Annotated in this window: 46 protein-coding genes and 2 tRNA genes (1 of these 48 running past the window's edge); 27 read left to right on the forward strand and 21 right to left on the reverse strand. The window is 46.3% G+C overall.

Annotation, left to right across the window (positions count from 1 at the left end; genetic code table 11):
- Positions 1-406 precede the first annotated feature (406 nt).
- Positions 407-2,722 (forward strand): CHAT domain-containing protein, encoded by a 2,316-nt coding sequence (locus tag RID09_RS14825; protein WP_446336699.1) that lies wholly within the window; start codon positions 407-409, stop codon positions 2,720-2,722.
- A gap of 251 nt (positions 2,723-2,973) precedes the next feature.
- Here the strand turns inward: RID09_RS14825 and pyrE are convergent, their stop codons facing one another.
- Positions 2,974-3,588: an orotate phosphoribosyltransferase gene (gene pyrE / locus RID09_RS14830; RefSeq protein ID WP_446336700.1), complete on the reverse strand. Its 615-nt coding sequence runs from the start codon at positions 3,586-3,588 to the stop codon at positions 2,974-2,976.
- Between the two features lie 156 nt (positions 3,589-3,744).
- Here pyrE and RID09_RS14835 point away from each other — a divergent pair, with 156 nt between their 5' ends.
- Complete coding sequence (locus tag RID09_RS14835; protein ID WP_446336701.1) at positions 3,745-4,125, forward strand: hypothetical protein; 381 nt, start codon at positions 3,745-3,747, stop codon at positions 4,123-4,125.
- 46 nt (positions 4,126-4,171) lie between these two features.
- On the opposite strand, the gene RID09_RS14840 is transcribed toward RID09_RS14835, so the two are convergent.
- Positions 4,172-4,244: transfer RNA gene (locus RID09_RS14840), tRNA-Ile, on the reverse strand.
- 357 nt (positions 4,245-4,601) lie between these two features.
- Between RID09_RS14840 and RID09_RS14845 the strand changes: the two genes are divergently transcribed.
- On the forward strand, positions 4,602-5,369 hold the full coding sequence (locus RID09_RS14845) for a hypothetical protein (protein ID WP_446336702.1): 768 nt from the start codon (positions 4,602-4,604) through the stop codon (positions 5,367-5,369).
- 184 nt (positions 5,370-5,553) lie between these two features.
- Positions 5,554-7,050: a hemolysin family protein gene (locus tag RID09_RS14850; RefSeq protein ID WP_446336703.1), complete on the forward strand. Its 1,497-nt coding sequence runs from the start codon at positions 5,554-5,556 to the stop codon at positions 7,048-7,050.
- A 124-nt stretch (positions 7,051-7,174) separates the two neighbouring features.
- On the opposite strand, the gene RID09_RS14855 is transcribed toward RID09_RS14850, so the two are convergent.
- A complete protein-coding gene (locus RID09_RS14855) occupies positions 7,175-8,827 on the reverse strand; it encodes a DUF6930 domain-containing protein (RefSeq protein WP_446336704.1) in 1,653 nt (550 codons plus the stop codon).
- 252 nt (positions 8,828-9,079) lie between these two features.
- Between RID09_RS14855 and RID09_RS14860 the strand changes: the two genes are divergently transcribed.
- The 5 genes from RID09_RS14860 to RID09_RS14880 all read left to right on the forward strand — a co-directional run bounded on the left by RID09_RS14860 (position 9,080) and on the right by RID09_RS14880 (position 11,396).
- On the forward strand, positions 9,080-9,433 hold the full coding sequence (locus RID09_RS14860) for a HesB/IscA family protein (protein WP_446336705.1): 354 nt from the start codon (positions 9,080-9,082) through the stop codon (positions 9,431-9,433).
- A 160-nt stretch (positions 9,434-9,593) separates the two neighbouring features.
- On the forward strand, positions 9,594-10,016 hold the full coding sequence (locus RID09_RS14865) for a tetratricopeptide repeat protein (RefSeq protein ID WP_446336706.1): 423 nt from the start codon (positions 9,594-9,596) through the stop codon (positions 10,014-10,016).
- A gap of 157 nt (positions 10,017-10,173) precedes the next feature.
- Positions 10,174-11,043, forward strand: coding sequence for a M48 family metallopeptidase (locus tag RID09_RS14870; RefSeq protein ID WP_446336707.1), 870 nt, complete (start codon positions 10,174-10,176; stop codon positions 11,041-11,043).
- Positions 11,022-11,104, forward strand: a tRNA-Leu gene (locus tag RID09_RS14875). Before RID09_RS14870 ends, RID09_RS14875 begins: the two co-directional genes overlap by 22 nt.
- A gap of 22 nt (positions 11,105-11,126) precedes the next feature.
- The gene (locus tag RID09_RS14880) at positions 11,127-11,396 is read left to right on the forward strand and encodes a hypothetical protein (protein WP_446336708.1); all 270 of its coding nucleotides are present in this window, start codon (positions 11,127-11,129) and stop codon (positions 11,394-11,396) included.
- Here the strand turns inward: RID09_RS14880 and RID09_RS14885 are convergent.
- The 4 genes from RID09_RS14885 to RID09_RS14900 all read right to left on the reverse strand — a co-directional run bounded on the left by RID09_RS14885 (position 11,362) and on the right by RID09_RS14900 (position 18,623).
- On the reverse strand, positions 11,362-12,891 hold the full coding sequence (locus RID09_RS14885) for a YifB family Mg chelatase-like AAA ATPase (RefSeq protein ID WP_446336709.1): 1,530 nt from the start codon (positions 12,889-12,891) through the stop codon (positions 11,362-11,364). The two genes, RID09_RS14880 and RID09_RS14885, sit on opposite strands and share 35 nt — an antisense overlap.
- A 108-nt stretch (positions 12,892-12,999) precedes the next feature.
- On the reverse strand, positions 13,000-15,033 hold the full coding sequence (locus tag RID09_RS14890; RefSeq protein WP_446336710.1) for a tetratricopeptide repeat protein: 2,034 nt from the start codon (positions 15,031-15,033) through the stop codon (positions 13,000-13,002).
- Between the two features lie 190 nt (positions 15,034-15,223).
- Entirely contained in the window at positions 15,224-16,453 is a 1,230-nt protein-coding gene (locus RID09_RS14895; protein WP_446336711.1) for an RNA-guided endonuclease InsQ/TnpB family protein, read from the reverse strand.
- A 364-nt stretch (positions 16,454-16,817) separates the two neighbouring features.
- Positions 16,818-18,623 (reverse strand): tetratricopeptide repeat protein, encoded by a 1,806-nt coding sequence (locus RID09_RS14900; protein ID WP_446336712.1) that lies wholly within the window; start codon positions 18,621-18,623, stop codon positions 16,818-16,820.
- A gap of 315 nt (positions 18,624-18,938) precedes the next feature.
- Here RID09_RS14900 and RID09_RS14905 point away from each other — a divergent pair, with 315 nt between their 5' ends.
- The 4 genes from RID09_RS14905 (at position 18,939) to RID09_RS14920 (ending at position 24,518) form a co-directional block, all read left to right on the forward strand.
- Positions 18,939-20,483, forward strand: coding sequence for an AAA family ATPase (locus RID09_RS14905; RefSeq protein ID WP_446336713.1), 1,545 nt, complete (start codon positions 18,939-18,941; stop codon positions 20,481-20,483).
- Positions 20,480-21,121, forward strand: a complete 642-nt coding sequence (locus tag RID09_RS14910) for a hypothetical protein (RefSeq protein WP_446336714.1) — start codon at positions 20,480-20,482, stop codon at positions 21,119-21,121. Before RID09_RS14905 ends, RID09_RS14910 begins: the two co-directional genes overlap by 4 nt.
- A 244-nt stretch (positions 21,122-21,365) precedes the next feature.
- Positions 21,366-23,252 (forward strand): biosynthetic-type acetolactate synthase large subunit, encoded by a 1,887-nt coding sequence (gene ilvB / locus RID09_RS14915; protein WP_446336715.1) that lies wholly within the window; start codon positions 21,366-21,368, stop codon positions 23,250-23,252.
- Positions 23,253-23,648: 396 nt separating this feature from the next.
- Complete coding sequence (locus RID09_RS14920) at positions 23,649-24,518, forward strand: DUF4388 domain-containing protein (RefSeq protein WP_446336716.1); 870 nt, start codon at positions 23,649-23,651, stop codon at positions 24,516-24,518.
- 17 nt (positions 24,519-24,535) lie between these two features.
- On the opposite strand, the gene RID09_RS14925 is transcribed toward RID09_RS14920, so the two are convergent.
- Both RID09_RS14925 and RID09_RS14930 read right to left on the reverse strand, forming a co-directional pair.
- The gene (locus tag RID09_RS14925) at positions 24,536-25,552 is read right to left on the reverse strand and encodes a S66 peptidase family protein (protein ID WP_446336717.1); all 1,017 of its coding nucleotides are present in this window, start codon (positions 25,550-25,552) and stop codon (positions 24,536-24,538) included.
- A 206-nt stretch (positions 25,553-25,758) separates the two neighbouring features.
- A complete protein-coding gene (locus RID09_RS14930) occupies positions 25,759-25,920 on the reverse strand; it encodes a hypothetical protein (protein ID WP_446336718.1) in 162 nt (53 codons plus the stop codon).
- Between the two features lie 333 nt (positions 25,921-26,253).
- Here RID09_RS14930 and RID09_RS14935 point away from each other — a divergent pair, with 333 nt between their 5' ends.
- The 7 genes from RID09_RS14935 (at position 26,254) to RID09_RS14965 (ending at position 36,051) form a co-directional block, all read left to right on the forward strand.
- Entirely contained in the window at positions 26,254-27,252 is a 999-nt protein-coding gene (locus RID09_RS14935; RefSeq protein WP_446336719.1) for a diguanylate cyclase domain-containing protein, read from the forward strand.
- 104 nt (positions 27,253-27,356) lie between these two features.
- Positions 27,357-28,289, forward strand: a complete 933-nt coding sequence (locus RID09_RS14940) for a class I SAM-dependent methyltransferase (protein WP_446336720.1) — start codon at positions 27,357-27,359, stop codon at positions 28,287-28,289.
- A gap of 171 nt (positions 28,290-28,460) precedes the next feature.
- A complete protein-coding gene (gene glpX / locus RID09_RS14945; RefSeq protein WP_446336721.1) occupies positions 28,461-29,501 on the forward strand; it encodes a class II fructose-bisphosphatase in 1,041 nt (346 codons plus the stop codon).
- Positions 29,502-29,801: 300 nt separating this feature from the next.
- Positions 29,802-31,088 (forward strand): glutamyl-tRNA reductase, encoded by a 1,287-nt coding sequence (locus RID09_RS14950; protein ID WP_446336722.1) that lies wholly within the window; start codon positions 29,802-29,804, stop codon positions 31,086-31,088.
- Positions 31,089-31,787: 699 nt separating this feature from the next.
- Positions 31,788-32,099, forward strand: a complete 312-nt coding sequence (locus tag RID09_RS14955; protein WP_446336723.1) for a toll/interleukin-1 receptor domain-containing protein — start codon at positions 31,788-31,790, stop codon at positions 32,097-32,099.
- Between the two features lie 5 nt (positions 32,100-32,104).
- A complete protein-coding gene (locus RID09_RS14960) occupies positions 32,105-34,759 on the forward strand; it encodes an AAA family ATPase (RefSeq protein WP_446336724.1) in 2,655 nt (884 codons plus the stop codon).
- 446 nt (positions 34,760-35,205) lie between these two features.
- Positions 35,206-36,051 (forward strand): TlyA family RNA methyltransferase, encoded by an 846-nt coding sequence (locus RID09_RS14965; protein WP_446336725.1) that lies wholly within the window; start codon positions 35,206-35,208, stop codon positions 36,049-36,051.
- A 23-nt stretch (positions 36,052-36,074) separates the two neighbouring features.
- Here the strand turns inward: RID09_RS14965 and RID09_RS14970 are convergent, their stop codons facing one another.
- The 3 genes from RID09_RS14970 to RID09_RS14980 all read right to left on the reverse strand — a co-directional run bounded on the left by RID09_RS14970 (position 36,075) and on the right by RID09_RS14980 (position 38,497).
- Positions 36,075-36,374 carry a DUF6464 family protein gene (locus RID09_RS14970; protein WP_446336726.1) on the reverse strand — a complete coding sequence of 100 codons (300 nt, stop codon included), beginning with the start codon at positions 36,372-36,374 and terminating at the stop codon, positions 36,075-36,077.
- 221 nt (positions 36,375-36,595) lie between these two features.
- Positions 36,596-36,994: an adenosylmethionine decarboxylase gene (speD, locus tag RID09_RS14975; protein ID WP_446336727.1), complete on the reverse strand. Its 399-nt coding sequence runs from the start codon at positions 36,992-36,994 to the stop codon at positions 36,596-36,598.
- A 462-nt stretch (positions 36,995-37,456) separates the two neighbouring features.
- Entirely contained in the window at positions 37,457-38,497 is a 1,041-nt protein-coding gene (locus tag RID09_RS14980; RefSeq protein ID WP_446336728.1) for a TIGR00341 family protein, read from the reverse strand.
- 255 nt (positions 38,498-38,752) lie between these two features.
- Between RID09_RS14980 and RID09_RS14985 the strand changes: the two genes are divergently transcribed.
- Positions 38,753-39,910: an AI-2E family transporter gene (locus tag RID09_RS14985; protein ID WP_446336729.1), complete on the forward strand. Its 1,158-nt coding sequence runs from the start codon at positions 38,753-38,755 to the stop codon at positions 39,908-39,910.
- Positions 39,911-39,986: 76 nt separating this feature from the next.
- Positions 39,987-40,997, forward strand: coding sequence for a 3'(2'),5'-bisphosphate nucleotidase (locus tag RID09_RS14990; protein WP_446336730.1), 1,011 nt, complete (start codon positions 39,987-39,989; stop codon positions 40,995-40,997).
- Between the two features lie 65 nt (positions 40,998-41,062).
- Here RID09_RS14990 and RID09_RS14995 read toward each other — a convergent pair whose 3' ends face one another.
- Positions 41,063-43,036 (reverse strand): protein kinase domain-containing protein, encoded by a 1,974-nt coding sequence (locus RID09_RS14995; protein ID WP_446336731.1) that lies wholly within the window; start codon positions 43,034-43,036, stop codon positions 41,063-41,065.
- 746 nt (positions 43,037-43,782) lie between these two features.
- Between RID09_RS14995 and RID09_RS15000 the strand changes: the two genes are divergently transcribed.
- The 3 genes from RID09_RS15000 to RID09_RS15010 all read left to right on the forward strand — a co-directional run bounded on the left by RID09_RS15000 (position 43,783) and on the right by RID09_RS15010 (position 46,995).
- Complete coding sequence (locus tag RID09_RS15000; protein WP_446336732.1) at positions 43,783-44,145, forward strand: hypothetical protein; 363 nt, start codon at positions 43,783-43,785, stop codon at positions 44,143-44,145.
- 25 nt (positions 44,146-44,170) lie between these two features.
- Complete coding sequence (locus RID09_RS15005; protein ID WP_446336733.1) at positions 44,171-45,373, forward strand: hypothetical protein; 1,203 nt, start codon at positions 44,171-44,173, stop codon at positions 45,371-45,373.
- A gap of 377 nt (positions 45,374-45,750) precedes the next feature.
- Positions 45,751-46,995, forward strand: coding sequence for an HhoA/HhoB/HtrA family serine endopeptidase (locus tag RID09_RS15010; RefSeq protein WP_446336734.1), 1,245 nt, complete (start codon positions 45,751-45,753; stop codon positions 46,993-46,995).
- Between the two features lie 54 nt (positions 46,996-47,049).
- Here the strand turns inward: RID09_RS15010 and RID09_RS15015 are convergent, their stop codons facing one another.
- From RID09_RS15015 to RID09_RS15025, 3 genes are all read right to left on the reverse strand, one after another.
- Positions 47,050-48,141, reverse strand: a complete 1,092-nt coding sequence (locus tag RID09_RS15015) for an Rpn family recombination-promoting nuclease/putative transposase (protein ID WP_446336735.1) — start codon at positions 48,139-48,141, stop codon at positions 47,050-47,052.
- Between the two features lie 195 nt (positions 48,142-48,336).
- Complete coding sequence (locus tag RID09_RS15020) at positions 48,337-48,972, reverse strand: Uma2 family endonuclease (protein ID WP_446336736.1); 636 nt, start codon at positions 48,970-48,972, stop codon at positions 48,337-48,339.
- Positions 48,973-49,022: 50 nt separating this feature from the next.
- A complete protein-coding gene (locus tag RID09_RS15025; protein ID WP_446336737.1) occupies positions 49,023-49,457 on the reverse strand; it encodes an SRPBCC family protein in 435 nt (144 codons plus the stop codon).
- A gap of 156 nt (positions 49,458-49,613) precedes the next feature.
- Between RID09_RS15025 and RID09_RS15030 the strand changes: the two genes are divergently transcribed.
- Both RID09_RS15030 and RID09_RS15035 read left to right on the forward strand, forming a co-directional pair.
- Entirely contained in the window at positions 49,614-51,005 is a 1,392-nt protein-coding gene (locus RID09_RS15030) for a malic enzyme-like NAD(P)-binding protein (RefSeq protein ID WP_446336738.1), read from the forward strand.
- Positions 51,006-51,107: 102 nt separating this feature from the next.
- Positions 51,108-52,202 carry a WG repeat-containing protein gene (locus tag RID09_RS15035; RefSeq protein ID WP_446336739.1) on the forward strand — a complete coding sequence of 365 codons (1,095 nt, stop codon included), beginning with the start codon at positions 51,108-51,110 and terminating at the stop codon, positions 52,200-52,202.
- Between the two features lie 108 nt (positions 52,203-52,310).
- Here RID09_RS15035 and RID09_RS15040 read toward each other — a convergent pair whose 3' ends face one another.
- From RID09_RS15040 to RID09_RS15060, 5 genes are all read right to left on the reverse strand, one after another.
- Positions 52,311-53,201 carry a DUF4340 domain-containing protein gene (locus tag RID09_RS15040; RefSeq protein WP_446336740.1) on the reverse strand — a complete coding sequence of 297 codons (891 nt, stop codon included), beginning with the start codon at positions 53,199-53,201 and terminating at the stop codon, positions 52,311-52,313.
- 255 nt (positions 53,202-53,456) lie between these two features.
- Entirely contained in the window at positions 53,457-55,274 is a 1,818-nt protein-coding gene (locus RID09_RS15045; protein ID WP_446336741.1) for a Gldg family protein, read from the reverse strand.
- A 233-nt stretch (positions 55,275-55,507) separates the two neighbouring features.
- On the reverse strand, positions 55,508-56,308 hold the full coding sequence (locus RID09_RS15050) for an ABC transporter permease (RefSeq protein ID WP_446336742.1): 801 nt from the start codon (positions 56,306-56,308) through the stop codon (positions 55,508-55,510).
- The gene (locus RID09_RS15055) at positions 56,308-57,483 is read right to left on the reverse strand and encodes an ABC transporter ATP-binding protein (protein ID WP_446336743.1); all 1,176 of its coding nucleotides are present in this window, start codon (positions 57,481-57,483) and stop codon (positions 56,308-56,310) included. The genes RID09_RS15050 and RID09_RS15055 overlap by 1 nt, the downstream gene beginning before the upstream one ends.
- Before the next feature lie 82 nt (positions 57,484-57,565).
- Positions 57,566-57,671, reverse strand: partial view of a restriction endonuclease subunit R gene (locus tag RID09_RS15060; RefSeq protein ID WP_446336744.1) — the end only. It continues 551 nt past the right edge of the window; only the last 106 of its 657 coding nucleotides appear in the window; the start codon falls outside the window, past its right edge; it ends in the stop codon at positions 57,566-57,568.

Below are 57,671 nucleotides of genomic sequence, written 5' to 3' on the forward strand. Positions count from 1 at the left end.
CTAAGGCTTTTTCAAGGTTTTTTTTAGATTTAACTATAACGCCTTGCAAACTAAGAAGTTGAGTAAGCTGTTTCTTCATTTTTCGACTGTGTTTATTCAGGTATTAACTAACATTTTAGCATAATAAGTCCTGAAGAACCACAATCTGGCTAATGCCTACAGTGATAGAATTCGCGGGAATAGGGTACAGAATCTAGAAGTTGCGCTCATACATTATAATAACGCTTTACTTGTCCGTACCCAGTCAGACTTTCCCCAAGATTGGGCGATAACTCAAAACAATCTGGGGAATGCCTACTTATATAGAATACGTGGGGATAGGGCTGAGAATCTAGAAGTTGCGATCGCACATTATCATCAGGCTTTACTTGTCTATACCCAGTCAGACTTTCCCCAAGATTGGGCAATGATTCAAAACAATCTAGCGGCTGCCTACAGTGATAGAATTCGCGGGGATAGGGCTGAGAATTTAGAAGTTGCGATCACACATTATCATCAGGCTTTACTTGTCTATACCCAGTCAGACTTTCCCCAAGATTGGGCAATGATTCAAAACAATCTCGCTTGTGTCTATTATCATAGAATACGTGGGGATAGGGCTGAGAATCTAGAAGTTGCGATCGCACATTGTAATAACGCCTTACTTGTCCGTACCCAGTCAGATTTCCCCCAACAATGGGCAACCACTCAAAACAATCTGGCGGCTGCCTACAGTAATAGAATACGTGGGGATAGGGCTGAGAATCTAGAAGCCGCGATCGCCCATGATCATAACGCTTTACTTATCTGTACTCCAGAAAACTACCCGCTTGATTGCTTGCAAACTAGCCGAAGTTTAGCCAACCTCGCCTGGGATAATCACGATTTTACATTAGCGATTCAAGGCTATGAACTAGCCATAAAATCGGTCGAACAAAGCCGCAACTGGGTGATTGATGAAGAACGCCGCCAGGAGATTCTCAGGGAGTCAATTTATGTCTACGAAAGAATCATCCAAGCTTATTTGAATATTGGTGAAATTGGCAAAGCTTTAGAATATACTGAACGCTTCCGTTGTCAACGCTTAGTTGAATTGATGGCGAGTGATGTGCTTAACGCAGGGGGAGAAATTGATCCGGACGTTCAAGCGTTGTTAATTGACTATGAGGAATTGCAACAGCGGATTAATAGCCTACGGTTTAGTTCTCAAACAGAAGCGACGCCAGCATTAACCGGGAGTCGTCGATTGCCGGATGGGGAAGTATTAGCCGCCAATCAAGCAGAAATTCAGAAATTAGAGGCACAAAAACAACAGGTTTGGAAACAACTGCGCCGTTATGATCCAGTCTTAGCGGGACAAATTCAGGTGGAACATCTTAATTTAGACCAAATGCAGGAGTTAATCGAAAATGATACTACTGCCCTGCTGAGTTTTTATACCACGAATGACGATACCTATATTTTTATCCTGCTTAAGGATCAGATCCCGCAAGTCTATACCTGCCAAGGACAGGGATTTGAAATATTCCAGAAGTGGATAGCTGAAAACTGGTTTATTCCTTATATTGGGGCAAATGTAGAATGGCGAGAAAATATGGGAAGCTTTCTCCAAGAACTCGCCCAGCGTTTGCAGTTAAAGGATTTGATTTATCAGTATCTCACCGGGATTGAGGAATTAATTATTGTGCCATATTTGTGGTTACATCAAATGCCTTTTGCCGCTTTGCCGATTGATGGGATGGAGACGTTCCACCAGGATGAGACGTTCCACCGGAACGTCTCTACAAGCGTAGGGAATGAGGGAAAAACACGGGTAGATGGAGAGACACGGGGGTTAGTCATTGGCAAAAAATCTCAACCCAAAGTAACCGTAACTCCCACCACCTATTTAGGCGATTTATTCCGAATTCGGATTGTACCAAGCTGCCAAATTCTCTACTATTGCCAGCAACGCCCGCCAATCCCAAATCAGCCAACAATGGGTATTGTTGAAGATGCCACAGAAGACTTACTGTTCACCCGCTACGAATGCGAAACCCTTGCCCAATCCTACGGCGTTTCTGCTGACAAACGCCTGCAAGGGCGCAAAGCGACAGTAACCGAATATCAAACCTTAGCCTCACAGGTGCAAATTCTCCACTCTAGCCATCATGCCACATCGAATCTGATGCAACCTCTAGACTCTTATTTAGTATTAGGGGATGGTTCTCTAACCCTGAGTCAACTGATCAGCCCCGGTTGGCGAATGCCCAATTTATCTGATGTATTTGCCTGCTGCTGCGAAGTTAATTTTAGTCTCAACAAACTTACTGATGATTTACTCAGTTTAGCCACAGGATTTATCTGTGCTGGAGCCAGGAATGTAGTGAGTACCCAGTGGTCAGTAGAGGACTTAGCCAGCGCCCTGTTAGCGATTTTTTACTACAATTTTCGTCAGGCGGGGATGAGCCGTTCTCAGGCGTTACAGCAGGGTCAGATTAAACTGCGGAATTTAACCGGAGAGGAGTTTGCCAGGAATTATCAAGGGGAGATTGGCAAGTCGTTGCAACAGCAGCATGATCAGGCGATGACTCGGCGGAATCATGCCAAAGTTAAGGGTGATGTGACTGAGTGCCAGAAGTGGCGGGATTTAGCGGATAAGATTCAGGTACAGCAGCAGCGTTTGCAGTTGTTGGCGCAGGAGAAACAGCCTTTTTCCCATCCCTATTATTGGGCAGGTTTTGTCTCTCAGGGATTGGCTTGATGATTGTCATTTGTCATTTGTTCTGACTTTTCACGGGAAGTCTAGAAACTATTGTAGAGACGCGCTTTTGAAGCGTCTGGGCGGGTTTAGTCACATCTGGATGCAACCGAAAAGATAGTAGTGAAACCCGCCCCTACACACATTGCCCCAAATACAGTGAAAAGTCTGGTCATTTGTTCTACTCGCTCCCCCAGCTCCCAGACGTGCCATGGCACGTCTCTACACCGCTTCCCCAGCTTCCCCAGCTCCCCCTACTGATGTAGGCGCTGCTGATAGCGTTGTTGGATATCCTGAATCGTAAACACCGCCTGAAACTCTAACCCAACTGACTGGTAAAACTCAGCACCGCCTTGCTGTCGGTCAACCAAAGCCAGCACCTGATCCACTTGATACCCCGCCTCTCGCAGGCGCTCAACGGCTTTCATTGCCGATTTTCCCGTGGTTACCACATCTTCTAAAACCACAACCTTGGCTCCTGCTGGTAAAGAAGGACCCTCAATATATGCCTTTGTCCCATGTCCTTTTGGTTCTTTACGGATAATTAAAGCGGGAATAGGTCGATTTTCTAGAGCTGACACCACACTCACGGCGCTGACAATCGGATCAGCGCCCAAGGTTAAACCTGCAACAGCTTGAGTATCTTGGGGAAGGAGAGACAGTAGCAATTGTGCGATCGCTAGTCCTCCGTGAGGATGCAGCGTAACCTGTTTGCCATTAATGTAATAGGAACTGCGCTGTCCCGAGGAGAGAACAAAGTCTCCCTCTTGATAAGCCAGTTGACAAAATAAATCGAGCAGCAACTGACGCTGTTGTGTTAATTGGGTTGAGGTATCCAGAGAAAGCAATGGTTTACTGTTGTCAGCCATGATAGTCAAATGGTGAAAATCCAATCACCACTATACTGAATTCAAATATGAGAATATTATTGAGGAAAAGTGAGGCTAAGAATTATGCATAAGGGGTTGAGGATATCGCTCAGGGGTTTGCTTATTACTGCTTCCACGATAGTGGCTAGCACAGCTATGGCACAAGAAAACTTTGAGCCAGTCCGCCTAGAAAGGATTCCAGACACCTTCGAGCGAGCGTTTTTCAGTGAATCAAGAACGTTTTACGAAAACCGCAGTCTCCGGCGTCAGCTTGACTATATTATTGGTCCGGGTGGAATCGGGGGTGCGGCGTTTCCAGATTTGGAACTGGAGCGAGATGCCGAATTGATTAATATTCTCTACGAGGATGCATTAAACCAACAGTTTGCCAGTGATCCAGTGATTCGCACACCGGATTTACCAAATCCCTTCGACACCTCGGTTCGGTTATTGCCTGTTTCTGATCGCTTTAGACCCCAGGTGGGTCCCCGAATTGAAGGGAGTGAGTTTTTCTTTGAAGCTCCATTGCCACGTTAGCGGCTTGACATCAGCCACTTGAGCGGACGAGGATGTCAAAACAAAATCCAGGGTGCAGGAGTTGAACCTGCCTTGGGCGAATTATGAGTTCGCTGCCTCAACCGCTCGGCCAACCCTGGTTAATTGATCCTTACTCTATATTATAGTAATCGGAGTTGGATATCTTGCCGCAACCGTTGAGCTATTCCTGATGCTCGCCGCCTATTGCACAAGGATGCTTTTAGTTTTGACATCAACCCAGCGACAAAAACTAAAATGGAGAGGACTGCTCTGTGAAGTAATCCAGTCCTGGGATTTATGATAATACTGTATAAAAGCCGTGAGCTGTCATCGGGCTTTATGCTATTCTTGACTAATCTTGCCCACCCGACGATGGCTTTGGGGGTATTACCTTCAGCGTTAGTGTAAGCTGTCACTTGTCTCGATGCGCTATAACCATAAGTCGTGTCAATTTTCTTCTATAACTTGAATCACTAATGAAATTCAACTCGACTGTAGCACTCACTCTGATTCTGCTGGCAATGATGTTAGGTGCTGGCTTTGTGAGTGCGATGTGGGGATTTTCCCTGGGTCATGAAGCTCTCAAAGGTGTGACTCAGCCCGATGTTCGCCCGACGAAGAAGCTGGCAAATAACCAGGAGGTTGAGCCTGGAGGTAAAGAGGTTACGCTTTTGAATGAACGGGATATCCTGGTCAACGTTCACGCCTATATCCAAGACCAAGACAAGGATAAAGACTCCAATACCGATAATAACGACTCTGAGTCAAAGAGCCAGAGTGATACACAGAAGCCAGACGAGTCAGCCGCAGAGAATCAGCAATCTGAAGTTGAAGAAGCATCGTCTGAATCGGATGTATTCAACACACAGACATCGTTTACCAGTAGTGGCTCGAATCAAAATTTACCCCTCAAAAGCCAGGATCGGGGGGTCACTTTGGAGGTTCGTTCCGCCAATCTTCAGGGAGGCTCATTGTTGCTAGATGTCAGCTTAAAGAATGAGGGCGCTAATCCGGTTCGATTCCTTTATAGTTTTTTAAATGTTACCGATGACAAAGGTCGAGCGTTGAGTGCGATTACTGAAGGGTTACCGGGAGAATTGCCGTCAAATGGCGAGGAATTTTCGGGTACGGTGAGTATTCCTACAGCGTTGTTGGATGACGCCACAGCGCTGTCATTAACCCTCACGGATTATCCTGATCAAAAGCTCAAGCTGAAAATGTCCGAAATCCCTGTCGCGAGGTAAACAGAAACGGAGCAGGTTTGGCGCATAATATTTTTCTTACCTTCGGTTCTATTGCTCCCTTTATGTTAGACGGTATTTGTCAATCAATACAGTCCCCTAGAGAAAGGCTATCTGTGGAGTCCCGTTGTAGCTCTTCTCCAGGAAGCAGTAGAACTGCTTTTGCGGGTTACCTGCTACCGTTCTTATGGTTGCACAGTTAATGGTTTTCCTCACTGCGAGTGCTTCTACGCCCCTTACCAGCCGGGACATGCTGTTGCGATTATTATTAGTCCTGCTTTTGATTGCAATCAATGCCTTTTTTGTCACGGCTGAGTTTTCGATGGTTTCGGTGCGGCGATCGCGGATTAACCAATTGGTTGATGCGGGGGATGTGCAAGCCAAGACAGTTCAATCGCTACAACAGAGTATTGAGCGTCTCCTTTCAACGACTCAGCTAGGCATTACTCTATCCAGTTTAGCCTTGGGTTGGATTGGAGAAAATACCGTCGCCGTTTTCGTCGCAGCGGTGCTGACTCAATTACCCCTACCCCCAGAGATGGTTCAAGGAATGGCTCATTCTCTGGCGATTCCGGTGGGATTTTTCCTGATTGCTTATCTGCAAATTGTTCTCGGCGAACTCTGTCCTAAATCTGTGGCGTTGCTGTATTCTGAACAGTTGGCTCGGCTTTTGGGTCCTCCGAGTCTGGTAATTGCCCGATTTTTCAATCCGTTTATTTGGATTTTGAACCAATCAACACGCTGTTTATTGCGGCTGGTAGGTGTGCAATATACGGGGGGATGGTGGAATAATCAGGTGACCCCCGAAGAGTTACAGTTAATTATTACCACCGAGCGGGAATCGACGGGTTTAGAAGCCGAAGAACGAGAATTATTGAATAATGTCTTTGAATTTGGCGAAGTTTTGGCAACGGAGGTGATGGTTCCGCGCACCAGCATTGACGCAATTCCCAGTACAGCAACGGTGCAAATGGTGTTAGAAGAAATTGCTAATACTGACCATTCTCGCTATCCGGTAACGGGGGAATCTCTGGATGATATTCGCGGGATTATCCATTTTAAAGAGTTAGCTAAACCCTTATCGGAGAGAAAATTAACCTTAGATACACCCATTGAATCCTGGATTCGTCCGGCTCGATTTGTCCCGGAATTAACTCCCTTGAGCGAACTCCTACCCTTAATGCAGCGATCGCACTTGGCGATGGTAATGGTTGTAGATGAGTTTGGCGGTACGGCTGGCTTGGTGACGCTGAAGGATTTAGTGGCGGAAATTATTGGTGATAACCCAGAACCAGAAAGTCCCGAAGAGGTGCCGATCCGAATTGTGGATGAACAAACCTTTTTAGTTCAAGCCCAAATAGATTTAGAAGAAGTTAACGAACTTTTGGATTTAAATTTACCTGTAACCGATGAATATCAAACCTTGGCAGGTTTTTTATTATATCAGTTCCAAAAAATTCCGCTTCAAGGGGAAATCTTAAACTATGAGAATCTGGAGTTAAAAGTTATCTCAGCCGAAGGACCTCGCCTGAACCGAATTCGCATTTATCGGAATGAATCCACAACTGTTCCCGCGGAAGATCTGTCTGAAACAGATGTGACGTCAGAAATTACTTCAAGCGAGAATACAACGAATGGAACCCAAGGCGATACGCTAGATGCTTCTACCAATGATTTAGAATAAGCCAAAAGCGATTGAGTAAAGGGCGACCCGAGTAAATTGAGTGGATACAGTTGTTAATTGGTGCAAGCGGGTCGCCCCTACAGGTGTTTCATACCAAGACTTCCTGTTTCCTGTTCCCCAGAATCTAGAATTCAAACACAGGCATAAGCTGTAACATACCTAATCCTAACTCCTTGACCGAGAGCGATCGCGCTTCAAAAAATGCCACCATGTCTTTGGGTTGAGGGTTACCACGGGAAGCACCTTTGAGTCCTCTGGCGATAATTAACCCACAGTAGCCCTTCGTTTTTAGACACCGTTGTTCCCAATGCTTACGATTAGCCGTATGAGCCGGATCAGCTTCGGGAAACTCGCCAAATAGGTAAAGATGACTATCTCCTGTTTGCAGAATGCCCAAATCGTAGCGATCGCCGACTAAGGGATCTTCTCCAGGGTTAAAGCCAATCCCCTTAAGTCCACCGGCTGTTTTAATTTGCTCGATTAAAACTTTAGCTTTCGGGCGAGTGGTTTGAATTAACACCACAGGTAACCCTTCTCCTATCGGCGGGGCGTCTTGAGATTGATAGAAATCAACACCCTCCCGTAGGAGTGCTATACTCTCCCAAGGCATCATCCCCAGACTCAGATAGGAATCTTTTGGCACTAAGTCATCCCGTAGAGGAAGTTCGAGTTCCTCCTCATCCTCCTCCTCATCCCAATCCTCGTCATCCGTATCCTCAATCGCCATCTCCCACAACTCAGCTGCGATCTCTGGTCGTGTAGACACTTGAATCGACACCGTTGTTTTTGACTCCGTATCTTCCGTATCTACAGGGATAGGGATGCGGTAGCGCTTGTTCATCGCCGGAAAATCATCCGCCGCTAATTTTCCGGATGAGCCTTGGAAAAATCGATGCAGGGCTTCTAGCGCCATATAGACAACCAGTGCTTCTTCCTCATCCAGAAAGGGTCGCATTCCCTCCAATGGATGCACCGCGCCAAAACTCGGCACAATCTCTTCAACCGATAACTCGGCTAAATCCCCATCCTCATCATCTTCAAATTCCTCATCCGCTGCTTCATAGGTGATAAACAAGCAATCTTGTCCCAAAAATGCCTTTTCCATCGCCTCTACAGATTCCTGATTGACGACCGACTCCCGAAACCGTTGCAGCGAATCTAAGGAACGATAGAGCAGAATTCCGTACTCCACACCCAGCATACCCATGACCGAGACGTAGAACTCACCCACATCCCAGCGATTTAATTCCACACTCAGGATTTGATGATCAGCCAGGACATCCCAAGGCGCATCTTGCCATAAGTCATACGCCTTGCCAATCAACAGATCCGCATACTTAGGAGGTAAATGCGGCTGGCGCTGGAGGGCAATTTCCTCAAACCCGCGAAACAACTCATCAATCAGGGGTAAATCGGGGACATAATCGATGGCAATCTCTAACTCTTGCAGTACCCCACGCAACAAAAACTGAACTTCGCGATCGCGTACCACAATTTTAGACGGACGGGCGGGTCGAGCCGGACTTTGGGGATGTTCCATGGCTCGCAATAGCGTGCGAACAATCGCTTCAGGTCCCATTTCTAGCGAGATGATATCCATCGCCCGGACAATTCCTTCTGAGCCATCCACCCAAAGAATGCACTCATTATTACCCTCAGCATCAAAATCACCCTGATCGGATACAGTCACTAAAGAACGGCGATCCCCTTCCCAGACGCTGGGTATTTGGGGTAACCGTTTGAGCCGACGACGAGTATTGCGATTGAGAGCAGACATAGGGTATTTGACAATAAGTGCAAAAACCATGGCAGGTCAGCCATGATTAATAATAGATACTCCTATTAAACCGCAATACCTTCCAGGCTGCGCTTCATTGTTTGGACAAAGGAGTTCCCAAGAAAATTTTTATCCGGTAAATACACGCGCTTGGGGTCAGTCTCGATAAACTTGATCCATAAGGGTCCATAAGCGTGGCACATCAGTAGTTCATCATCCAACTTTAACCTAACCAGGAGTCACAACGTACTTATGACACAAGCAACAACACCGCAACGAGGTATCCAACTGACCGAACAAGCCCTCAAGCATATTGTGGCGCTGCGAGACCAACAAGGACAAGACCTATACTTGCGGGTTGGTGTCCGTCAGGGGGGCTGTTCCGGGATGTCTTACATGATGGATTTTGAAGATCCCAGTAAGGTACGGGATAACGATGAAGTGTTTGACTACGAGGGCTTCAAAATAATATGTGATCCCAAAAGCATCCTGTACCTGTATGGTCTGGTCTTAGATTACAGCAATGCCATGATTGGGGGCGGATTCCAATTCACCAACCCCAACGCCAATCAAACCTGTGGCTGTGGCAAATCCTTTGGCGTTTAATTAAAAACGGCGGCATAGGGAAGTAGGGGTTTGGTAACCAAACCCCTACTCCATTTAAAATGACAGCAAGTCGGGTCTATGAAAGAAGAATCTCCGTCCTTATAGGGCGGAGAGTGTCAAATGTTAGAACGTAAGTTGGTCTAAACCTGAAATTGAATCTATGACCGAAACTGTTAATTCTCTGTTTGAGAGTGGCTTAGAACGCTACAACGCGGGTGAAGGACCTGATTCCCTGATTCCTGTATTTAAACAACTGTGCGATCGCTTCCCGAAAAACGCCGCCGCTTGGAGTTGTTTGGCTTGGTTGTATTTGCTGGATGACCAAGGGGAACGGGCATATAAAGTAGCACTCAAGGGGACTAAAATTGATGCCAATGCACCCCAAGCCCGAGTAAACCTAGCGGTGGCGATGTTGGAAACGGGTCAAAAGGGAGTGCGTCAACACATCGACATCGTTAAACAGATGATGGCGACGGAGTCTCAAGTTCGTCAGGATGTCTTTGAGAGTATTGAGGATGGATTGAATAGAAAGCCAGACTGGGACAGTTTAAAGCGGGTTAAACAATGGCTATCTGAGGGGTGAATCCTCCCTTCGGCTAGTGTAATCGCCCTTAACGGTCATGTTCCAGACGTTCCATGGCACATCAATTGTCGGCTCAGCTTCTCGATACACTAGAGGAAGTCATTAGGATCAACCAATGACCAATGACTCATGACCAATAACCCATGACCAATAACCCATGACCCAAACGCCGTTAGTTGGTCTAAAAGCAGACCAGTTCCGTCATCCTCTTGATTTCCAAGCCACCCAAGCCTTGAAGCAGTTCCCCGGACTCGACTTGATGGTGCGAAATCTCCTTGGACCGTTGGCGGAACAATTCTTTTACCTAAATAATATTGCTGCCAGTGTTTTGGTGGGAGAAAATCAGCTACCGCACCTGCATCAGTTGCTGCTAGACGCCTGCAAAACCCTGGACTTAGAACCCCCTCAACTATACGTGCAGCAACATCCCGTGCCAAATGCTTATACCTTTGCCATGCGGGGTAAGCAGCCATTTATCGTCCTGCACACCGCTTTAATCGATATGCTGACCCCAGAAGAAATTCAGGCGGTGATAGCTCACGAACTGGGACATCTCAAGTGCGAGCATGGGGTTTATCTGACACCGCTCAACATTATGATTTTAGCGGCGTCTTTACTGCCGAATTGGGGGGCTGTGATTGCCCAAAGCCTTCAGGAACAGATGCTGGAGTGGTTAAGGTGTGCTGAGTTTTCCTGCGATCGCGCGGCGCTGCTGGCAACTCAGAATCCCAGAGTGGTGATGTCGGTGCTGATGAAACTCGCTGGCGGTTCACCCACCCTAGCTCCCCAACTGAACCTCGATGCCTTTATCGCCCAAGCCAGAGCCTATGATGATATCAGCAATTCGGAATTGGGAGAACTGCTCAAATCCGCTCAAACTGCTCAGTTGAGTCACCCCGTCCCCGTGTTACGGGCGCGGGAAATTGATAAATGGGCAAGTTCTCAAGCTTATCAGTCCTTGCTACAACCGACATCTATCAGGTATAATGAAAAGGTTGCATCCAAGGGCGGATGGCGAAATTGGTAGACGCACCACACTCAAAATGTGGCGACCTCTGGTCGTGAGAGTTCGAGTCTCTCTCCGCCCATTCAGATTCAGAGGTGGTACAGATGACACAACGACTCAAGAGTTGGGAGTCTCCTCGCCGTCAAGGGCGAAATGATAAAGGCAAAGGCGGTTCCGCCAGAGCCAGACAACTGAAGAAGCAGCGGCAAATGTTGCTCAAAAAGTTGAAAGAAAGCGGAAAAGCCGAACAACAGAATAAGCAAGGGGGAAGAGAAAAAGACACTCTTCCCTCTTTTTTTAGGTTCGTATGTTTGTACGATTCAATCGGTGTAATCAGTGTTACTGCATACGATCAATGGTGCGATATTGGATAGCTTCGGCAATGTGTGGCGTTTGCAGATTCTCAGCCCCCGATAAATCGGCAATTGTGCGGGCGACTTTGAGGATGCGATCGCTTGCCCGGGCAGATAGTCCGAGTTTGCGAATTGCCCCTTCTAATAAATTGCGACTACTATCCTCTAAATGACACCATTGTCTCAGATGACTACTTTGCATCTGGGAATTACAGCGCAGTGAGGGTTCTGAGTGGAAGCGATCACGGGCGCGATCGCGGGCTACCTTTACTCTCTCCCGTACCGCTTCTGACGCCTCGCTTTGGGGTTGTCGGGTAATTTCTTCGGGTTTAAGACGATTCACGGCGACTTGTAAATCTATTCGATCCATTAATGGACCCGAAAGTTTTGCCCAATAGTTCTCCCGTTGTCGCGCTGAACAGGTGCAGGGTTGCAGGGTATCGCCAAAGTAACCACAGGGACAGGGATTGGTACTAGCCACTAAGGTAAATTGTGCCGGAAACAGGACGGACTGTCGAGTTCGAGAAATGGTCACATAACCATCTTCTAAGGGTTGGCGCAAAAATTCCAGCACATTGCGCTTAAATTCGGTTAATTCATCTAGAAATAATACACCTCGGTGCGCTAAGGAAATTTCTCCGGGACGAGGAAAACTTCCTCCTCCAACTAATGATGGACCCGATGCAGAATGGTGGGGACTGCGGAAGGGGCGATATCGAATTAATCTACCTTTATCTTTGAGTAATCCAGCTACGGAATAAATTTGAGTGACTTCTAGGGCTTCTTCAAAACTTAAGGGCGGTAAAATTCCTGGTAATCGTCGCGCCAGCATGGTTTTGCCGCTTCCCGGTGGACCGACGAAAATTAAATTATGACCTCCTGCTGCGGCAATTTCTAACGCCCGACGCGCATGAGATTGACCTTTGACTTCGTTTAAATTTCCGCCCGTAAACTGAGAGGGGGATGATTTGGGTACTTCATCCATCGTTACCGGGGAATAGCGTTCGGGTTGGTTCAAAAAATCCGCCACATCAGCTAGATGTTGGCATCCGTAAACCGCGAGTCCACGCACCACGGCGGCTTCTTGGGCATTATCGGCAGGTACAACTAACCCAGAAATCCCCAAACTTTGGGCGGCGGCGGCGATGGGTAAGACTCCAGCAACGGGGCGTAAATTGCCATCCAGGGAGACTTCGCCCAAAAATAGATAATCCCCTAATAATTCAGGATTGACTTGCTGCGAGGCGGCGAGAATGCCGATGCTGATAGGTAAATCAAAGCTGGGTCCTTCTTTGCGTAAGTCGGCGGGGGTGAGATTAATCACGATTTTCCGCATCGGGAAAACAAACCCCGCATTTTTTAACGCCGCCCTCACCCGTTCTCGCGATTCTTGGACGGCGGTATCGGGTAATCCCACGACAACAATTCCCGGTAGTCCGCCCGACACATCGACTTCAACACCGACTTTCACCGCATCGATGCCGACTAGCGAAGCACTCCAAACCCTGGCAAGCATGTCTGTTTATCCTGAGTCTCCTTGGCAATTATAGGGCGTGCGATCGCAGCCGTCTATTTTAATCTGCCTTGTCTTCCTTGTCCCCCTTATCTTCTAATCAACCGTTCTTCAATTCCATAGCTTGGAAGTTAAGTAATTCGCTTGTTCATACCGTCCTTGAGACTTATAGAGGGCTGCCAAATTGTTCAAACTGAGCGCGACATCGGGATGATCTTCTCCCCATAAACGTTTACCGAGTTCTAAAACTTGGAGATAAAGGGGTTCGGCTTGCTCGTAGCGTCCTTGATAATGATAGAGTAATGCCAAATTATTCATACTGGTTACTACATCGGGATGGATGTCTCCCAGTAAACGTTTTCTCAAATTTAAGGCTTGTAGATAGAGGGGTTCGGCTTTGTCGTAGTGTCCCTGATAATGATAGAGTAGTGCTAAATTGTTCATGCTACTTGCCACATCTGGATGATTTTCTCCTAATAATCGTTTCCGAATATTTAGAGCTTCCAAATAAAACGATTCGGTTTTGTTATTGGGTCCTTTAGAGAAGTAAAGTCCTGCCAAATTATTCAAGCTTTGTGCTACATCTGGATGGTTTTCTCCTAATAATCGTTTTCTGATGTCTAATGCTTGGAGATAGAGGGGTTCCGCTTTCTCGTACCGTCCTTGAGAGAAGTAGAGAGCGGCTAAATTGTTGAGGTTAGTAGCGACATCGGGATGATTCTCTCCCAATAAACGTTTTTGCAAGTCCAAGGCTTGGAGATAAAGGGGTTCAGCCTCTTCGTCGCGTCCTTGGGACTTATAAAGGGCGGCGAGATTGTTCAGGGTTGTGGCGACATCCGGATGATCCTCGCCCAGGAAGCGTTTTTCGATGTCTAATGCTTGAAGATAAAGGGGTTCGGCATCTTCGTAGCGTCTTTGATAATGATAGAGTAACCCTAGATTGCTGAGACTGATTGTCACATCTAGAGGGTCATCGCTTAAGTTACGTTTCCTCAAGTCCAAAGCTTGCAGATACAGGGGTTCGGCGTCTTCGTAGCGTCCTTGACAGAAATAAAGGGTGGCTAAATCATTGAGGCTATGAGCGATATCGGGATGGTTATCGCCCAAGTTACGTTTCCTCAAGTCCAAAGCTTGCAGATACAGGGGTTCGGCTTGGGCGTACTGTCCTTGAGCCTGGTACAGTTTTGCTAAGTTGTTGAGACTAGTGGCGACATCAGGATGATCATTGCCCAATAAGCGTTGTCTGAGTTCTAAGGCTTCTAAATAAAGGGGTTCAGCTTCCCGGTAGCGTCCTTGAATTCTGTAAAGTTCGGCTAAACTATTCAGCGTTTGGGCTAAAATTGTTTCTCTTCCAAGTTCTTTTTGTCGCTCAATTGCTTGACTCAAATACTCAACCGCTAATCCTTGTTCTTGGGGATAATCCAGAGATTCACCCTGTTCTAAGCGTCGTTGATAAAGTTGTCCAACTTGAGCATATAAGGTTGCCAAATCCGGGTCATTGACGCCGCGTTTGGCTTTGGTGTATTCGATCAATGGGTTGAGATCTGCGACTGGAAAAACGGATAGGTTTTGATCCCAAGCGTCGCTTTCTTCTATAAGATGGCGGAATGGCTCAATATCTTGAATGGGAATAGCGGCTGTTTTTTTGGAGTGAAAGCGAAAGACACCTTGACACCAATTTTGGAAATCTTGGGCATTTTGACTAAGCTGACTTTCGAGTTGGTGAGTTAGCCACAGGACAATCGGAAAAGCAAAGGCTGATAATGCGTCTGGGGTTTCTGGTAGGGAGGCGAAAAAAATTTCCTGTTCTGAACGTGGGGCGTCGAATTTGAGCCAGAGAAGTTTTTGGACACCCGTCACGGTGACAACGGCGTTCCCCCCCTGACGTAAATCCTCATCGGTTTGGACAACTTCAGTAATGGCGCGGCTTAGAGTCGGGTCATCCTTAACCAACGTGACGCGATGCGATCGCACAGAGGCGGCGAGTTCCGTTTCATAGCGTTCAATCAGTTGGTTGCGGTAATGAATATCATCACAAACTGCCACAATCACACTCAACTTACCTTGACTTGCTCGAATCAACCTCAGCAAATCGCCATAACTTGTTTCATTATGAACCGTCGGGTCAGACAACTCCGTCATCATGAAATTAACCTCCAATCTTGTAATCGCTCTTGAACGATCCGGTGAACCTCACATCAGTTTTTACGATTGCCATACTCTAAAATGGCAAGATCATGCAGCTTATGCCCAAATTCCAGTGCCTTGGGTTCATTCGGTTCAAGTCATAGTCAGTTGCGTTTAAGAGTTGATAGTCAAGCTCACGTGACATCTCCTACACTGTACCTGTACTCAGGTCAGTGTAGGCTTCCAAACCAATCCGGCTATTGCTTAGAAGGCGTTTGGCTTTAAGAACGGGATGCCCCACCGCTCTATTTTTGATATTTATTGCTGCATTATGGTCACGATCTAGACTGCATCCACAACGAGGACAGTCATGCCAACGAATATGCAGCTTTTTGGGTACTTTCTCGCCACAATTGGAGCAATCCTGTGAGGTGTTATGGGCGCTTACACCGAACACCAACAAACCAGCATTTTCGGCTTTGTTTGCCAGTATCGACAGGAAGTTTGACCACCCAGAATCCAGCACAGATTTAGCCAATCGGGTACGGGCTAGACCCTTGACGTTCAATTCTTCGTGAGCGATTACATCATATTTAGATAACAGCCAATTAGCTGTCTTGAAATGAAAATCTTTTCTCTTGTCAGCAACTTTTTTATGTTGTTTTCCTAGTTGCTTGATGGCTTTAAGTCTACTATTACTCCCTTTCTGGCGGCGTGATACCCGTTTCTGGATAACCCGCAGGCGTTTTTGTGCTTTGCGGTAATGTTGAGGAATGGCTACAGTTTCACCCTCTGAAGTCGTCAAAAACTCTTTTAAACCCATATCAATCCCAGTGATTTTATCTGGGTTGAAATCAGGCTTAATTTCTGGGACAGTTTGATCTTCTAAGGAAAGCGTCAGGTAGTAACCATCGGCTTTCTTGGTGACAGATGCTGTCTTGATTTTGAACCCATCAGGGATAGGACGATGTAAGACAACCTTAACTCTACCAAACATTGGCAAGTTAATCAGATTACCTTGCCAGCACCCATCTTTCATCTGAGGATAGGTAAACGTCCTGTAACGATTCCGAGCCTTAAATCTCGGTTTACCACTACGCTTACCAGTGCTATCACCCTTCAAGAATCGGTCAAATGCCAACTTTACCCGTTTAACTACATCCTGAAGAACTTGAGAATATATCTCGCCGTACCAAGGATGAGTTTTTTTGAGTTGAGGTAAAGTTTTCTTTTGAGAATAATAGTCGGGGTTGTCTCGTAATTCTGGCAGGTGACAAACAAGAGGACAAGCATTAACAGGAGAACGGTTTTGTTCGTACCAATTGAACCTATCAGCCAGCAAGTAGTTGTACTGAGCGCACAACATTGACAGCCATTTGTCTAGCTGAATAACTTGTTGTTTTGTTGGACGCAATCGATACTGGTGAGCTGTTCTCATTAAGGTTACCTCTCGTTTATCGACCTATAAAACAGTATACTCAATGTATAGTGATTTGATAGCCTCCGTACCTCCGGCTATCCGCCTATCCATCCCAACGCCAACCTGGGTACAGGTGGTTGCGCTGGGGCTTCCGGCGAAGAAAGCTAAAAAAATGACAAAGTTATTTTGAATCGTGTTAATCCGAATCAATCCTAAGCACATTCGACAAGAGTTATCCCTGATTCGGAGCGGTTTGTAGTCACACCCACTTCTATAGAGTACATTTTCTTTAGCTATCTGTCGATGTCAATAATGGCTCTCATCCTTGGTGTGCGAGCATCTTGCTTGCTACTCATACCCCATTTCAATGCATGAGAGCTTATTATCCCATCGCGGTACGAAGATCATCTAGATTTTTCCGGATTGTCACTGTAGTCGGATGATTAACACCGAGTCGTTCTTCACAAATTGCCAACGCCTGGATATACAGGGGTTCGGCTTGCTGATATGCTCCTTGAGAACAGTAAAGTCCTGCCAAATTATTCAGATTTTGTGCCACATCGGGATGCTCATCCCCTAGCCAGCGTTTTCCTAACTCCCAGGCTTGGGAATAGAAGTCTTTGGCTTTATCGTGATGTCCCTGAAAGAAGTAGAGTATTGCCAAATTATTCAGATTTTGTGCCACATCGGGATGCTCATCTCCCAGCAAACGTTTCCTCAAATCTAAAGCTTTCAGATAGAGGGGTTCGGCTTCGTCGTAGCGTCCCTGAGTGGAGTAGAGTTCGGCTAGATTTTTATAAAGTGCTGCCAAATTATTCAGGCTGGTTAACACATCCGGATGCTCGTCTCCCAAGAACCGTTTACCCACATCCAATACTTCCACATAGAGGGGTTCGGCTTGTTCGTAGCGTCCTTGATAATGGTAGAGCAACGCTAAGTTATTTAGGCTGGTCACTACATCGGGATGGTTTGCGCCGAATAAACGTTTCCTTAAGTCCAACGCTTGGCGATAGAGGGGTTCGGCTTGCTCGTAGCGTCCTTGGGAGTGGTGGAGTAATGCTAAGTTATTCAGGTTCGTGGCTATATCCGGATGATTATCGCCCAATAAGCGTTGCCAGATTTCCAAGGCTTGGCGATAGAGAGGTTCGGCTTCACCCTGACGTCCCTGAGAGAAGTAGAGTCCGGCTAAGTTGTTGAGGCTTTGTGCTACATCGGGATGATTATCACCGAATAAGCGTTTCCTGATTTCCCAGGCTTGCAGATAGAGGGGTTCGGCTTCGTCGTAGCGTTCTTGGAAGAAATAGAGTGCAGCTAGATTGTTCATATTAGTCGCTACATCGGGATGTTCATCCCCCAGTAAGCGTCTCATCACCTCCAAGGCTTGCAGATAGAGGGGTTCGGCTTGGGTGTAGTGTCCTTGGGTTCTGTAGAGTTCGGCTAAATTATTTAGGCTGGTGGCGACATCGGGATGGTTCCTTCCCAGTAAGCGTTTCCTCAGTTCCAAGGCTTGCAGATAAAGCGGTTTGGCTTCGTCATAGCGTCTGAGCAAGAAGTAAAGTAACGCTAGATTGTTAAGACTGGTGGCAACATCGGCATGGTTCTCTCCTAAGTTACGTTTCCTCAGTTCCAAAGCTTGCAAATAAAGAGATTCGGCTTCGTTGTAACGTCCTTGAAAGAAGTAGAGGGCGGCGAGATCATTGAGGCTGATGGCGATATCAGGATGGTTCTCTCCTAAGTTACGTTTCCTTAAGTCCAAAGCTTGAAGATAAAGCGGTTCGGCTTGGGGATATTGTCCCTGAGAGTGGTAGAGTCGTGCTAGGTTATTCAGGCTGGTGGCAACATCGGCATGGTTCTCTCCTAAGTTACGTTTCCTTAAGTCCAAAGCTTGCAGATAAAGCGGTTCAGCTTGATCGTAGCGTCCATGGGTTCTATAGAGTTCCGCCAGATGATTCAGGGTTGCAGCTAAGTCAGTTTCTAAATCAAATCGTCGTTGCAGGTCAACCGCTTTATGGAAATATTCAATGGCGAGGGCAAGTTCTAGCTGGTAATCCTCAAATTCTCCATTTTCCAGTCGGCTTTGGTAGAGTTGTCCGAGTTGAGCATACAAGTTCGCCAGACTTGGGTCTTGGCTTCCCCCTTTTGCTTCAGTTTGTTGAATTAAGGCTTTAAGGTCTGCTAACGGTATCACCTGGTTTGTCCCCTGACGCCGATATTTATTCTTCCTGTACTATAGCAATCCTTTTTCGTTGAGGTTAGGACAGGGGATGAAAAAGTTGTGAGCTTATCGGGACATGTTTCACGACTAAGGTTTTTTTCACCCTGATGTCACTCAACCCGCCCCGACTCAAAACGATAGCAAGGCAATCCGGAAGCGTTACGGATTGTCAACCAACTTATGTTTATTGAAATGGATGAAAGATATGAGTTAAAATTTATCCTCAGATGTATGCAACTTGATGATTAGGATATAACAGCTTCAAAAAAACTGTATAGGGTTAATATCATGCTAACCAGGCTAAAAGTTTCTGGTTTTAAAAACCTTGTTAATGTAGATGTCCGCTTTGGTTCATTTACCTGTGTAGCGGGTGCAAATGGCGTAGGTAAATCTAACTTGTTTGATGCGATCAGGTTTCTGTCAGCCTTGGCTGATCTTCCTCTAATTGAAGCCGCTTTATCTGTTCGAGATGAGGGAGGTAGGACAGGAGATGTCCGTAGTCTGTTTCATCGGATTGGCAATGACTATGCTCCACAGATGTCATTTGAAGCTGAGATGATTGTGCCAGGTGAAGGCGTTGATGATTTAGGACAAACTGCCAAAGCTAGCATTACCTTTCTTCGCTACTCTATAGAGTTAGCTTATCGACAAGATGATAGTCTCCGCTCATTAGGATCACTGGAACTGCTGAAAGAAGAGTTAGTTCATATTAATCTTGGTGATGCCTCTAAACATTTGCTATTTAATCACAAGGCGAAAACTTGGCGCAAGTCTGCTGTGAAAGGACAGCGCCGAGTCCCTTATTTTATTTCTACAGAAGGTGAGGGGACAAATCGAGTGATTAAACTTCATCAAGACGGCGGAACCAGCGGTAGAGCCTTAGCTCGCTCAGCCGTTAATCTCCCTCGAACTGTACTGTCTGTGACCAATGCAGCCGAAAGCCCAACAGCACTACTGGCACGTCGGGAAATGCAATCTTGGCAGTTACTACAGCTAGAACCTTCTTCTTTACGACAACCCGACGAATTTACTGCGCCGACAAAATTAGGAACAGATGGCTCTCACTTAGCTTCAAACCTCTATCACCTAGCACGGCTGAGAAAAAATTTCCGCAAATCTGATCAGGAAGCCGAAGCGCAGGTTTATGCTCAAGTGGCAGGTCGTTTAGCACAATTATTAGATGATGTTGATGCCGTGACAATAGAGCGGGATGATCGTCGCGAACTGCTCACATTAATGGTTACAACTAGAGATGGTACAACCCATCCGGCGCGATCTCTCTCAGATGGAACAATGCGCTTTTTGGCGTTAGCGGTACTGGAATTAGACCCAGAAGCTCAAGGTTTATTGTGCTTAGAGGAACCTGAAAATGGTATTCATCCAGAGCGTATCCCGAAGATCCTCGAACTCCTACAAGACATCGCTACGGATGTTGAAGAACCTGTTGATCAGGACAATCCCCTACGCCAAGTAATCATCAATACCCACTCGCCAGCCGTTGTACAGCAGGTCCCAGAAGATAGTCTTTTGGTTGCTGAGTTGAAGGAAGAAAAAACACCGTCAGGACAATGGTTTAAAGGGGTAAGTTTTAGTTGTTTACCGAATACTTGGCGACACCAGAAAGTGGCGGAAACCGAAACAATCAGCACCGTTCCTTTAGGTAAACTTCTCGCGTACTTAAATCCAGTTCCTCCAGAACAACCAGAGCTAAATGGTAATGGACAAGTGGCAACCGACCCATCTTTAAAACCTACCCCGTCTAAAAAACGCAGAGTTTTGGATAGAGAAGACATTCAACCTCTAATTTTAGGCTTCCCAAAAGAATTTGTATGAAGGAACTGCGATACACATTACTATCTGATGGGAGTTCCGACAAAGCGCTACTACCTATCCTGACTTGGTTATTGCGATTACATGGAGTTGAATGTGCTATCCAATCCCAGTGGGCTGATTTTCGGCGCTTACCAAAACAACCACTGAATCACTCAGAGAGAATTGAATTGAGTTTGAACCTTTACCCTTGCGACCTTTTATTTATACACAGGGATGCCGAAAAAGAACCTCGTGAGAAACGAGTTTCTGAAATTCAAAAATCCGTTGAGGGTATCAGGGAATCAGTTTCTGTGCCGGTTATCTGTGTTGTACCTGTGCGGATGACAGAAGCTTGGTTATTATTTGATGAAGCTGCCATACGCAAGGCGGCAGAAAATCCCAGAGGACAGCAACCTTTAGATTTGCCAAACCTCTCTAAATGTGAGGAGTTACCTGATCCAAAACAATATCTTTGTCAACTTCTGCGTCAAGCAAGTGGGTTGACGGGTCGGCGACTAAAGAAATTTCGCGCCAGAGAGCGAGAGAAGATTCAACGAATTGCTGAACTTATCGATGACTTTTCGCCACTGCGGAGTCTGTCTGCCTTTCAAATACTAGAAGCAGACATAAAACAGATGCTCCAAAGACAGAGTTGGTGAGTAAATTATAACTTAACTCCAGTTCTCGTAATTTCCTCTAAAAGAGAGGAAGTTAAAAAAATATAAAATTTTTGCTCAAAGTTCATTCTTTAATTAAAAATTAAAATCGTATTTCAAATAAAGTCTACTCATTGACTCAAACTCTAAGATGTATCGAAATTAGCAAACAGCTTACCCAGTTTTGGGTTAGCACTCATTGGTAACGTTCCTCATGCAATTGTTGGACTAAGTGGAGGCACTAGCTGTGCAATCTGAAACTGTGAGAGTCAGGCGTGTATCCGGCGCTTTTGCCCTGATTGATAGTTTAAAGCGCCATGGTGTGAAGCACATTTTCGGCTATCCGGGTGGTGCGAATCTACCGATTTACGATGAAATCTACCAAGCGGAAGCCACAGGCGAACTCCAACATATTCTCGTGCGACACGAACAAGGTGCTGCCCATGCGGCTGACGGGTATGCCCGGGCGACGGGTAAAGTTGGCGTCTGTTTGGCAACCTCAGGACCTGGAGCCACGAATTTGGTCACGGGTTTAGCCACGGCGATCCTGGACTCTGTGCCGATGGTTGCCATTACGGGACAGGTGCCCCGTGGGGCAATCGGTACGGATGGATTCCAGGAAATTGATATTTTCGGCATTACGCTGCCAATTGTCAAGCATTCCTATTTGGTCAATGATGCTCGTGATATTCCTCGGATTGTGGCGGAAGCGTTTCACATCGCGAGTACGGGTAGACCTGGACCTGTGTTGATTGATATTCCTAAAGATGTGGGAATTGAACTATTTGATTACGTTCCCGTTGAACCAGGTACCATAAAGCTACCTGGATACCGTCCCACGGTGAAAGGGAATTCTAACCAAATTAACAAGGCACTGGATTTGATCGGGGCGGCGAAGAAACCGTTACTCTATGTGGGCGGCGGTGCGATCGCGGCGGGTGCCCATGGGGAACTTCTGGAACTAGCGGAGCATTTCCAAATTCCGGTGACAACCACTCTGATGGGCAAGGGAGCCTTTGATGAGTCCCATCCCCTAGCTTTGGGTATGCTAGGGATGCACGGCACCGCTTATGCGAATTTTGCGGTGAGTGAATGTGATTTGTTAATTGCCTTGGGCGCCCGCTTTGATGACCGGGTGGCGAGTTTGCCGAAACAGTTTGCCGTCGATGCGAAGGTGATTCACATCGATATTGATCCGGCGGAAGTGGGGAAAAACCGGAACACTGATGTACCCATTGTTGGTGACGTGCGCCAAGTGTTAATTGACCTGTTGCGACGCTCTCAGGAACTGGGGAATGGCATTGATCTCAACCAAACCCAACCCTGGCGCGATCGCATTCAACAGTGGCAGAATGAGTATCCCTTAGATCAGCCCCATCCCCAGGAGAATCTCTCGCCCCAAGAAGTGATTGTGGAAGTTGCCCGTCAATCCCCCCAAGCTTACTACACCACCGACGTCGGTCAACACCAAATGTGGGCGGCTCAATTCCTGAAAAATAAGCCCCGTCACTGGATTTCCAGTGGCGGTTTGGGCACAATGGGGTTTGGCTTGCCTGCGGCTGTGGGTGTAAAAGTTGCTCTACCCTCCGAACCGGTGATTTGCATCAGCGGCGATGGTAGCTTCCAGATGAATATGCAGGAACTGGGTACAATTGCCCAGTACAGCATTGGTGTAAAGATTGTCATCCTCAACAATGGTTGGCTGGGAATGGTGCGCCAATGGCAGCATTTGTTCTATGACGATCGCTATGAAGCGACGAATCTGGAAGTCGGCACCCCAGAGTTTGTTAATCTGGCTCAGGTGTATGGGATCAAGGCAATTAAGGTGACACAGCGTCACGCTTTACCCGATGCGATCGCCCAAATGCTTGCCCATGACGGTCCAGTGCTTGTAGACGTGCGTGTCACCCGCAATGAAGACTGTTATCCCATGGTTGCTCCCGGTCATACCAATAGCGACATGATGGGTTTGCCTTCTCCCAACCCAGGGCAGATTTCACCCAGTATGGTGACTTGTTCCAACTGTGGAACAGAAAATCCAGTGACTCATAAATGCTGTTGTGAATGTGGCACGAAACTACTCGATATGCCATCGACAGTCAATCTGCCGGATGTGACAACCCTTGCGGGTTAGTTACAAGCCCCATCCCAAAAGTGGGTGGGGTTGTTGACCTTCTTGATCTTCGTGAGCAAAGGCAATGACAGATACACCATTAAACGACCTTAATTTATCTGTCTTAAGTAGGATGTTTAATCAACGGCAACGGATAAAGAATCGTCCTCAGAGCAGACTGATTATGGCAAAATGTGAGAAGGGTTATAAAACTCAAGCTTCTGAGTTCTGATGTAATAAACTTTATTTTTTCTTAACACAGCTTAGCAAAAAGTAACTGTCTGAAACTTTCATCAGGGATTAAACTAAGAATAGCAAAAACTACAGATTTTTTTTGGGATCAAGATAAACAGGCTTCCTTTGAAGGCGCTAACCTACTATTTGCATCATAACAAAACTGATATCAACATAAGAACAATGTGCATTACAGGCTCACTCACTGACTTTTCATTACCCGAAATTTTTCGGCTCCTTGGTAAAGGGCATCACACGGGTTTGCTGACTGTGAATACTGATGCTCCTACCGCTGTCACCCCTAATGGTGTTTGCTATATCTGGGTCTATCGCGGTCGAATTGTGGCTGTTGATTCTCAGTTAGAGTATCCAGGATTAATTAAGTTAATTGCTAAACGCCAATGGATGGATAGAAGTCAGTTGGCTCAGTTGAGGGAGTCAGTTCCCCAGGATCAACCTTTGGGTTCCTACCTGCAAAAACAAGGGTTGTTAACCATGGAACAAGTCAAATGGCTGTTCCAAGCCCAAGTCTTACGACCAACCTGTACCTTGTTTCAACTCAAAGCGGGTCATTTTAAGTTCAACCATGAAGTCAAACTGCCAATGTCGGGAATGACGGGTTTGAGTTTGAGTACTCTAGCGGCGAACTTACTAGGATTACGTGCCTTGGGTAACTGGAATGCCCTAGGTGATAAATTACCCGATGCCAATGGGGGGTTGCTCAGTATTACAGGATACCCTCGTTATCCTCTAAACGCCTTAGAATCTCAAGTCTGGGAGTATACCAGTGGTACTGTTTCCCTGAGAGAAATTGCCAAACAACTTAGACTTTCTGTAAAAACTGTGCAGCAGATTGCCTTTCGATTAATGACAGTCGGTTTGGTTGAAGAAGTCCCCTTAGTGATTCATACCCCTTGCCCTCAATCTGTGGACGCGATCGCGACGCCGCTACATCCAGAAGCGACAGATCAGCCAGTCAGCCACTCGTTTTTGCACAACTTAATGGGTTTCTTAGCGGATAAGTCCAAGCATCTGCCGTTACGGGCGGCTTAGTTAGGGTAAATGATATATCATATTACGACAGGTTCTAATAAACGAATTGTTCCTCGCTCCGCATCAATTTCTACCATGCCACCGATAGGTACGGTAAATTTATCCTGGATATGACCGATCATCGAACCATACCAGGCAGGAACCCCCAAGGGTTTGATATGGTCAGATAATACTTGCCGCAAAGTCAGCGATGGTTCATTAGCGTCGCCTGCGGGACAGTTTATACATTGTGCAAAAATAAATCCAGCCAATTGATCGAGAATTCCAGCGAGTTTGAGCTGGGTTAACAAACGATCAATCCGGTAAACCTCTTCTCGTATATCTTCCACAAACAAAATAGTGTGCTCCCAGTCGGGTAAATAATCTGACCCCACCAGCGCCGCAATCAGAGATAAATTTCCCCCCACCAGACGCCCCCTTGCCTTACCTCTGGTAATAGTTTCCACAGGAGTACTCAGTAGATTTTGCAGCGTCATTGCTTCCCCATCAAACAAGATGCGTTGCAGATGTTGGATTGAGAACCAATTCCAGGTTGATGTTCCTAGGGGTCCATGGAATGTGATCAGGTTGCTGTGAGCATAAATCGCTAACAGCAGCGAAGTCACATCGCTATAGCCGATAATGATTTTTGGATTTTGGCGGATTAGCTGATAGTCCAACAGGGGTAAAATTCGATTACAACCCCATCCGCCTGCCATTGCTAGCACAGCCTGGACAGAGGAATCAGCAAACATCGCATTCACATCAGCAGCACGCTCAGCATCTTGACCAGCGAGGTAGCCGTACTGGTTGAAAATATGTGTCCCAAGTTTTGTGTTTAAACCCAGTTGTGATAAAACGGGGGTAAATTCATCAACGGTCTTTTGGTCAACCAGACGGGCTGGACTAATCAATCCTATGGTATCGCCCGGATGCAGACGTCGCGGTTTGAGAAGGGGTAAGGGGTTTGCCGTTGCCGGTAATTGGGTTGCCAACAGCGTCAGTCCTAAAAGTTTAAGCAAGGCACGGCGATTACCTGAAAAGGGTTGGCTCAATGTTCAGTCCCGGAAAACTACAATAGAAAAACCGAAAAACGACTTGGAGTACCAAGCTCTTAAAAAGAGCTAGAATTGACATACTTGAATCATCTCGCTAAAACCAAGCAATAATAATAGAGATATTGCATCTGCCAGATTTTGGTCAACTCACCGACGCTCTAGCATCAAACTCCCGAACAGGGATTGATGGTTGGTTTGTGTCATCACTGCGCTATCGGTACAGAGACGATGATTTTTTGTATCCGATTAACCACAGACATTTGATCTGACGGTGCTGAACCTGACTCGTTGAAGAGCATCTGCCTTTCAAATTCACGATAGCTAGTCAAAAACTCCAGCAATTCAGCCATTACACCCAGAGACATGGTAATTGCTTCAGGCTATGGTAGGGAAAGATACTCTCTCTCTCGATGTGGAGGTGATCCATCAATCCCAAGGAACATGCCTCAGGTTAATGGCATCCATGCTACAGCTATCCTCAACAGACGTATACAGACTCGATTGATGAAATTGACACGTTGAAGTCATGGGATTTTAGGAACTAGGAGGATCTACCCGTTCCGTCAGATGCTAGAACAGATAAGCAAGGGTGGTAATCGCGTGAGAGCACTGGCGCAGTTTTGCCAGCTAGAGGCTGAGTATCAACGGGTCGCATCAATTTTACAGACCCAAAGACGGCAATATCAGCATTCTTAAGGATGAAATTAGTTTCTTTGCCCGAAGAACCGCCAACCATTTTGGTGGTTGATGATGACCAGTTTATACGAGAGCTTTTACGCCGAGTCATGGAAAAAGAAGGCTATAAAGTTGTCGAAGCAACCAACGGCGAACAGGGTTTGGACGTCTATCAGCGTCTCAAACCCCATCTAGTTATGCTAGACGCCCTGATGCCGGTCATGGATGGTTTTACCTGTTGCAAACACTTACAAAAACTCTCAGACGAAGACGAGACATCACCCGATAGCGAACATTTGGAGGCTCAAGGATTACAGGGAGTTTCCCAAACGCCTGTGTTAATGATTACCAATCTCGATGATCCAGAATCCGTTGACCGTGCCTTTGCCGTGGGTGCTACTGACTATATCACCAAACCGATTCACTTAGCCGTCTTGCGTCAACGAGTGCGGCGTTTAATTCAACAATTTCAGCTTTATCAACAACTCGAACAAGCCAATCGAGAGTTACAACGTTTAGCGACTTTAGATGGACTGACGGGTGTAGCCAATCGACGGCGGTTTGATCAATACCTTGATGATGAATGGTGGCGCATGATTCGAGAAGAGTCATCCTTGTCTCTGATTCTGTGTGATATTGATTTTTTCAAAAAATATAATGATACCTACGGTCATCAAGCCGGTGATGCCTGTTTGCGAAGGGTGGCTGATGCTTTGCGTTTTTGTGCTAAACGTTCTGTGGATTTAGTTGCTCGTTATGGCGGTGAAGAGTTTGCTATTGTTTTACCCAATACCACCACGATTGGTGCTTCTCTAGTGGCTGAAGAATTACGCAGCTTGGTTTATAGTTTAAAGATTACCCATGCGGCTTCAGCCGTCAGTGAATATGTCACACTCAGTTTGGGTGTTGCTAGTCTGTATCCGGAGCCTGATACTCCACCAGCTACGCTAGTTGCTGAAGCGGATTTGGCTTTGTATCAAGCGAAAGCCTCTGGGCGTAATCGATATGTGGCGAAAGTTTGAACTAAATTTAGGGATGGGTGGCATAGTGTTGCTGAAATATCGTAGCATTGCCGATATTCTGTACATGCGTCAATCCCCAAAGCAGATAATCCCTAAGAACTATCATGACCACTGCTGTCAACACAACACCCCGATTAGCTTCACGCTTGGTGAATGGATTCCTTTCCATTAAGCCCTTAGCCAATTTAGCCAAGCAGCAAGCTCGTAAGATGATTGTGAAACGAGCTGAAAAAATTGGCGTACCTTGGACGAAACAGGTTAATGAGTTGCGAACTCTAGACTGGGATAGTTATCTTGATCAAGTCCAAAACCCCCAGTTAACCTACCCTGATTATTATTTGCGTCCCTTCCATGCTTATGACAAGGGAAATCTTCAGTGGGATGCTGCGTTTGAACAAGAAGTTGCGGCTTATGCTGTTCATGCCAATCTCTACCCTGAAGATAGACTCCAAGGAGACGCTAAGCTGCGACAGAGTTACCATGAGTTGGTGCAAAAGCAAGTCGCCATTGAGCCACAAGATATTGTGGATCTAGGGTGTGGTGTCGGGATGAGTACCTTTAGCTTACAAAGGATTTATCCCCAGGCAAAAATTACGGGTGTAGACTTATCGCCTTACTTTCTCGCCGTCGCCGCCTACAATTCCCAGCAGCATCATCGAGAAATTAACTGGAAACATGGGGCGGCTGAAGCGACAGGTTTACCTGATACTTCATTCGATTTAGTCTCTATTTTCTTGGTATTCCACGAATTGCCTCAAATGGCGGCAAAGGCAATCCTGCGGGAGGCACGGCGGTTATTACGTCCTGGTGGCTATCTTACCCTGATGGATATGAATCCTCAGTCTCAGGTGTATGGGACGATGCCAGCTTATGTTTTTACCTTATTCAAAAGCACTGAGCCTTACTTTGACGAATATTTTACCTTGGATATCGAGCAAGCGATCGCGGAAGCCGGATTCCAGCATCCGACAATCATACCGAACACTCCCCGTCATCGGACGATCATTGCCCAAGTCGAGGAGGTGATTGGGGATTAGGAATTGGGGAAGAGGGAAAGAGGGAACCCAATGCTGGGATCGTCTTAGCAAAACTTAACATAAACCAATACTTGACATTCTTTCGAGGAGATCCCCGTCTCTGATAGACTCTTAGACTGGGGACAGTAAATAACACCAGGGAAAAACTAAGCAGTTGAGAGGAAAAGCTTCGTGCTAGAAACTACGCTAGGACTAGAAATTATTGAAGTTGTCGAACAGGCAGCCCTTGCTTCTGCCAAATGGATGGGCAAAGGTGATAAGAACACTGCTGACCATGTGGCAGTAGAAGCCATGCGGGAGCGGATGAACAACATTCACATGCGGGGTCGCATCGTGATTGGAGAAGGGGAGCGAGATGAAGCCCCGATGCTCTATATCGGTGAACAAGTAGGCATCTGTAACCAGCCGGATGCTAAGAACTTCTGTAACCCCGATGAACTCATTGAAGTTGATATTGCCGTTGACCCTTGTGAAGGGACAAACTTGGTGGCTTATGGGCAACCGGGTTCAATGGCGGTGCTAGCTATTTCTGAGAAAGGGGGGCTGTTTGCTGCACCTGACTTTTACATGAAAAAGCTAGCTGCGCCTCCGGCGGCTAAAAATCATGTCGATATCAATAAATCAGCAACGGAAAACCTGCAAATTCTCTCGGAGTGCCTAGATCGCTCAATTGAGGAACTTGTGGTTGTCGTGATGAAACGCGATCGCCACAAGGGACTGATTGAGGAAATCCGCTCGGCTGGCGCCAGAGTTCGGCTGATTAGTGACGGAGATGTATCTGCGGCGCTCTCTTGTGCCTTTTCGGGGACAAATATCCATGCTCTGATGGGCATTGGTGCAGCACCCGAAGGCGTTATATCCGCCGCCGCGATGCGCTGTTTGGGAGGACATTTCCAAGGTCAGTTAATCTATGACCCAGAGGTTGTACAGACGGGTTTGATTGGTGAGAGCAAAGAGGGTAACCTGGATCGGCTCAAAGAAATGGGTATTAACGAGCCCGATAAGGTCTACAATACTCATGAGCTAGCCTCGGGTGAAACTGTGCTATTTGCCGCTTGTGGTATTACGCCTGGAACCTTGATGGAAGGGGTAAGACTCTTCCACGGGGGAGCGCGGACTCAAAGCTTGGTAATTTCCACCCAGTCGAAGACGGCTCGATTTGTGGATACTGTCCATCTGTTTGATCAGCCGAAGACCCTGCAACTGCGATAAATACTGTAAATTTATCCATTGTTTGTTGCAGGATTTCTCCGCCTCGAATTCTAGTCATCGAGAGGAGAGAAAAGCGTTAAAGCCAGAGTATTAGCAATGATAATGCTACTTACTCTGGCTTAGCGTTGATTGATCAGATTCTTGATCGGAATCAAGTACGACAGGGCAGTAAATTCCCCGGGTAATTTGTGAACGTATGCCCAATTGCCTATCGCTTTCAGAAAAATTTCTCAATTTTCTTTATCTTTAAAACAAGCCTAATAGTTGACCCAACCCAACGATAGAGATTCGGAGAACACAATGAATATTGCCGTCGTAGGTTTAAGCCACAAAACAGCGCCAGTTGAAGTACGGGAAAAACTGAGCATTCCCGAAGCCCAACTAGAAGACGCCATGCAACAACTCTGTAGCTACCCCCATGTTGAAGAAGTGGCGATCCTCAGTACCTGCAATCGCCTGGAAATTTATATTGTGGCGAAGGAAACGGAAAAGGGTGTTCGTGAAGTCAGTCAGTTCCTTTCAGATAACTCTCATGTACCCTTGCATCAATTACGCCCCCATTTGTTCATTTTGTTACATCACGATGCAGTCATGCACTTGATGCGCGTTGCGGCGGGACTTGATAGTCTAGTCCTGGGTGAAGGGCAAATCTTATCTCAAGTGAAGCATACCCATAAAGTCGGTCAGCAATACAAGGGAATTGGACGCCTGCTTAACCGACTGTTTAAACAAGCGATTACCGCAGGTAAGCGAGTCCGCACTGAAACCAGCATTGGTACAGGGGCGGTTTCGATTAGTTCGGCGGCGGTGGAACTCGCCCAGATGGAAGTGCAAAACTTAGCCGCTTACCGAGTGGCAATTATCGGTGCTGGGAAGATGTCGCGTCTGCTGGTACAACACCTGCTTTCTAAAGGTGCTGAGTCAATCGCCATTATTAATCGCTCAACTCGACGCGCCCAAGAGTTGGCAAAGCAGTTTGAAAATGCTCAGTTAGCGGTACATCCTCTATCTGAGATGATGGCGGTGATTATGCAGTCGGATATGGTGTTTACGAGTACCAGTGCGACAGAACCGATCCTGGATCGCGCTAAACTGGAAGTCCATCTTGTTCCCAGTCGCTCCTTAATGCTATTTGATATTTCCGTACCCCGTAATGTGGATGCCGATGTCAATGAACTCGAACAGGTTCAAGCCTTTAATGTGGACGACTTAAAAGCGGTGGTGGCGCAAAATACCGAAAGCCGCCGTCAGATGGCGATGGAAGCGGAAAGCTTACTGGAAGAAGAGGTGGAAGCCTTTGAGGTTTGGTGGCGATCGCTCGAAACGGTGAGTACCATTAGTAGTCTGCGGGAGAAAGTTGAAACTATCCGGGAGCAGGAGTTAGAAAAAGCCCTATCCCGGTTGGGTTCAGAGTTTGCCGATAAGCATCAAGAAATTATCGAAGCGCTGACACGGGGAATTGTGAATAAAATTCTCCATGATCCGATGGTGCAGTTAAGGGCGCAGCAGGATATTGAAGCCAGACGCCAAGCGATGCAGACGCTGCAAACGCTGTTTAATTTGGAGATTGAGGAGCAGTTTGGTTAAGGGTTAGTGCTGAAATTTTTCGGTTGGGTTTCGTTGTTTTGGTAGCTATTCCTTAAGGAGAATATCTATAGAAGGGGTACGGCAATGCCGTACCCCTACTGGGTTGAGGTACGAAACCCAACGCCATCGCTATTCTTGAACATTATGTGCTTTCCCTGACATGCTCCCTTGAGGTTGGCTGAATCTGTGCGTCAGCGTTTATTGATTGTTTAAGCTAATTTCAGTTTGTAGAGACATTCCGGCGGAACGTCTCTACAAAATGGAAAATTTTGTCGTTTTTGTTACAGTTTTTTGGCGATTTTTGTATCTATTTTGATTACTGGACTGGCGATCTAGGCAAACCCTGACAAAGTTTCAGATTGTGACCATCTGCAGTATACCCGTATGTTTACGATTCAAATGGAATCACTCTAGTCTTGTCTTGGTAAACCTCAAGATTTATATAATTGATTGCCGCGATCGCACGTATCCAATCTACTACATTGGCACTTAGCTAACTCAATACAAAATAGTGTAGAGAAATGGGGTCAAGGCATTTGTCTGTGATGATACAAATCCTACCCTCAAACTGGCTCAAGTCTGTAAGAAATGTATCCCTGTAGGGGCACGGCATTGCCGTGCCCTTACCAGGTTTAGGGGGGTGTCCGATGATGCATTAAACACCGAGAGAAGTTTATATATAATAGTCCCATAAACTGAATGAAAGCGTTTATTAGTCATAGCAGTATCGACAAACCCTTTGTCGAGCGTCTGGCAACGGATTTACGCACCCGCGAAGGGATTGATGCTTGGTTGGATAAATGGGAGATTCGGCCCGGTGATAGAATACCGGATAAGTTGGAAGACGGATTAGCCAATCCAGGTATTCTAGTTCTGGTTCTCTCCCCCGATAGTGTGGCACAGGTGCAAAAAGCCAAAGAAATTATTAAATTGGCGAGTCAAAAAGAGGGAGATTCTTTTTCAGGACTGCTAAACTCGATTTATCAAGCGGCTCCACATTTGAAGAGGTAGGGTGAATGGCTAGTCGGGATGAGTTATTCGACAGGCTTAAGTGTCTGAATCCGGCTCAATTTGAGGAAGTGCTGTTTCGCTTGGAAATCGAGCCTTGGATTATTCCTGGAGCGTTTGCCGAGCAAAGTGTGAGGGCAAAAGCCGTGCTCCAAAGGCTGGAGCAAGAACCGGAGGGATTTCCTCGCCTGGAAAGAACGCTGTCTGAATCGGCTATCTCGATTATTGGTGAGCAATATATCGGCTACGAGATAGAAGCTCAAGTTAAAGGAATTGTTAATGAGTATATCCAGCAGTCCTTTGAAGGGCGGGAGGAAGAGCAGCGTCAGCTTGATGAGTTTGTACTGAATAATTCCAGGGGTGTGCTGTTGGTAACGGCGGCGGCGGGTTTTGGCAAATCGGCTCTGTTGTCTCATTGGCAACAGAAAAAGCAGGACGATTATTTTATCGCAGTGCACTACTTTAGCTACCGTTACCCGAAGACGCGCTCAGTCTCGGAAGCCTATCGTCATCTGCTCAAGCAACTCTATCTCTATCACAACATCCCCAATGGACAGTTTCCTAATGATCCCAATCGGATGCGGGATATCCTGGTGGGGATGCTGGAGAAACCTGTCTCGCCAGAGGGTAAGCGTCTGGTGATTGTTTTAGATGGGTTGGATGAGGCTTCAGAAACCTTTGAGCCGTTTTTTACCAGGCTCCCGGATGGTGTGTTTGTGATTGCTTCGGCACGCGCTGAGGAAGAAGAGGAGCCCTACCTGCGTAATTGGATAGACGATGCTGATAAGAGACTGTGCCTGAAGCGGCTACCTCGTGAGGCAATTCCCAAGTGGCTAGGGGAAATCAGGGAGTTAGCGATTTACTCACAGGATGGTGATTTTGTCAAACGGCTGGATGAGATAACGGGTGGGTTCCCCCTATACCTACGTTATCTGATTGATGAGTTGAGACAGGCGGCAAGCCAAAATCAGGATGTGCGGGGAGTGCTGGCACAAACGCCCACGGGATTTGAGGGGTATGTAGAGCAACAGATCGAGCGTTTAGATGAACTGGAATTACCCGATCAAACGTTGCAGTTGTTTGCCCTACTAGCAGTAGCGAAAGGGGTACTAGAGAAAGAAGATATCAAAACATTAACCCAAATGCGCGATCGCGACTTGCGAAAGCTAGGCAAGTCTTGGCAGGTGAAGCGCTGGATGAAGAGTCCTGATGATAAGTTCTACGCTTTTGCTCACCCGTTGCTGGCTAAGACGTTTGGCAACCAGCTAGGAGACGACGCGGAAGATGCTTTGCAGGATTTAATCGACTACTGTGGCAAATGGCAGGAACACCAGAGTGCTTATGCTCTGCAGTATTATGCCGAACACTTGCAGGAGGCGAAGCGGCGGGAGGAGTTGTCCGAACTTGCTCGTAATCAAGACTATGTTACGGCTCAACGGCAACAGTTACCAGAGCAGCCGGATTTGCCCCTAAAGACGGTGCAGATAGCGTTGTGGAATAAAGCCAAAACCGATGATGCGGCTGGGATGGCAGAGTTTCTGCTGCTACACGCAGGGCGACTGATACAGATAACCACCCAAGAGTCACCCTTGGAGGCGTTGCGAGCAGGCAGTATCACCAAAGCCTGGGCGCTGGCGGAGCAGTTTGATATTGAACGCTGTATCTTGTGGTATCTGCTGCTGGCGTGGGAGTTGGCAACAAATGACACCCAGGATACAGAGAAAATGGAGCAAGCGAGGGAAACCTTGGAGCGATTGCAGCAGAAGGATTTGCCCCGTTTATCAACATCTTGGATGAGCGATTGTGCTGTTTACTTACTGACGCATCTATTGACAGCGACAAAAGGGACGTTTAAGGCGCTCTCAAGGCTAATTTTAGATGATAATAGTCTCGCCAACCTGTGCCAGAACCTTGTCGAAGGGAGTGACTTCACCGCCGCCATCGACACCGCTCAGCAAATTGAGGATTCCTACGAAAGGGCAGAGGCGCTCTTTGAGATTGCCAAAGCTCAGGCACAGGCAGAAAACTTCACCGCCGCCATCGACACCGCTCAGCAAATTAAGCCTTCATCCAAACGGGCATGGACGCTCTTTGAGATTGCCAAAGCTCAGCCAACAGCAGAAAACTTCACCGCCGCCATCCACACCGTTCAGCAAATTGTGCCTTCCTACGAAGGGGTAAGGGCGCTTCTTGAGATTACCAAAGCTCAGCCAACAGCAGAAAATTTCACCGCCGCCATCGACACCGCTCAGCAAATTGAGGATTCCTACGAAAGGGCAAGGGCGCTTCTTGAGATTGCCAAAGCTCAGCCAACAGCAGAAAATTTCACCGCCGCCATCGACACCGCTAAGCAAATTGAGGATTCATCCAAACGGGCATGGGCGCTGGTTGAGATTGCCAAAGCACAGGTAAAAGCCATAAGCATTGAACAGGCACTTTTAACCGCCGAGAAAATTCTCATCAACCGCAATCAACACCTTCCCAATATCGCGGCTGCCTTTGTCGAGACAGGCGATAAGGAAAACTTCAAGCGTCTGTTGATTACCTGTGCCTACTACCTAGATGCCGCCTATAAAATGTGCGGACATCTCGCCAAACTCTATCCCACTCAAGCAACCGATATCGCCAAGATTATCAATAACTTTACCTTAAGTTCACCCTAAAAACTGGAGATGAGGGTGAGAGGGGAGCGGTGTAGAGACGTGCCATGGCACGTCTGGAAGATGAGGGAGCAGGGGGTTTCAAACAGTAGGGGTTTGGTTCCCAAACCCCTTTAGGGTGGAAATGCTGTTCAATGGCTCCGCCTCCCAAAGGCATTCCCTTCTCAGACCTGGGAACGAGAATGCGAGAATGTCTAGGTGTGCCACGCCACTACAAATAGCTGATTTTCATGGAAAGTTAGACATCTGCATCGGGGCGGGTTTAGTCACATCCCTTGTGCAACCGAAAAGATAGTAGTGAAACCCGCCCCTACAGACGCGCCATGCCCTCTTTCGGAAGCAGGCGGACTTTAGTTTGTGTAGGTGCGATTTCAATCGCCATGGCAAAAGGGGGTTCCTTGGTATGAGTATGATAATAGGGGAGATTTATGGGTTAATCGATTAGACGATTGAAGCAACGACTGGATACCTTATTAGTAGACCTTAATTTATGCGAATCTCGACAACAGGCACAGCGGTTGATTCGGGCGGGAGAAGTGCGGGTAAATCAGCAGCTTGTCGATAAACCCGGAACTGAAATAGAGACAACCGCCGAGATTAAAATTGCTCAGAAATCCCCTTATGTTTCTAGAGGTGGGGAAAAGTTAGCTAAAGCCTTAGACGAGTTTGGCATTGCTGTCGAAGGACGTATTTGCTTAGATGGGGGTATTTCCACCGGCGGCTTTACCGACTGCTTACTGCAAAGGGGGGCAGAACGGGTTTATGGTGTTGATGTGGGGTATGGACAAGTGGCTTGGAGGTTGCGAAATGATCACCGGGTGATTTTGAAAGAACGCACGAATTTACGCTATCTAGAACCTGCTGATTTATATGGAGAATCTCTTGAAGTAGACAAAGAAGACAAAGAGGGGATTTATCCCGATTTAGGGGTTGTAGATGTGTCGTTCATTTCCCTGACGAAAATACTGAAAGCCTTATGGAATCTGCTACAAGCGCCGCGTGAGGTGGTGTTGCTGGTGAAGCCACAGTTTGAAGTGGGACGAGAACGGGTTGGCAAAAAAGGCGTTGTGCGCGATCCTAAAGATCAGGCTGGCGCGATCGCACAAGTTTTACCAACCGCTCAGGATTTAGGCTGGCTCTATCAAGGCTTAACTTGGTCTCCCATAACCGGTCCTGCAGGTAATATTGAATATCTACTCTGGCTCAGAATGGATAGTCAAATTCAGAGTCCTGATGTAAGCGAAATTCAATACCTCACTCAATTAGCTACCGCTTACTTTCAAAAGAAACAGTGAACTACCTACATCAAATCGGAAGATTAAAATTCCCTGGGTTCGTAGTCGCAACAGTTATCACAAGGACCTGAGGGATTAACCGCGCAGCGGATATAAGCCGAACGAGCATTAAATCGACAGGTAATATCACCGATTAAATAACCAACGCCTTCGAGATAATACTGATCAGGCGGTAATGGATTTCTTGGTAGTACCCTAGCCGTTGATGCTTGAATAGAATTTCTTAACCTAATTTGCGCCTGTTCCTTAGCTCGGTGCATCACCCAGATGGAAAGCACTGGGGGGGTCAAACCCAAGACAAACACTATAATTGTCTCTAACATGCTTTTTCCTCCAGGGTGACTCTACTGGCTCAATGGTTCTGTCATTTAAGTGTAATTTGAGTATGACACCGCTATGCCCTAACTCTCGTCTCTCAGGTAATCGCCCAACTCTATAGAACCACTCTAGCTTGTCTCGTGATAACCAATTTATAAGCTTTCCAAAAAAAAAAGCAAGGTTGAATTAGCCTTGCCCTTTTTGAGAAATGATCTTAAAAAACCACCTACCTCACCATCTGATAGACTGAATCTTCGATTCGCTCATGAATTTCCGGTATCAAATCAAAACCGCGTACAATTTCCCTCATCCGCACCTGTTTAGCTTGGAGCGCTGTTTGTAGCAGTTTCATGGCTTCTTTTGGCTTACCACACCCGCAAAAAAACAAATCAGCGGCAAAATAGCCATGTTCGGGCCAGGTATGGATAGCAATATGAGACTCCGCCAATGTCGCTGTCGCCGTTACTCCGTGGGGACTAAACTGGTGTACACATAAATCAATGAGAGTTCCTTCTCCAACAGAAATCGCATCAATCAAGGCGCGGCGAATTCCTTCAGGATCATTGAGAAGGTCTTCAGGCGCTTCCCATGCGTCAACGACCAGATGAGTTCCCACTTGTTTCATTCTACTCGATCTACTCCACCCAATAAGATTTCAAAGACTCTATTTATAGCATAGAGTTAATTCAGTCCTCAACTCATTAGAGATTTAACCTGATTCAGTGTCAACGGTACTCTCTTGTTCCATGGCACGCCGATGGCTCCGAATGTACCAACCCCCCAACAGGCTCAAAAGGTTGAACCTAGGCATGACCACAGACTTTTGACGAGACGTTTGACTTCTCAGGTAGTGGTAACTAGTCAATACAACTAAGCTACCCCCTCTAACTCCATCTATTGATTAGACTAACAAATAAATTATCCTCTAGAGGGAATAACTCAGAACTTAGGGGTACTTGAAGTCGATTCGATGACGCCAAATAATTTAACCTTAAAGCCGTATCACAGTTTAGTTATAACATTATCCATCTTCAGAATGAAATGTGAAACTCAAAAATGAGAAAATGAGCCGTAGATTTTCCGGGAGTCAATTATTTGATTTTTGTGACTCCGTTTGGGATTCAACTTTTGTAGATGCTGTCACATCGAACACCACTTTAAATGTTCGTCCAATCTTAGTTTTGATTAAATCTTCCAATAGTGTCACATCTTGAGGTGTGATTGGCTCTACCGAGCGAACAACAACTGTAATAGAAGGGGGATGATAATTCCAATCAATATCTGACCGAATTAGTTCTATATCCGAACGCCTAAACTGGGAATTTTCCACCAAAATATTCCGGATCGAGTCATTCGCTTGCGCTTGCTGAATTAGTTCTACAAAGCTAAACCCCAAAGGCAAGGCTAACAACCCAATTAAGCCGATAGAAACTCCCCAACTCAAGGTTCTAGTAACTTCATTACTCCGAGCGTAACCACTAAAAACGTAAACCAATAAACAAGCCAGATTAATTCCAATCAAATTGGTGATATAGAGCAGAAAAGCTCCTTGAGTATATCCCCACTCTGCCTGGGAGAGTGTAAGTCCAACTACGCAAAGCGGCGGCATAAGGGCAACCGCGATCGCTGTACCTGGAACAGCATCACCAATCTCTGGACGAATTTTTGCGTAACCACTCACTCCGCCGGCGACTAAAGCAATTAAAAGATCAATAAGATTGGGTTGAGTTCTGGATAAAACTTGCTCTTTAAACTCAGGAATACTGATAATTGTGCCAACTATCCATGAACAAGCAATCCCCAGCATTGTTCCGGAAAAAATAGAAATAGAACTTCGCCATAGCAGTTTCAAATCTCCTTCTAATGTAGCAAATGAAAATCCCCGCAGTGGCATCATCAAGGGGGCAATAATCATCGCACCAATGATTACAGCAGCACTATTCAAGAGTAACCCAAATGAAGCAATTAAACAGGAGCTAACAATCAGCACTAAATAGTTTTGAGTTAGCTTTGAATCTTTCAAGAGGGATTCTCTGAGCTGAATAATAGGAATAGCTTTTAGTCCCACATCTTTGAATAGTTGCCAGGTTTGGCTCGCTGTATGAGACACCTTCTTGGGATCTTGCATGGGTTTAGCCCGGATAATCAGAAGCCTTGAACGGAATTATATCTCCAGATTATAGCATTACTTTTGCTGGTCTATGGATGCTAACGGATGCAACCCACCCTAAAGCTAAGCGGCTACAATCCAAGATTTTAAATGGGTGGCTCCATCTGATCTGAAACTTGCTCAATAACCTGCTAATATCAGTTTTAGGTCTTATCTGACTCAATGGCGACCTAATAATAGTGGATGCCAGGTTTTGCTAACCAGAAAACTGCGATGACTTCTATATTTTCACCGATTCAAAAACTCCTAATCACATGGCTGCTGCTTTTAGTCACAGGTTGGCTGACGCTGAGTGGGCTGAGTTATGTGGGGGAAATCATTAGTATTTTGCTCACGGCGTCTCTGATTGCGTTTTTGCTCAACTATGCCGTTGGGGGACTGCGACCTTTCTTACCTCGGACAGTGGCGGCGATTTTGGTTTATTTAGTTGCTGCCATTTTTGTTGTATTCATTGCCTTAACGCTAGCACCACCTGTATTTAACCAAGGACGGCAATTAGTGACTCGGTTTCCCGAATTGCTGGAACAAGGACAACAGCAATTGGTGGACTTTCAAGCTTGGAGTATTGAGCATAATTTGCCGTTTGACGTGCGGATTTTCGGCTCTCAACTGTTGGCACGTATCCAAGCTCAAGCCGAAGCGATCGCGTCAACGGGTTTGGGCTTGGTTGTGGGGACATTTAACTGGTTTATCGACTTAATTTTAGTCCTAGTTCTTTCATTTTACATGCTCATTGATGGTGAGCGACTATGGCGTGGTCTTACCAGTATTTTTTCTGCCAAAATCCGTGATAGCTTAACTCAAGCACTGCGACGCAATCTTCAGCGGTTTGTATCCGGTCAACTCTTACTAGGGTTGTTTATGGCAACAACTTTAACCTTAGGCTTTCGTGTATTACAAGTGCCATTTTTTCTGCTGTTTGCTGTTTTTATCGGCTTCATGGAGATTATTCCCTTTGTCGGCGCCACTCTGGGAATTGCTACCGTAGTCCTTGTCGTCGCGTTTATTGATTGGTGGCTAGCCCTGGAAGTCTTGGGAGTATCTGTCGCCTTGCAACAGGTCAAAGATAATATAATTGCGCCCCGAATTATGGGCAACTTAACCGGTTTATCGCCTGTGATTATTCTAACGTCTTTGTTATTGGGGGCTAAAATTGGCGGAATCTTGGGCGTCATTCTGGCGATTCCGGTGACAGGGGTAGTGAAAAGTTTGGCGGAAATTGTCCTTGACCCCACCTTACCGCCTCAGACGGGAGACTTTTTCTCCAATCCTTTGAACGAAACGAAATCCCAGACTACTCTGGCTGTCGCTTCTGATACCGATGCTGATTCTGACATTTCTTGTCAAGACGCTCAGGAAGTAGAACGATAACTATGGATACCTTAACCTATTTAGAGTGAACAACCCCTATACTAACGGGGTCAAGATAGGATCTCAGCATTAAACCATGTCCTACGAGCGAGAAAAACAGATCGCCATCCAAGCTGTAACGGCTGCGGCTCAATTATGTGAACAAGTTCGTCGGGAACAGGGTTCCTTAACCCTAACCAAACCCGATCGCTCTCCGGTAACTGTGGCTGATTTTGGCACACAAGCGGTTATATGTCGGGTATTAGCCGAGGCGTTTCCTGGTGATCCAGTTGTTGGAGAGGAAAACTCTAGCTTATTGCGACAACCTGCCATGACTCAACAGTTGACAGGTGTCACCCATTATGTTAGGTCTCAGATTGCTGAAGCGACACCGGAAACCGTTATCACCTGGATTGATCGGGGTACGGGTCAAGTCGCGAATCGCTATTGGACACTTGATCCGATTGATGGGACAAAAGGCTACGTTCGGGGTGATAATTATGCGATCGCCTTAGCGTTAATTGAAGCGGGTGAGGTGAAACTGGGGGTGTTAGGATGTCCGGCTATCCCGATTCATCCCAACCAACCCGTGAGCGATCGCGGCGTTCTGTTTGTGGGAGTAAAAGGACAAGGGACAACCCTGATACCCCTAGGCGGAGGTCAACCTCAGACGATCCGGGTCAATGAATGCGATCGCATCGAATCTCTACGATTAGTCCAAAGCGTAGAATCCTCTCATGGAAACCCCGAATTGGAAGCGGCTATCACTCAATCCCTTGGTTTTATCAACCCTTCCCTACAGATTGATTCCATGGTAAAATACGGCATCATTGCTAGAGGAGAAGCCGATCTTTACATCCGTTTACCGTTTCCCCTGGAGTCCTCAAAACGGCAAAATATATGGGATCATGCAGCGGGTGTAGTTGTCTTGGAAGAAGCCGGGGGACGAGTCAGTGATATGCATGGTAAAGCTCTAGATTTTGCCTGTGGAACTAAGCTTTTCAACAATCAGGGGATTATTGCCAGTAATAGGGCGATTCATGATGCGGTGTTAGCCGCCATAGCCCAGCAAATTGAAGCCTCTGAGACATCCAAATCGATACCCTAGTGCATGACAAATGGTGGAATAGATGTTAGGTTTTTTCGGGCGTTCGCCAATGCTGAACCGACGCCCTAACGCCCGAGTGTTTCCCTCGCCTTTTCCCGCAGGCTGGCAGCTTTTTCATGATCCGGTTCGAGTTGCAGGGCTTTATCCAGAGAAGGAATCGCTTCCGTGGTGCGCCCTAACGCCATCAGCGCCTCACCACGAATTGCCCAAGCGTCGGCGGAGTTACGCTCCAGTTCAATGGCTTTATCTAACGCTTGAACTGCCTCAGCGGAACGTCCCACCCCTTGTAGTGCTATGCCATAGCGAATCCAACCTCGGGCAAAATTTGGATAGTATTCACTTACCTGTTCATAAAGTTGCAGCGCATCTATGATCTGGTTTTGTTGCCGTAGGGCATCGGCTTTGCTAACTAAGGCTTCGGCATAATTGGATTGGTAGGCGAGGGCGTCATTACAGGCGACTAAGGCAAGTTCTGGTTGTCCTAATTCATTGAGACTGTAGCAACGTCCCCAATAGGCAGGGGCTAAGTCGGATTGGAGTGCGAGGGCTTGATTGTAAACCTCAATCGCTTCCTCATAGTCTCCAGCTTTTCTTAAGTCTTCTGCTTCAGAGAGCAAGGATTCGGCGGTAGGTTCAGGGGTTGGCGAGGGAGTGGGAGTGGGAGTGGGAGTTGGGGTTGGGCTTTCCACCGGGACATCCTCAACTTGAGACTGATGGTTCAATTGAGAGGGGAGTAGAATCAGGGTAATGGCAACCGTGGAACTAACCGCGATCGCGATCGCGAAGATTGTCCAAGGCTGCATCAACCATTGGCGAAATCCGTAGGTTCTAGAGGCTGTTGACACCGTTGCAGTTGGTTCAAACTCCTGGGGTTGACTTAGGGATACGGTGACATCAGTCCGCCCCTGATTTGGCTGAGAGGTTTGGGTGCGTGCTGTTTCTTGTGTCTGGCTAGAGGATGATTCGCTATTCGACTCTTGGACTTCAATCAGAGTCGATTCCGTTGGTGTCGCCTCCCACGCCCGCGTCTCGGCTGAATCAGGGGGGAAATTTTGGCTCTCCCGATCCGTCGGTGCTTGTGGATCAACCAGGGGTGGCAATTCAGGCTCAGGTGCTAAAGGTGGGGGGGGTGACGCCGACTCCAATAATGTCGTGGGTAAACTCTGGAATGCCAACAGGGCTTCTTCTGCTGTCCCGTAGCGATCGCGAAAATCATAGCGTACCATCTTATCCAGAATTTCCCCAAATTCTGAGCTAATCTGCTTGGCATATTGCCGCCAGTTTAGTTCACCCGTCTCCGAGTCTTCTCTAAGATGCTTCGGCTGAATCCCCGTTAATAACTGAATCCCAATAATACCCACGGCATAAACATCACTACTATAGCGAGGTTTCCCGGCTAATTGTTCATTGGGCATATACCCCTTTGTGCCGATAGAAATGGTCACATTTGTCAGTCCCGTTTCCGGAGGGAGCGACTCACATCTGACTTGTTTCACTGCGCCAAAATCAATCAGCACGATTCTGCCATCACAGGCGCGGCGCATCAAATTGGCTGGCTTGATGTCACGGTGAATCACATTCTGTTCATGGACAAATGCCAGTACCTGCAACATATCTTGCAGGAGAGATAGCACGTTTTCCTGTGACCACGGCACAGAGGTTTCTATCTCCTTGCTTAGGGGTTGCCCTTGAATATATTCCTGAGCCAGATAAAATTCGTGATTTTCCTCAAAATGAGCCAAAAGCCGGGGAATCTGTTCATGATTACCCAGTCGATAGAGGACTTGAGCTTCTGTTTGGAAAAGGCGTCTCGCCGTTTGCAGGCTCTCCTCATCACTCACTTGAGGTTTTAATTTTTTCACTACACATTGGGGATGACCGGGCAAATGCATATCCCGCGCCAAGAAGGTTTGACCAAACCCTCCGACCCCTAGTTTTTCGATAACGTGATAGCGTCCGCCTAGAGGTTTATTGTCCCAAGCGTCTTGAGAACCTGACACCATCGTTTTTGTCAGCGCCCCTGTTGAATTTTTCTTCATCACTAGACAAGTCCAGAAATTACAGGTCAACCCCAAGATTCAAAGGGTTTTTGACTAATTTTCAGACAAGTCTAATTAGTAATCGCATGGATAACAGCACCCCACTCACTTGTCTTATTATTCATCAGGCAATTGAACATGAGTTCATTTTTATTTTTTCCCAGAGGGGAGCAAATTCACCGACGAGAGTTTGCCGCAGAATCAGCACCCCTTTTTTCTCTGCAATAATAACCTTGACCGATAACTGTTGTTCGATCAGTTTGAGGTTATTTCACTCCTGCTTACCCGACAGGTTTATCGAAACACTGTATGTTAGAGTCTGTTCACCTGACTCCGGGGAGTCCGATGTCCACCATGTTAATTATAGATGGGATACTCACTCTCTAACAAAACAGCGCTTGATATAAGTACAGCAAAGCGTAAATTTAGCAACCCAGCAAACAAGCTGAACCTCTGATGACAAAAGACTTTTGAGTTTTAGGTTTATACAGCTATAGTCGGCTACATCAGGAACAGTAGTTTTGAGGTCAATGGAAACGGTACTCGTGCCAGATCAACCCCAGTTTGTCACCGAACTCTGTTGAGTCGCTTTCCTCGCTTTGTTGCCTGTACCTACCTTACCTAAAATAGGCTTATCCTTCAATGATGCCAATCTCAGTCGTTTCTCTGTCTGGTCTGGGCGTCAACGCTAATGTTGGATTGAATTATATTACCAATTTACTTTTCGCATTTGGGGCATTTTATTTGTGGTAGGGAAAAATCAGCCGCTAATTACCCGTCGCCGCTTTCTGGTTACCTCAGCCTTAACCCGTGGCGGATTGATGAGTGCCAACTTATTATCCAAATCAGGATACGATCAGAGTAATGCACCTGGGATAATCACCTCAGAAAAAATGCGTCCACAGATCCCGTATGGGGTGGCTAGTGGCGACGTGAGTAGTGAGCATGGAGTGATTTGGAGCAAGAGCGATCGCGCCAGCCAGATGATTGTAGACTATGATACCAGCGCATCCTTCCGTAACCCACAACGGGTGATCGGACAGTTCGGTGGGTTTCAACCCAAGGCGGTTGGTAAGACTGGTGCAAGATTTGAGTTAAAAGGAGATTAGCGGTCTTATCAAACTAAGAATACCAATGAACCAAGAGCAATTCCAAGATCATACTTCTACTCACCCATCTGCGCCACTATCAACTAACGCTGGGGATAATTCCCAAAAGCCCTCTAACGATACTCATAACCCAACCTTTTCCCAAGCCAATCCATCCGAAAAACCAACCTATACGGAAAAGACGACTCGCCTGCAAGCCTGGAGTCAGTTGATTAAGTCAGTGACTCCTTATATCTGGGTGGCGGTTATCCTGATTGTGATTATCCCGCTTATCGGCAGTGGTTTTATTGCCAGTTCATTATCAACCGATTCTGGGAGTTCACACAAGCCTACCCGTGAGATTGTCACCATTGATCGGACTGTACCGGATCAGGATAAGATTGATCGCGCGATCGCAACCGCTATCACCCATGCTCATCATACAGCAGAACAGTTCGCAAAAGACCAACTTGATGAGTGGGTTGATCAACTCATGAGTCGCGTTGATGGCAATTTCCTGGATTGGTATTTTGATTATTTTAATCAAAAGAAACTGGAGTTTAGCGCTCCCTTCGTCTGGGTATCTTCAGCCGTCTCTCACTGGATGGACACCACTAAACAGGCTCCCAATCAAGCCGTCGCCGAAAAAATGACCGAGGAATTTCAAACTGAATTCACCAAACGAGTCCTCCGACCTAAAATTGCTCAACTCGAACTGGAACATATCACCAGAGATACAGTGAATTTGTATATCGCTGACTTAGAAAACAACATTTCTAACATTCAAACTCAGTACCAGATTCCTCAAGGAGAATGGGAGCGCTATTTAGATGATATTGCGATAACTATCCAAGATACTGAAGGCAATCTTTCTAACTTATCGTTAAAGGTATTAGTTGGGGGGAGTACGTACTTATTTGCCAAAGCCATGATTCCCGTTGTTACCAAAATTGGCAGTAAAGTTGCTGTATCCTTTGCTGGGAAAGCGTCCGCTAAAATGGCAGCCAAAACTGGAGGGGCTGTGGCTGGTAAATTTGGCGCTCAGTTTCTTGATCCGATTGTTGGCGTGGGAATTATTATCTGGGATGTTTGGGATTATCAGCATACCGTGAAAGTTGAGCGTCCTGTTTTACGGGAAGCGATTCGGGATTATTTACAAGAAGTCAAGGCGTCGTTGCTAGATAATCCAGACAATGGCATTATGGCAGCGATTTATCAGTTAGAGGGAGGGATTTTGAAGTCGGTTTAACTGGGAATAGGGAACAGAGAACAGGGGGAGCTGGGGGAGCAGGAAGAGACGGGAAGGCTACAGCACAAATCCAGAAATCTTCACATCAGCGAAACCACACTGTCATAAGCACGTCACAAAGAGTATCTACATTGATAAATGTAAGCGATAGGTCATCGTGATTCCAGATAGTCAACTGATTCACCAAACAACGCCAGACCCGGTTAATACCTTATCAGCAAATAATTATCACAGAGTCAATTGGGGTGTTAGCCATGGGTAGGTAAGAGAAGATTGATCATGATTCGGGTTTTCTCTACCTGGAAACGAATCAACCGACTCTGACAAACTGTAGCTGACATCATCCAAATCAATCGTATTTCAAGAGTAAAATCATTATGGTATTCGACACGAAAACATCCAAATCTCATGATAGTGACGCTTCCCCTGTAAAAAAAGCCGTTACTTATCTATCCCTAATGTTGCTCGGCGCTGGTGTTACGTTTGGCGCCAACTCTTTCATCTCCGGTAATCCCCAAATTTCAACCAAATCTCTAGTTCCCCAATCCTCTCAGGTTTTAGGAGGAATCATTCCTCCAGCTAACCTGTCCACTCCCCAAAACAGCAACTTTATTACTAACGTTGTAGACACCGTGGGACCTGCGGTAGTGCGGATTAACGCCTCCAAAACTGTGACGTCTCGAGTTCCCGATGCATTTAATAACCCGTTTTTCCGCGAGTTCTTCGGGTCTCAATTTCCGGAACAACCGCAGCAGCGAGTAGAACGGGGAACGGGTTCGGGATTTATTATCAACACTGATGGGATGATTCTCACCAATGCTCACGTTGTTGATGGTGCGGATCAAGTGGATGTGATTCTCAAAGATGGTCGCACATTTGCTGGAAAAGTGCTAGGAAGTGACCCCGTAACCGATGTGGCGGTAATCAAAGTTGAAGCTGATAATCTCCCCATTGTCACCTTAGGGGATTCGGAACAACTCAAACCGGGGGAATGGGCGATCGCGATCGGTAATCCGTTAGGATTAGATAATACCGTCACCACAGGTATTATCAGTGCGACAGGACGTTCCAGTTCGGAAGTTGGAGTTCCCGATAAGCGTGTCCAATTTATCCAAACTGACGCCGCAATTAATCCCGGTAACTCAGGTGGACCTCTGCTGAATGCGTCAGGTGAAGTGATTGGGATGAATACAGCAATTATTCAAGGCGCTCAAGGGTTAGGATTTTCTATTCCGATTAATACAGCGCAACGGATTGCACAACAATTAATCGCCAACGGGAAAGTTGAACATCCATTCTTGGGAATTCAGATGGTCACGTTAACCCCAGAATTGAAAGAAAACATCAATAAAAATCCGAATTCTGGTCTTACCGTTGATGAAAATAAAGGGGTACTAATTGCCAGAGTCATGAGGAATTCCCCTGCGGACAAAGCTGGATTGCGAGCCGGAGATGTGATTCATAAAATTAATGGTGAGTCGATCAAAGATGCCGAAGATGTACAAAATGCGGTGGAAACGACGTTAATAGGTAGCGATTTAAACCTAGAATTACGCCGCGATCGCAAAGATATTGAGGTGACAGTACAACCTGGTGCTTTGCCAACTCAGATGCAGCAGTAAGGTTCATCAAAAATAGTAGAGACGTTGCATGCAACGTCTCTACAGTTCCCGGTCTCAATTCCCTTCAATTACCTGTTGCACCATTTGTTTAGTTAGGGGAGAGGATGTTAAATCCAGAGTCTTGGGGTACGTTTTCAATATGGTTTCCACCGTCGCCTTCCATAAATCAGAGAGGATTTGACGCCAAGCCTGACGCTGTAGGGTATGGGATTCCTGATTGCACCATTGTGCGATCGCCTGGGATAAGTCTTCAACCTGATCCGGTACAGGTGCAACCCACTGCTGTAACTGTGCCAAGTCTTGAGTCGAAAACAAGTCACGCTGATTCGTTAAGAGTTCAATAAAAGCGGCAACTTTTTGTTTCTGAAATAACCGTTCTGTCTGTTGTACAACCTCTAGCGGTAAATCTTGCAACTGGGCAATTTGCGGCAACCTTAAGCCAAATTCTATCATGCGCGGTATCGCGGCTAACTTGGCTTTAATTTCACCTTCTTCTAAGGCTTCTTGATAAACTTTAGTCTGTTTGAGTTCACTTAAGCTGAACATCGCTTCAATCTCCTCGCGGCTTTTGTGTGGTAATTTGTAAACAAGGATTGTCTCAATTAAGTTGATTAGGTTGCGCTGGGTTGCTTCATCATCTATCTGTATTTGAGCTTGTGCGACTAATCGTCTTGCTCGTTCTGGTGCAGTGTCCTTATCCTCAATCACCAGCTTAACCATTTCAATCCCCAGCGAACCGGATGGGGTTTCTCCTAATTCATCAATATAAATGCGTGTGACTCGATTGAGGGCAAGGATTTCACCAAATTGAAACGCTTGTTCTCGTTCAATCCTACGAGTGGGATAGATCACGACAACCTGCCAAGGGTGAGGCGGTTGGTATTGCCTCAAGTAGAGAAAGAGTTCACCAAATAATCGATAGTATAACTCCTCATCGGGTTGAAACTGAACCTCTAGCAGATACAAGGGTTTTTCTGCGTCTTCTGTCGTGGGTAAGAACAAGCCGTCTAACCGGAAGGAGGGTTGTTTGATTTCACGGGAGGTGAATTCATAAATCGCGGCTTCCTCTGGGTCTGAATCGATGAGTTCAAATAAAATACCTGGGAATTCGAGAAACAGGTTATAGAAGATACTGTCGGTTTTCACGCTGAATTGCTGGACATGGATGATCTGAACATTGACCACTATGCCAGGAGCGATCGCGAAAAATTCCTATCACTGTAATCTTGACAAATTGACAGGTTTACCCACTTAGGCTACATTAACTAAACGTAACCCACCATTTTGTCAAACATAGGACGTAATCGCTATTATTATGAATGCAGGGTGGATGAGCGAAACCTAGGAAAAGGGCGGGTTTTGTTGAAAGGTGATCGGTGATATCTTTAATTGAATCCCTAAACCCGTCCCGGAGAGAATTTCTAAACTCAACCCTGGCAATATTTCCTCCCCTGACAATACAACAGGCATCGCCACAACTTCTACATCTGTTCCCTCTCGATAAATCTCCACTTGCCGATCCTGATAATTAATTAACCAACCCAAACACAAACCACTTGCCAAATATTCCTGCATCTTATCCTGAAGTGGCTTTAATCGGTCGGTGCTAGAGCGCAACTCAATCACGAAATCTGGACAAAGCGGCGGAAACTTTTCTCGTTCCGATTGACTCAAACGTTGCCATCGTCCTAATTCCACCCAAGCGACATCTGGAGAACGATCGCCTCCACCAGGTAAACTAAAGACCGTTTGGGAACTAAAGACTACACCAAGCTGAGTCTGCTCATTCCAGACGACGACTCTAGAGATTAAGCTGGCTTCTCGGCTACCACCTTCTCCGCCAATCGGTGTCATGATAATTAACTCTCCCTGGGGCGAACGTTCTAATGGTACATCAGGGTTGGCTACACACAGTTGATAAAACTGCGATCGCGTCAATGTCGTGGTAATTGGCTTTAAGTTTAATATGGTAGTCATAACATAAGGAATAGCAGAACGTTTGGTCTCAAGAGCCATATCTCCCACCATTATAAATGCTCAACATACCGCTTCAACTCCCGCGCCATGCGTTGCATTCCCCGATGCTCATCTTGCCGAATAAAAGGGACAAAAACACGAGTTAACATGCCATAAAAACGGCTTTTATGGACATATTTAGTCCGACCTAGACCAATCTCTTGTAACTCAAATACGTACTCATTGCGAAAACCGGGAATAGACGAAACCCAGCGCAGACAACTTTCGGGTTGTAAGAGTGTTACCAAGGGTTCAAATTCTGTTTCCTCATCCTTTGGTAATCGTCGTAATGATAGAGATACCGCTTGTCCTTTTTCCAAGGGATATTCTGGTTCGCGGTCAAATAGAAACGTGTTCCAATACTTCCACTGCTGTTTGTCCAACAAAACCTGCCACACTTGTGACTTGGGAGCATTAATTTCGATTTCCGTATAGAGACTTGCCATAATAATTCGTCATTTGTCATTTGTCATTCGTTATTCGCAAAAGTTGGTGATAACTCATCCTATCTCCCCCATCTAAGAGACGTAGCATGCTACGTCTGTAACATTGCTCCCGAATAGGTCTACAATTGAAAGCTTGAAACCCGACATCAATCCAGCATGGCAGACCTGACACCGAATTCCAGTTTCAGTTTAACGATTCGTCTCCAACTTCCCAACCGTTCTGGGATGCTAGCCACCGTTACTCAGGCGATCGCACAAGTGGGAGGTAACCTGGGACAGATTAACCTGATTAACCAAACCTACAAAGTTTCAACTCGTGAACTCACCATCGATGCGACGAGTACCGAACACGCCGAACAGATTGTGCAAGCGGTTAAAGCACTTACCCATATCAAGGTGATCGATGTCTACGATCGCACGTTCAATCTGCATCGAGGGGGCAAAATCAGCATCGACAGCAAACTATCCCTGAAAACCCAAGCTGATTTAGCTATGGCGTATACCCCAGGGGTGGGTCGAATTTGCACTGCGATCGCAGATGACCCACAAAAAGTTTACTCCCTCACGATAAAAAGTAATACGGTAGCGATTATTACAGATGGTAGCGCCGTATTAGGGTTAGGCAACTTAGGACCAGAAGCGGCATTACCCGTCATGGAAGGGAAAGCCATGCTGTTTAAAGAATTTGCCGGAATTGACGCCTTTCCCATCTGTCTGGCAAACCAAGACACCGATAGGATTATCGAAACCGTTAAAAACATTGCTCCCGTTTTTGGCGGGATTAACCTAGAAGATATCAGCGCCCCCCGTTGCTTTGAAATTGAAGCCAAACTGCGGCAAGTCTTAGATATTCCCGTTTTCCACGATGATCAGCATGGGACAGCAATTGTCAGCCTCGCGGCGTTAATTAATTCCCTCAAACTGGTCCAGAAATCTCTCGAAGACGTGCGAATCGTAATTAATGGTGCTGGGGCGGCGGGAATTGCGATCGCGCGGCTATTGCGTCAAGCTGGGGCGAAGATGATTTGGATGTGTGATTCTAAAGGCATTCTTTCAACTAAACGCACCGATTTAACCTCCCAAAAGCAGGAATTTGCAGTTGAATCCAGTGGTACTCTAGCCGGTGCGATGGTGGGGGCTGATGTGTTTCTCGGCGTCAGTGTCCCCGGTGTCCTCACCCCAGAAATGGTACATTCGATGGCATCAGATCCCATTGTTATGGCAATGGCGAATCCGATACCAGAAATTCAGCCGGAATTGATATTAGATGATGTCGCCGTTATGGCAACGGGACGCAGTGACTATCCCAATCAAATTAATAATGTTCTGGCTTTCCCCGGTGTTTTTCGCGGCGCCCTCGACTGTCGCGCCTCAGTGATTACTAATACGATGTATCTAGAAGCAGCAAAGGCGATCGCGTCTTTGATGTCTACCACGGATTTAGACCCAGAACATATTATCCCATCGGTTTTTGATGAGCGCGTCGTGACAGCCGTTTCGGCGGCCGTACAACAAGCCGCACGGAATGAAGGGGTAGCAAAGCGGTAATGCGCTAATCTCTGCCCCTCCCTCGCTCCCAGGCTCTGCCTGGGAATGCTCCTGAAGAGGCTCTGCCTCCCGTATAGCGGCAAGGAAACTATTGGATCGCTTATGTTCCTTTTAAATAATTTCCGCTTAATTAAACATCGAGTATTTTTCAATATAACCCATCTCTTATTAGGATTGCTGGTTACTCAACTATCAGGATGTCAGATTCTATCAACCGTTAACAGAGGTTTCCACAATTCTCGACTCAGTGAACACACTGTTCCTGTGCAACTTGTTTTTCCCTTCGAGTTAGAGTCAGCCAATAATTTTTCCCAAGGGTTAGCTGCGGTTAAGTTTGACGGGGTGTGGGGTTATATTAATCAAACCGGAAATTGGGTTATTCAGCCTCAATTTGAATTAGCTGACTCGTTTACTGAAGGGCTAGCCCCGGTAAAACTCGAGGGGAAGTGGGGTTATATCGATAAAACAGGGAATTGGGTGATTCCAGCTAAATTCGATGGTGCTAAATCGTTTTCGGAAGGATTAGCCCCCGTCAAACAAGGCGATGATTGGGGTTATATCGATAAAACGGGAAAAGTGGTTATTCAAGCTCAATTTGACGATGCTGATTCGTTTTCTGAAGGATTGGCAATCGTGGAAAATGATAATCTGTATAGTTATATTGATAATACCGGAAACTGGATCGCTTCCCCTCAATTTCAGGAAGCCAAACCTTTTTCAGAGGGGTTGGCTACGGTAAAACTTAATAACCAGTATGGCTATATTGACAAAACTGGTAACTGGGTGATTCCACCTCGATTTAAAGATGCGAGTTCTTTTTCGGAAGGCTTAGCATCTGTAACCAATCAAGTGATGAAATCGGGCTATATTAATCATCAAGGTGAGCTGGTGATTATGCCTTATTTTGATTGGGCGGGTGATTTTGTCCAAGGTGTCGCCGGAATCTCGGTAGACGATAAAGTTGGCTATATCGATAAGCAGGGAAATACGATAATTGCTCCCCAGTTTGATAATACCTATAATTTTTCTGAAGAATTAATAGCGATAAAAATAGGCGAGAAGTGGGGCTATATTAATAAAATGGGTAATTTAGTAATCAAGCCTCAATTTGATAGTGTATGGTCATTTCATCAGGGGGTAGCTAGAGTGAGAATTGATAACAGGTATGCCTTCATCAGCCATCCTCTAAACCAATAAATATTAGGACAAAATTAGCAAGAGGAGGCGATTGAAATCGCTGCTACACAAACAAAGTCCGCCTGCGCGGACTAGATTATAAAGGGGGTGGCTAACCCGGATTTGGTATTATTCAGCAGGGACTTCTTCTTCCTCGGATTCATTCGGCGTACTTTCTGGTTTTGTTTTCTCACTGGGAGAAGCGTTATCTTCCTCTATTGGTTGCTTTTTGTCTTCGGAAGACGAAGCGTTTTCAGGAGATGGAGATGCAGACGGTTTTTTGTTCTCAGATGTCGGTGTTTTTTCAGGAGTTGATTCTTCTATTTCGGTATCGGAGTTCTCAGGGGTGGGTTTGGCTTGGCTCTCAGACGATTCTTTTTCCTCTACAGGGGATTCTGCTTCAGGCGCTGATTCATCGTTTTCCATATCGGATGGATCAGTTTCTTCAGGTGTATCCTCTTTACTTTGCTCCCATTCTGACAAGGGACGATTGACAGCATATTCAAAGTCCCTTGGGACTAAAAAGACATTAGAACGCTGGGATTTGTCTGAGAAAGAATCAACTTGAGCATAGAGGAAACTGTTATTAAAATCTGGCTTACCTAAAAGAATTTCATGAGTTTCATCATTTTTGAGTCGCACCGTTACCATGGCTTGGGGTTTGTCTAAGCCATATTCCTTCAGGGTTTCCGGGGAGACATTGGGAATCGTGCGATCGCTCTTTCCTTCAACCAGCAAATTCAATAAGAATGAAACCGATGGATCACTAGCGGGTACATCCTTCGGTTCCGTCATTCGCCAGCCCGGTTCAGGTTCACTCACCCGCTCAAATTTTAAGCTGTCTTCATCAATATAAATGCTTACCCGTTGAATCTCATCTTCTTCAAAACCAAACAGTTGCTTTTCGGCTTCCTTCGCGGCTTCCCGTTGGGGAGTTCCCACGATTTCATAAAAATAGACAAACCCTCCCAGTAAAAGGGCGACGATTAATAAAACCCAAGTAGTCTTCTGTAGCTTCATTTGTCATTTGTCATTTGTCATTTGTCATTTGTCATTTGTCATCCGTCATACTCAAGAGAGCCAGAAGCAAATTACGTCATTCGTCATTTTTCATTACTCCTCTGCGTTCCTTTGCGTCACCTCTGCGTCCCTCTGCGTTTAAAAAAATATAATTTCGATGGGAACAAATTTGATATTACTCGGTCGGGGCGGGTTTAGTCACATCTGGGTAAAAAATAGACGATAATCGTAAAACCCGCCCCTACAGACGCACCTTTACCGCCGCAACCACCACAGCGCACCTGCGGTCAAAAAGCCAAAAGCTGGAACAATTAAAAGTGCTAACCACCCCAATATTCCAGATTGAACGGGTGTTAAGTTAATCCGACGGTCTTCTGGTTCTTTAGGACTAATCGAAAGTGCTTGTTCATCTCGCTGGCTTAACCAACTTACGGAATTGACAAAAACATCAGGATTGAGTTGCTGATCAAACCAACTATCTGTGGCAAAGTTTGAATTACCATACACAATTAATCGTGATTCAGCCTTGTCTTGTTCAACCTGAGACTTATCTGTCTGGATTGGTGAAGGTGAGGCTTCTGGAGATTCCTCTGGTGAAGGAGTTGGAGAGGCTTCTGGAGTTTCTGTGGCTTCCGGTTCATCAGTGTCAGGAGACGCTTCTGGAGTCTCTGTGGCTTCGGGTTCATCAGTGTCAGGAGACGCTTCTGGAGTCTCTGTTGCTTCGGGTTCATCGGTGTCAGGAGACGCTTCTGGAGTCTCTGTTACTTCCGGTTCTGATCTCGGTGAAGGGGTAGACGATTCGGCTTGACGACTTAATGCTACACCTAATACTAAAGGACCGGGGCGATCGCCTTCTTGTTCGTTAAACTCCAACGGTTGTTGTTCTGGAGTGTTTTCCGCCCAACTTTGAGGGTTTGTCAGGACTAGAGGGGTTTCCTTAATCCCTTCTACAGGTTGCGTATCCACGGGTTGCGCTAAGGGATAAATCGAAAATCCGCTACCAAAATCTTGGGTAATTGGATGATCTCCATATTGAGTCACCAAAGGTGTAGCAGGACCCAAACCGACTAACCGTCCTTGACCCGACGCATCAATTACAATCTGATTGGTTAACGTCACCCCCCAATCTGAGAGTAAGGACTCTAATCCGGGATTGGTATCGGGGTCTATCATAACCAATAAACTTCCCCCGTCAGCCAGATATGCTTCTAATGCTTGTACTTCCGGTTCAAACAGCGCTCGTTTGGGTCCAGCGATGACGATTAAAGAAGCATCATCAGGAACGGCTGGCTGTTCAGCGAGATTGAGGGGTTCTACGGTAAAGTTTTTCGTCTCTAACGCACTTACGGCTTGAGATAATCCCCCCTCCTCGGAGGTGTCTAAGGGGCGTTCACCATGACCTTGGAGGAAATAGACCTTATCCAACTCCGCGCGATCGCGGGTGATGCGTTCAATTGCATTGGTTAGATTGATTTCCGATAACCGTTCTCCTTGGCTGATGGTTTGGACTAACTCGCGTTGATTCCCATATTCTAAATAAACTTCACCAATATAATTCACATTAAACTTTTGGGCTAATTCAGGTTGTAGCTGGGGGTCAACAAACTCAAATTCCAAGTTTGATCCATAGCGACGGTAGTTTTCTAGAAGTTCTTGATCGGCGGGATTGGCGGGGCTTTCAAATATCCAAACTTTCACCGGTTGATCTAAATTTCTCACCACCTGCTGTGATTGAGGTGAAAGGGTAAACAGTTGATTTTCGGTTAAATCAATCTGTACCGCATAACGCACACCTAAAAAATTAATTAGCCCGATGATTACAAACATAGCCACTGTCGCGATCACCGCATTTGTCCCCACCTGGGTGGAACGGCGTCCCCAAAAGCCGGGGGCTAACTGATCGAGAAGTAGCACCCACAAGCCAATAATCACCAGTCCAGCAATTAGCAGCGCCAACGATACTGCAGACCACTCACCAGCAACCTCTTGGGCGGTAATTCCCATAATTGTCAGGATGGGTCCGAACCAAAATAGATATTTTAAATACGTCCACTTAATCGGCTTAGTTGTCATAGTTTAATCAAATAGATAAGAGATTTTTTTGACAATTTAATTGGGGGGCTGGGCGAAGCATTCGTGGATAAGGGGGCTGGGCGAAGCATTCGTGGATAAGGTTTATCCTCTCAGAACTAATATTTTGGCACGAATGCTTCGCCCCTACATGCCCCTACATGCTCCCTACATGCCCCTACATGCCCCTACATGCCCCCTACACAATTTATGACGAATGACAAATGACGAACGAATTAAGACCGTTGGAAGCGGAATGCTTCAATAGACTGAGCCGTGAGAAATATGCCGAGAAAGATATAGCTGGCAAATAAAATAAGACTACTGGTATCGAGAACACCCCGAACTAGATTGGTATAATTTTTCATTAACGATAAATAACCTAATGCGTCTCCAAAAGCACCACCGATAGTATTGGCAATTAAATCAATCACCCAGAGAAATAAGATCAAAACGAACGTGAGAAAAGCTGCCAAAATTGAACTATCGGTTAAGGATGAAATGAACATTCCCAGAGAAAGTACTGATGCGGCGAGTAAAATTAATCCAGCATGGGCTAATAACGGAACCCAGGGTTGAATGGGTGGATTAGCTGCATTCAAGGCGATGACTTCATACAGGAGTAACGGTAGTACCATAATCGTAAAAAAGGTTAGCACGCCTAATAATTTTCCCACGGCTACCGCCCAATTCGTCACTGGCGAAGTTGCCAGCAGTTCTAACGTTCCCCGCTTCCGTTCCTCCGAATAGAGTCCCATCGATAGAATGGGTAAAACAAATAAAATTAGAGAACCCATGACACTCAAAAACATGTTTAAAAACTCATAAGCCACATCTACAGGTGGTGTGGGCATTCCCAGTTGGTCACGTTGGGCAATTTGCTGAATAATCCCATCGGGACTTAATAGAATCCACACAAAAAAGAACCCCGACAACAGCCAGAAAAACCCAGCCACCACGTAAGCTAAGGGCGAGGCAAAATAGCCCTGCAATTCCTTGCGAAAAATTGCCACGATATTGCCAAATATTATACGCATTAGGTGTCTTCTCCAGATTTGGAAACGTCTGATTCAGTAACTTTTGATTCAGGGGCTTGGGATTCAGTAACTTTTACTTCAGTAACTTTTGCTTCAGGGGTTTGGAATTCAGTAACTTTTACTTCAGGGGATTGGGATTCAGAGGCTTGGGATTCAGGGACTTGGGATTGGGAATCAGAGATATGAGATTCAGTTAAATTGTTCCCTATCTCTATTTCCCGGTTCTCAACCCTCCGTTCCTGGGTAGTCAGTTCTAAAAAGACATCTTCCAGGGTAGCGCGAGTGCGGCGCATTTCACGCAATCCGATCCCAGCGCCCACAGTTACAGCCGCAATATCCCGTCCCGGATCAGTACCGGGTGTCGTCACAATCCGAATTAAGGCGCGATTAGCGGGTAAAGGTTGAGTGGGGACAATTTCCACTAAACAGACTCCGGGTAAAACTTGTAAAAGCTTTTGCAGTTGAGTCGCATCCCCATCCACTTCTAACTCATAGCCAGCCCCTCCAGTCAATTGCGCCATCAAGTTTTCTGGGCTATTGGTGGCGACAATTTTACCTCGGTTGATAATCGCGACGCGACTACAGGTCATACTCACCTCTGGCAGAATATGAGTAGAAAGGATAATCGTATGTTCACCTGCAAGGCTTTTGATCAAGTTGCGGACATCAATAATTTGCCGAGGATCGAGTCCGACGGTGGGTTCATCTAAAATAATCGCCGGCGGATCATGAACGATCGCCTGAGCAATTCCAACTCGTTGACGAAATCCTTTGGAGAGTTTCCGGATCAGGACTTTGCTCTTCTCAACTAGGTTACAGCGTTCGATCGCCATCTTCACCCGCTTCGTGCGATCGCCTGCGGATACGCCCTTGAGACGAGCCACAAAGTACAAAAATCCCTCAACCGTCATTTCGGGGTAGAGGGGAGGCGTTTCCGGTAAATAGCCGATGCGTTGACGCACAGCGAGAGAATTTTCATGGACATCATACCCAGCAATCCGGGCAGTACCACTGGTGGCGGGTAAATACCCTGCTAAAATCCGCATAGTGGTAGTTTTGCCAGCACCATTGGGTCCGAGAAACCCGAGGATTTCCCCCGGTTCTACCTTAAAGCTGACATCCTGAATGGCTGGAGTGACCCCATAGATTTTGCTCAGACGATCCACTTCGATCATAGAGATTACACTTGAAAGAATTGATATTTTTTTAGACTAACGTTTATCAATATAGAGTTGCACTCATCTGCTGTTGTGTCTGCTAACCTTCAGAGTCAGTCTGTTGTAGCTGACAGATAGCCTTAAGAACTTGAAATAACTGCATAGAAGATTCAGAATCCGTTAAACTCAGAAATGGCAGCAACTGA

Origin of the sequence: Coleofasciculus sp. G1-WW12-02, assembly GCF_040219735.1 — a bacterium.
Classification (GTDB): Bacteria; Cyanobacteriota; Cyanobacteriia; order Cyanobacteriales; family Coleofasciculaceae; genus Coleofasciculus.

Bases quoted from the DNA above. Each gene is read 5' to 3' on its own strand.
- RID09_RS14920 (WP_446336716.1), top strand. From the start codon at position 23,649: ATGTGCATTACAGGCTCACTCACTGACTTTTCATTACCCGAAATTTTT.
- RID09_RS14880 (WP_446336708.1), top strand. From the start codon at position 11,127: ATGACACAACGACTCAAGAGTTGGGAGTCTCCTCGCCGTCAAGGGCGA.
- RID09_RS14905 (WP_446336713.1), top strand. From the start codon at position 18,939: ATGCTAACCAGGCTAAAAGTTTCTGGTTTTAAAAACCTTGTTAATGTA.
- RID09_RS14940 (WP_446336720.1), top strand. From the start codon at position 27,357: ATGACCACTGCTGTCAACACAACACCCCGATTAGCTTCACGCTTGGTG.
- RID09_RS15010 (WP_446336734.1), top strand. From the start codon at position 45,751: ATGGTATTCGACACGAAAACATCCAAATCTCATGATAGTGACGCTTCC.
- RID09_RS14895 (WP_446336711.1), bottom strand. From the start codon at position 16,453: ATGAGAACAGCTCACCAGTATCGATTGCGTCCAACAAAACAACAAGTT.
- RID09_RS14930 (WP_446336718.1), bottom strand. From the start codon at position 25,920: ATGTCTCTGGGTGTAATGGCTGAATTGCTGGAGTTTTTGACTAGCTAT.
- RID09_RS14835 (WP_446336701.1), top strand. From the start codon at position 3,745: ATGGCACAAGAAAACTTTGAGCCAGTCCGCCTAGAAAGGATTCCAGAC.
- RID09_RS14855 (WP_446336704.1), bottom strand. From the start codon at position 8,827: ATGTCTGCTCTCAATCGCAATACTCGTCGTCGGCTCAAACGGTTACCC.
- RID09_RS14865 (WP_446336706.1), top strand. From the start codon at position 9,594: ATGACCGAAACTGTTAATTCTCTGTTTGAGAGTGGCTTAGAACGCTAC.
- RID09_RS15030 (WP_446336738.1), top strand. From the start codon at position 49,614: ATGGCAGACCTGACACCGAATTCCAGTTTCAGTTTAACGATTCGTCTC.
- RID09_RS14825 (WP_446336699.1), top strand. From the start codon at position 407: ATGATTCAAAACAATCTAGCGGCTGCCTACAGTGATAGAATTCGCGGG.
- RID09_RS14890 (WP_446336710.1), bottom strand. From the start codon at position 15,033: ATGATGACGGAGTTGTCTGACCCGACGGTTCATAATGAAACAAGTTAT.
- RID09_RS15055 (WP_446336743.1), bottom strand. From the start codon at position 57,483: ATGATCGAAGTGGATCGTCTGAGCAAAATCTATGGGGTCACTCCAGCC.
- RID09_RS14985 (WP_446336729.1), top strand. From the start codon at position 38,753: ATGACTTCTATATTTTCACCGATTCAAAAACTCCTAATCACATGGCTG.
- RID09_RS14885 (WP_446336709.1), bottom strand. From the start codon at position 12,891: ATGCTTGCCAGGGTTTGGAGTGCTTCGCTAGTCGGCATCGATGCGGTG.
- RID09_RS15045 (WP_446336741.1), bottom strand. From the start codon at position 55,274: ATGACAACTAAGCCGATTAAGTGGACGTATTTAAAATATCTATTTTGG.
- RID09_RS15025 (WP_446336737.1), bottom strand. From the start codon at position 49,457: ATGGCAAGTCTCTATACGGAAATCGAAATTAATGCTCCCAAGTCACAA.
- RID09_RS14950 (WP_446336722.1), top strand. From the start codon at position 29,802: ATGAATATTGCCGTCGTAGGTTTAAGCCACAAAACAGCGCCAGTTGAA.
- RID09_RS15020 (WP_446336736.1), bottom strand. From the start codon at position 48,972: ATGACTACCATATTAAACTTAAAGCCAATTACCACGACATTGACGCGA.
- RID09_RS14955 (WP_446336723.1), top strand. From the start codon at position 31,788: ATGAAAGCGTTTATTAGTCATAGCAGTATCGACAAACCCTTTGTCGAG.
- RID09_RS14990 (WP_446336730.1), top strand. From the start codon at position 39,987: ATGTCCTACGAGCGAGAAAAACAGATCGCCATCCAAGCTGTAACGGCT.
- RID09_RS14850 (WP_446336703.1), top strand. From the start codon at position 5,554: ATGGTTGCACAGTTAATGGTTTTCCTCACTGCGAGTGCTTCTACGCCC.
- RID09_RS15050 (WP_446336742.1), bottom strand. From the start codon at position 56,308: ATGCGTATAATATTTGGCAATATCGTGGCAATTTTTCGCAAGGAATTG.
- RID09_RS14980 (WP_446336728.1), bottom strand. From the start codon at position 38,497: ATGCAAGATCCCAAGAAGGTGTCTCATACAGCGAGCCAAACCTGGCAA.
- RID09_RS15040 (WP_446336740.1), bottom strand. From the start codon at position 53,201: ATGAAGCTACAGAAGACTACTTGGGTTTTATTAATCGTCGCCCTTTTA.
- RID09_RS15005 (WP_446336733.1), top strand. From the start codon at position 44,171: ATGAACCAAGAGCAATTCCAAGATCATACTTCTACTCACCCATCTGCG.
- RID09_RS14995 (WP_446336731.1), bottom strand. From the start codon at position 43,036: ATGAAGAAAAATTCAACAGGGGCGCTGACAAAAACGATGGTGTCAGGT.
- speD (WP_446336727.1), bottom strand. From the start codon at position 36,994: ATGAAACAAGTGGGAACTCATCTGGTCGTTGACGCATGGGAAGCGCCT.
- RID09_RS14870 (WP_446336707.1), top strand. From the start codon at position 10,174: ATGACCCAAACGCCGTTAGTTGGTCTAAAAGCAGACCAGTTCCGTCAT.
- RID09_RS14970 (WP_446336726.1), bottom strand. From the start codon at position 36,374: ATGTTAGAGACAATTATAGTGTTTGTCTTGGGTTTGACCCCCCCAGTG.
- RID09_RS14960 (WP_446336724.1), top strand. From the start codon at position 32,105: ATGGCTAGTCGGGATGAGTTATTCGACAGGCTTAAGTGTCTGAATCCG.
- RID09_RS15035 (WP_446336739.1), top strand. From the start codon at position 51,108: ATGTTCCTTTTAAATAATTTCCGCTTAATTAAACATCGAGTATTTTTC.
- RID09_RS14935 (WP_446336719.1), top strand. From the start codon at position 26,254: ATGAAATTAGTTTCTTTGCCCGAAGAACCGCCAACCATTTTGGTGGTT.
- RID09_RS14860 (WP_446336705.1), top strand. From the start codon at position 9,080: ATGACACAAGCAACAACACCGCAACGAGGTATCCAACTGACCGAACAA.
- RID09_RS14910 (WP_446336714.1), top strand. From the start codon at position 20,480: ATGAAGGAACTGCGATACACATTACTATCTGATGGGAGTTCCGACAAA.
- RID09_RS14845 (WP_446336702.1), top strand. From the start codon at position 4,602: ATGAAATTCAACTCGACTGTAGCACTCACTCTGATTCTGCTGGCAATG.
- pyrE (WP_446336700.1), bottom strand. From the start codon at position 3,588: ATGGCTGACAACAGTAAACCATTGCTTTCTCTGGATACCTCAACCCAA.